Here is a 57,671-nt window from a genome sequence, read left to right on the forward strand (position 1 = left end):
TTCTGTCTTAGCCGTGATTGCCATCGTTTTGATTGGCCTGCTGGCAAACGATGTCATTCCCATTAACCCGGTCTTAATTGCCAGCGTGATGGTATACGTCATCGCCGCTTCCGTGACGCTGTACTTTGTGTATCTGTTCGCCTTTGCAGGATTAGCATCGGAAGAGCGAGTTCGTTTGCTGGTCTGCTTTATTTTGCTGGTTTCTGCGGCCTTCTTCTGGTCTGCATTTGAGCAGAAGCCGACCTCATTCAACCTGTTTGCCAATGATTATACTCAACGCCAGTTTGGTGATTTTGAAATCCCAACGGTATGGTTCCAGTCACTGAACGCCCTGTTTATCATCATCCTTGCGCCGCTGTTCAGCTGGTTATGGCCTGCGCTGGGCCGTCGCCAAATGCAACCAAGCAGTATGGTGAAATTTGTTATCGGTATTCTTTTTGCCGCCGCAGGTTTTGGCATCATGATTTTGGCCGCGCAGGATGTATTGGCCACCAGCCAATCTGTATCGCCGTTCTGGCTTGTGGGAAGTATTCTGCTACTCACGCTGGGTGAACTTTGCCTAAGCCCAATCGGGCTGGCGACCATGACATTACTGGCTCCCGATCGGATGCGCGGTCAGGTGATGGGGCTATGGTTCTGTGCGAGCTCCCTGGGTAACCTTGCTGCGGGCTTGATCGGCGGTCAGGTTAAAGCTGACCAGCTTGATATGCTGCCAGACCTATTTGCGCGTTGCTCTATCGCACTGGTTATTTGCGCCGCTGTGCTAACGCTGCTTATTTACCCAGTGCGCCGCATGATGAAAAACGTCGAAATCTAATATCGACCATTTCTCAATCAGTTCATATTCCAAGGCACCCTTTCAGGGTGCCTTGCTGTATCTGCGACCACGATCGCAGTCACATCCCGACACCCTATTTCCACAGATTTACATTTGTCATACTAAAAACATGGTAAAATGCGCCTGCATTAGGGGTTGAGCATTCCTAAGCGGTATTTAAAAAAGAATCTCTTTGTCAGTATGAACATCAATAAGCGATAAATTGATGTGCGGTATCTCCGAAACTTCATGCCATTTAGCTTACAATGAATAGACTTGGGCTGAGCGTTTTAGAGCGGATAGCATACGCAGTTATTAAGGTAGAGTAATGGAAGTAATCAAAGAGATCCTACACGCACTGTGGGAACAAGATTTCAGTGTGCTAAGCGATCCCAAAATGATTTGGGCAATTTACGGTATTTTGTTCACTACGCTGCTACTGGAAAATGGGCTTCTTCCTGCCGCATTTTTACCGGGTGATAGCCTGCTGTTACTGGCTGGTGCGTTAATTGCCAAAGGTGTACTACCCTTTTTCCCCACCCTAAGTGTGTTAGTCATCGCATCGAGTCTCGGATGTTGGATGAGTTATATCCAAGGCCGTTGGCTTGGCGATACTAAACTGGTTCAGGGATGGCTTGTACAACTTCCCGCGCATTATCACCAGCGTGCTTACCATATGTTCCATAAGCACGGATTAGTCGCTCTACTCGTGGGCCGATTTTTAGCATTTGTGCGTACCATTTTGCCTACCATTGCAGGTATTTCTGGCTTGAAAAATGCGCGATTCCAAGTGTTCAACTGGCTCAGTGCGCTGTTGTGGGTTTGTTCTGTCACCGGCGTGGGATTAGCCATCAGCTATATTCCGTTTGTTAAGCGCCATGAAGATCAGGTGATGACCTGCTTAATGATTTTACCGATTGTGCTGCTAGTGAGTGGATTGGTGGGTACGATCGTGGTAGTAGTGCGCAAAAAACGCCAAACGCCCGCTCAATAAATTCCGCCAATTGTCCTGTAAGGCATCGCTGCAACTGCCTTACAGGACAGCATATCTTTTAGAAACCTTCGTAACGCAGCAGCTCCGCTTTTAACTCCGCGTAGGGTGCGAAGAGTTTTGCTGCCGGTATTAGCCGCTGGCCCTGCTCTCCTACGACGATCAATGCAGGAACTCCGTTAATATTGTGTCTATCTAACAATGTTTGCGTGTCACGCAGGCTATGTTCGTAATGACGCAACAGCTCTTCGGTGGGGCGAGCCACCGCTAATGCTTCGCTCTCAAAACCTTCCCGCTCCAGAATCTCAACCACGCTTTTACTGCTAGTGTTATCAAGTCCGTCAACATACCGTGCTTTTTGCAACGTTTTAAGCACATCACCAGCGCGCTCTGGCTCAAGGGTGTTGGCAGCAATCACCGCTAACGTCGAGGCAAAGGAATCAAACACGCCGCCCTGATGTAATACGTTTTCTCGATACGCCTCGCTAAATACCTGCCCTGTCGATGATTCAATACGCATGTCATTTTGCCAAGCATATTGGGCAAACTCCGGCGTCATATCACGTGCGCCTTCACGGGCAAAAAGCCCAGTGGGACGAAACGTTACGTTAAAATCGCTATCCTTAACCAGTTGGCTAATTTTCGGTGAAGCACCGTAGCACCAGCCACAAAGCGGATCAAAAAGATAAACGAGTTCTCGGATCTTCATCAGCACTCCTTGGTGTTGTTCAGCTCGTAGCACCATTGATACTGCGATAAACATAATGTGTGATCGTGATTCTGCCAAGTCGCGGCAGGACGATATAATCTAAGTCTGGCTCAAAATCAGAGACTTGCCACCCTATTCCACTCAGTTAGCGTCGAGCTAACATCAAATAATGTTAAAGTTCGATACTGCGAATGCTTTTATTACGACGAGATTTTTTAGGTTTGATATCCGGATCTGAGTAGTATGACCACAAGAACAGCAATATCCCGCCAGCCGCTAAACCTGCGCCAACCCAACCGGTAGACGACCATCCAAACCCTGCGGCAATGCTTACACCACCGAGCCAAGCGCCCAAAGCATTTGCGATATTGAAAGCGGAATGATTTAAAGCCGCCGCCAAGGTTTGTGCATCTTCAGCAACGTCCATCAGGCGGGTTTGTAAGGCAGGAACCAGAGCAAAACTACCGCCGGTGAGCAACACGACCAATACGGTGGCCCATGCAATATCCGCCACCAAATAGAACGTCGTAAGAATAACCACGTTCCAAATTAATACACCAACAATCGTGCCCATCAAGGAACGGTCTGCCAAACGAGAGCCAAAGATATTCCCTAAAATCATACCCACGCCAAACACAATCAGCACCAGAGGCACACTCGCCGGTGACATCCCAGTTTGATGAATAAGCGTGGGTGCAATGTAGCTAAACACAGCAAATAGGCCACCAGAGCCCACCGCGGCGATACCGAGCGTGAGCCAAACCTGCTTGCGCTTGAGCGCACCCAACTCACGCAGCGGGCTAGCGCCTTCCTCAACCTTATCTTTTGGCAGCCATAACATGACGAGCAACGCCGTTAGCGCCCCAATCACACCCACCATCACAAACGCTGCACGCCAGCCCATCAGCTGACCAATCCACGTTGCCAGAGGTGAGCCTAACAGCGTAGCCAACGTCAGGCCTAGCATCACGCGTCCCACCGCTTTCGCGCGTTGCCCAACACCCGCCATCGATGCGGCCACCAGCGATGCCACACCAAAATAAGCCCCGTGAGGCAATCCACTGATAAAGCGAAACACCATCAGATTTCCATAGCTAGAACTCAATGCGCTCGCAATATTGCCAACCGCAAACAGCACCATCAAAAGCAGCAATAAGGTGCGGCGAGAAAGTCGCGCGGCCAAAGTCGCAATCACCGGTGCTCCGATCACCACGCCCAGCGCATAAATACTGATCACGTGCCCTGCCTGCGGAATAGAGATCGCCAAATCCTTTGCTACATTCGGCAGCAAGCCCATAATGGCAAACTCGCCGGTACCAATACCAAAACCACCGACAGCGAGCGCGAGTTCTGCCCCGCGTCGATGAGCAATGGGTGATGGTGCCGCTGACGGCGTTGATGTAGACATAGCTACCTCTAATATCTGAAAAATTTCTGACGCTCAAGGCGCAAGAAAGCGTGATTTGAATCACATAATTAAGTGAGGAGAGCAGGATACCGAAGCTCACATTCAGCAGCCACTACTTTGTTAATTTTTCGTTGAATTTAGAATAAGCGCTGTCAGGATAGAATAAATGTCGGCGTAGCCGCGATGGTTCAAAATACAAAACACCATGACGTGCTCATCTGCACAGGTTAATATTCCCGCAACTTAACCCATGAATTTTGGACAGGACGTTCGTGCCGCGACTCTATCAGTTCGATCAACATCTCATGCGCGCTCATCATGCGCCAGAGCTTACGGGAATACGCCGCTTTATTATTGAATTCTTCTATTTTGGAATAAAAGAAGCGCGTGCTTGTCTCTTCGTTGGCCTGTTCTTTATCGCTGTCTTCTGTGTGCCTCGCGGTGGTTTTTTGCATATAGCCCGCTATGACCTTTTATTCATCATCGCGATCTTAATTCAGCTATGGATGGTGATGAATCATCTTGAAACATGGGATGAACTTAAAGCGATTACCCTTTTTCACGTAGTCGGCTTTGCTCTTGAAGTGTTTAAAACCTCAGGCAGCATTCAATCTTGGAGCTATCCTGATTTTGCCTATACAAAACTGCTTGGCGTACCACTTTTCGCCGGGTTTATGTACGCCGCGGTAGGCAGTTTTATTATTCAATCATGGCGACTATTCGACCTCAAAATTCGCCATCATCCCCCTTATTTTCTCAGCACCACAGTCGCCCTGCTGATATATATCAACTTTTTTACCCATCACTATATTGGTGACTATCGTTGGTATATCACCGCCTTTGTTATCGGCATCTATGCGCGGAGCATAGTGGTTTTCACCCCTTACGATCGCGAACGAAAAATGCCATTACTGTTGGCCTTTGTCCTTATCGGCTTCTTTATCTGGCTCGCCGAGAATATCAGCACCTTTTTTGGTATTTGGAAATACCCTAATCAGCTTGGAGCGTGGTCTGCGGTACACGTTGGAAAGTGGAGTTCATGGGCTCTGCTGGTCATCATGACATTCACGATTACCACCTATCTTAAAGATATCAAACGACGGATCCATATTGCGCAGTAGCGCAAACGCTCTTTGATTAAATGAAAAAAAGCCCACGGAATCACTCCCGTGGGCTTTTTCATCACATCACGCTTAGAACAACGTGAATGCAATCATTCCGACGACGCCGCCCACGGTGCCCAGAATAGTTTCCATTACGGTCCACGTTTTCAACGTTTGCAGTTCGTTAGCGCCGGTAAATTTACCGAACAGCCAGAAGCCCGCATCGTTCACGTGGCTCAATACAATCGAACCACCTGCAATACAGATAGCCAGCGCCGCGAGTTGACCTCCGTTCAGACCAAGCTGAGTGGTAACCGGTAAGACTAAGCCTACCGTCGTTAAGCATGCAACGGTCGCAGAACCTTGGATCACACGCACTGCGGCCGACAATACAAAACACGCAACCGCAATCGGTAAACCGGCACCAATCAATGCATCACCCAGCGCAGGGCCAACGCCTGAATCGACGAGAATTTGTTTAAATACGCCGCCTGCACCGGTCATCAGCAGGATAATCCCCGCTGGTTGAATCGCCGCAGAACAAATAGACATGATCTGCTCTTTGCTCATGCCGCGTGGTTTTGCCAAGCCGTAGATAACCACCAGACAGGCGATCAGGATCGCGGTAAATGGATGACCGATAAACTCTAACCAATCATATAAATTTGTATTTGGTGTCACGAAGCGGGCACCAATGGTTTTCATCCCTACCAACACCAGCGGGCAAAGCACCAACGCCAAGCTCAGGCCAAATGACGGCATGTTTGATTTATCTAATACCGGTGCATTTTCTTCTTCTGGCATTGGCCAGCTAACACGTTTGCTGATGAAGTTACCAAACAGAGGACCCGCCAGCAGCATCCCCAGAATCGCCGCCACCAGACCAATCGCAATCATCCAGCCAAAATCTGCATTCATCTGTGCAGCTAACAACATCGGTACCGGCCCTGGCAACAAGAATGCTGCCGCGCTCGCAACACCGGCGAACAGCGGGATCGCCATTTTTACCACGTTGCCGTTAGTACGACGCGCTACGGCAAAAACCACACCAATCAACAGCACAATCGCCACGTCAAAGAATAGCGGCAGCGCACACACCAAACCGGCAATACCCAGCGCATAATGAGCGCGTTTCTCACCAAAGCTTTTCAGCAAATGGGCTGCAATCTGGTCTAACGCCCCTGTCTCATGCAGGATTTTGCCAAACATCGCACCAAGAGCCACAACGATAGTCAGGAAGCCCAGTGTGCCGCCCATACCATCCTGCATGGCCTGAGTAATTTTACTCAGCGGCATGCCAGAAAAAATACCTGCGCCAATCGACACCAGCATCAGCGCGACAAAAGCATGCAAACGCGCTTTCATCACTAAAAAAAGGAGAAGCAGTACAGAGCCGACAGCGGTGCCGACAAGAGTCATGGTATCCACAGAATTATCCCTGATTAGAACGTTGTTGGATGTGTTTCAACGTGTCAGCAATGACGGCGTCGAGCGGTTGATTAATATCAATGGCACAAACATCCTGTTCGTCTGAATCAGGCACTTCCAGCGCCTCAAATTGGGAAACCAACATCTGAGGTTTAAAGAAATGCCCTTTACGTGCTTTCATACGGGATTCGATAAGATCAAAATCGCCATCCATATACACAAAAGAGAGATTTCCATTACCTTCACGTAAACGGTCGCGGTAGCGTTTTTTCAGTGCGGAGCACACGATGATTGAAACATCGTTGGTGCGTTGCATGGCAAATGCGGCATCGTTCAACGCACTCAGCCAAGGAGCACGATCTTCGTCGTTCAACGCATGCCCTTCTGACATTTTGTTAATGTTGCTGCGTGGGTGCAAAAAATCGCCATCTAAAAAGCCACACGATAATTTTTGGGACACCGCACTCGCAACGGCCGATTTGCCGCTGCCCGATACGCCCATAACCACATACACGTAATGGGGCTTTTGTGTGTTTTTCATTGACTGGCTCCAGACATTTAGTGTTTTGTTGACGCTGGCATGCAAACCCCACGTCAATGTTACCGGTAATTGTTATCGGTAACATTGTCAGCCCCTTTACATAAACTTGCAATGTGAGCCAGCGCACAAAACTTTCTTGTGTGATCTATATCGCAATTTTAATTAGCGTCAGAACAATCACCATGAGAAGAAATAACAGGAATGCAACAGATGTAGGGGTAAAAACAATTTCATTAATGTTATTATTCAGTCATGAAATCAGTTAATTAGCGCGAAGAATCGGAGATTAAAAGAGCGCCAAAGCGCTCATTTTGAAGGGGGATGTGGGATGAAAATCAGAAATAGCTACTGCCCGTAATAGGCATTTTCGCCATGCTTACGTAAATAGTGTTTATCCAGCAACGTTTGCTGCATATCCGGTAACTGAGGGCTTAGTTGCTGCGAGAAAATCCCCATATAGGCAACCTCCTCAAGCACAACGGCGTTATGCACCGCATCAATGGGATCTTTGCCCCAAGCAAATGGCCCATGAGAATGCACCAAAACCGCAGGCATCTGTTCAGCATCAATATGACGCTCTTGAAACGTCTTAACAATCACCTGCCCTGTTTCCCATTCATAGCTATGCTGAATCTCTTCAGGCGTCATTAGCCGCGTGCAGGGAATGTTTCCGTAATAATAATCAGCATGGGTTGTGCCCCACGCAGGGATGTCCCGCCCCGCCTGAGACCAAATCGTTGCATGTCGTGAGTGCGTATGCACAATTCCGCCAATATTCTGAAAAGCTAAATACAGACCACGGTGGGTTTCAGTATCCGATGATGGCTTCCACTTTCCCTCCGCCACCGCGCCTGAGACCACATCGACTACCACCATATCTTCAGCTTTCATACCTGCGTATTCGACACCAGAAGGCTTAATCACCATCAGCCCCGTAGCACGATCGATGCCGCTGACGTTTCCCCAAGTAAATGTGACCAACCCATGTTTGGGCAGCGCCAAATTTGCGGCCAGTACCTGCTGTTTCAGTTCTTCGAGCATAGCTTCTCTCCCCACGTTGATAGCCTATTGTCCAGAACATGGCTCATCGCGGGTATGGGAAAACTGGCTACAAATCACTGGGGAATTGGCTAAATAAGAGGAATTGAGAGCATGCGCAACCGCATCGATAGCACTATTCGTTCATAGGAATAATTCAAAATAAGAATATTTACCTATTTTGAATTTAGCAAATAAATATACTAAGCCACATAGATATCACGGCAGTCAGCAGAATTATATTTCACTGATACGGCCAATACTAAGCATTACATTCTGGATTAACAATAACCAACAGCTAATTTTCTGCACGAAGCATGTCCTATACTTATATGGAAATATAATCGTCAGAAGCTTAAAAGGAGTAAGTGATGAATACAACAATGAAACGTTTTGCAGCGGCAGCACTGGCAGTGACGCTGGTTGCCTCTCTAAGTGCTTGTTCAAACTGGTCTAAACGCGACCGTAACACCGCGATTGGTGCTGGTGCTGGGGCCTTAGGTGGCGCCGTTCTTACCGATGGCAGTGCGTTAGGTACCGTGGGTGGTGCCGCTGTTGGTGGGATCATCGGCCATCAGGTTGGCAAATAATACGACTTCTATGATTTAACTGTGGGCTGATTTTTATATCAGCCCATTTTTTATTCAAAGAACAAAACGGCTAATCAGCCACCGGCTAACTTTACCTTGTGACCTTTGGCCTCAAGTAGTTGCTTCAGCAAATCCCTCTTGTCACCTTGAATTTCAATCACGCCATCTTTCACTGCACCACCGCAACCGCACTTCTTTTTCAGCTCAGCAGCTAGGGTCTGCAAAGCTGTATCGTCAAGATCCAAACCGCTAATCAGGCAAACACCTTTGCCTTTACGACCGCTGGTCTGGCGCTGGATACGCACGATGCTGTCGCCTTTTGGGCGCGCGACAACGGCCTTCTCTTCATCAATTCGCCCGGTTTCCGTTGAATAAACCAGTCTGCTGTTCTTGTCTTGCATGGTTGGAGTCTGTCCTGCTTAAGCTAGAGATTTTAATATTTCGCGCAACGTTTCTGCGGGCTCTGGAGATTGGGTGATCGGGCGACCAATAACCATATAATCCACGCCTGCTTTAGCGGCTTCAACCGGAGTCATGATCCTACGCTGATCGCCAGCTGAACTTCCTGCTGGTCTAATGCCCGGCGTGACCAGTTTAAACGCCTGCCCGCAGCTCGCTTTCAAACGAGTTGCTTCATGCGCAGAGCAAACCACGCCGTCTAGGCCACACTCTTTCGTCAACAGTGCCAAGCGCTCTGCGTAATCAGCTGGTGATAATTCAATGCCAATACCGCGCAGATCTTCCGCTTCCATGCTGGTTAGCACCGTCACTGCAATCAGCAGCGGTGCATCTTTTCCAAACGGTAGCAGCGCCTCACGGGCCGCCGTCATCATGCGCGCTCCACCGCTGGCATGCACGTTGACCATCCAAACCCCGAGTTCTGCCGCTGCCGCAACGGCATGAGCGGCCGTATTTGGAATATCGTGGAATTTCAAATCGAGGAAAATTTCAAACTGACGCTGCTGTAATTCACGCACAAACTGCGGGCCAAACAGGGTAAACATTTCCTTGCCGACTTTAAGGCGACAGTCACGCGGATCGATATTATCGACAAACGCTAAAGCAGCATTTTTATCGGCATAATCGAGAGCGACTAGGATCGGTGACGTAATAGCGTTTGCCTGAGATGGCGTAGAAATGGACATTGCGACTCCCTGAAGCTGGCGGTAAGTGAAATAAGGCCTTTATCAGGGAGGGCATTGTACACAGCGTTAGACAATGTGCCTAGCGCAGAGAGATATGAACGAAAAAGAATTACTGACCATCGAGCCCACGAATCGGCTTAATAGTTGACCACGCACGACACGATGGGCAATGCCAATACATGGTGTGTGCGGTAAAACCGCATTTCATGCAACGGTAGCGAGGCTTAGTGCGAATTTGCTCACCCACCATATCACGTAGTAGCTGCAAGCTTTCTTTCGCCCTACCGTCTTCGGCTTCTGCCAGATGGTAATCCATCAACCGATGGAAGGTTCGCATCGTTGGATGACGTTGTATTTGGCGCCCCACATATACCTGAGCGACCTCGATACCTTCGTTTTGTTCCAAGACTTCGGCCAGCATCAGCTCTGCGGTTGCGCCGGTATTCTCTTCTACACAACGGCGTAAAAATGAAACCCATTGATCCGGCTGGTTAAGCTGCTGGTAACACTCTTGCATCATTGGTAAGACTTCGCTGACCAGCTCTTTGTCCTGCTCTAATACCTGAGACAACGCCTCAACTGCCTTTGCTGGCTCATTTTTGGCGATATAAATACGGCCAAACATCACCGACACGCGAGCACAATTTTTATCCGCAGAGGCCGCTTTTTTTAACAGCGCCATAGCTCGGTCTAAATCATCGCTGCCCATTGCCTGCAATGACAGTTCACAGTAGAAATGCGCAATTTCAGTGCGTTGCTGATCTTTACCTAGTTTCACTAATTTCTCAGCAACATCGATGGCTTTTTGCCAATCGCTGGTCGCTTGATGGATAATCAACAGCTGTTGCAGCGCAGAGACTTTAAAATCCTGTTCATCAATAAGCTGATTAAACATTTCCTCAGCGCGATCGTACAAACCGGCAGCCATATAGTCACGACCAAGCTGCTGCACGGCCAGCAGCCGCTGATCAAAAGTCAGAGAAGCACTCTCCATCAAAGACTGATGGATACGGATAGCGCGGTCGACTTCGCCACGCGAGCGGAATAAGTTGCCTAACGTAAGATGAGCTTCGACCGTATTACTGTCCTCTTTAAGCATATCAAGGAACAGGTCGACCGCTTTGTCCTGCTGGTTAGAAAGCAGGAAGTTCACCCCGGCCACATATTCACGTGAAAGACGGCTCGCTTCCTGTTGCTTATCCTGCTGAGCACTTCTGCGTCCCATATACCAACCATAGGCGGCAGCAACGGGAAGAAGCAGAAACAGCAGCTCTAACATAGTCTCTATTCCTTCGGTGTCGCAGAAGGTGCGAGGTTTTCTGGCTCAGTCGGCACAGCCTGCTGTTCCAGTCGACGGATTTTCCGTTCAGCGCGCACTAAACCCAAGCGCACTCGGATATAAAACAGACCGCAGATAACCCAACCCAAAATGAATCCGGCTGCAAACAATGTGGCAAGCAACGTCGACAGGCGATATTCGCCCTGAGCAATTAAATAGTTGAACGCAACAACCTGATCGTTATGCGCACCCAATGTGACAGAAAGCACAAAGATGGCTAAAACGACCAAAAAAATCAGCAGATATTTCACATTTCTTCCTGTAAATCAGGTTAACCGGATGAATTATGCCAAAGAAAACAGCACCCGAATGGTTAAATTATCATTTAGTTATATTGTAGGGAAACCCCACGTAGCACTAAAACCCTGTTTTAACAGCGTGCTCACCCTAACAACATCATGCCATTCTCCAATGAGATCCCCAAGTACCACACGGAAGAATAGATAAATATTAGGATCATATGGGGCCAAATGCCTAAAACTTCAAGCGTTCTTCTGCCTTACTCTTCTGTGCGCGCACGGATTTCCTGAGATTCAGGCACGCTGATGCCAAGAGAACCGCACCATCGCTGCACCAGCACGCAAGAAAGCGTGACAAGCGCCCAGCTTATCCCGCTGGCGACAATTAAATCCACGGGCCAGTGCATTCCTAATACCAGACGGCTTCCCATCACGCCTATTGCCCAGAGGGTGATTAGCGCCGTTGAAACATAATGGCGGCGCGGCAACAGCAGGCCAAACGCGAGCAATGCCCACGTTGCAGCAAACATTGTGTGCCCAGAAGGAAAAGCAAAACCCGTTTCAAACGCCCAATGACTTTTCAGCCACTGTGGAATTCGTGTTTCATGCAGCAATTGTTCTGTGACAAGAGTGCTGCGCTCTGCACGTTTGAGCGCATAAAACGCCTGAGCATCAACGCTATGTTCGCTTTCGAGCCATAAAACAAAAGGCCGCGGTTCTTGCACCCAGCCTTTTATCGTCGATTTAATCGTCTGCCCCACCAACACCGTTGCCATCAGTATAATAAATAAGATTATCGTTGCTTTGATCCGAAAGCGTAAACACCATAAAAACCAACAGCCAAGGATCAAACACGTCAGGATGCCCCACGGCGCTGTCACTGTTTCAGTCATTGCAAAGAGGGCTTTGAGCACATTGTCTGAGCCATCAGGCTGCCATTTCCAGCCGCAAAGCCAAACACTCACCGGCATCGCCAGCAGCACAATCAGGCCCAAAGTAATACGTTTTGCAATCTGTAACATCAATTAATCCTTTCTTTCTATTGATTATTCAGTGTAGCAACACCATATCAATGAAGCCTATCAGGAATTGCCGAGCGGTGTTTTATTGACCGGTTGAAACAAATAATACGTGTCCTACAGCGAAAACTGCTGTATCGCCGCGACTTGTGGCAAAATAGGAACCCTATTAACGATTCGGTTTTACCGGATTTACTTCGGTTGTGCCTGCACTCACCTGCATCGGCGGCGCACAATAACCGATGTCCGTTATGGACAGTATCTAAAAGATGTAGTTGTGGAGATCAACATGCAGCTTAAACGAGTGGCTGAAGCAAAACTGCCGACACCTTGGGGTGATTTTTTGATGGTCGGCTTTGAAGAGATTGCCACCGGTCATGACCATCTGGCATTAGTTTATGGTGATGTGTCTGGCTCAACGCCCGTGCTTTCACGCGTGCACTCCGAGTGTTTAACCGGCGATGCCCTATTCAGCCTACGCTGCGACTGTGGTTTTCAGCTAGAAGCGGCGCTTGAGCACATCGCTGAAGAAGGTCGAGGGATCTTGCTTTATCACCGTCAAGAAGGTCGCAATATTGGCCTGCTCAACAAAATTCGCGCTTACGCCTTACAAGATAAAGGCGCGGATACGGTTGAAGCTAACCATCAGTTAGGGTTTGCCGCTGACGAACGAGATTTCACCCTTTGCGCCGATATGTTCAAACTGTTGGGCGTTGACCAAGTGCGCTTGCTGACGAACAATCCAAAGAAAGTAGAAATTTTGACAGAGGCAGGTATCAACATTACCGAACGCGTACCTCTAATCGTGGGACGTAATCCTAAGAATGAACGCTATCTGTCGACGAAAGCCGCAAAGATGGGTCACTTACTCGATTAAAATACCGTATTGCTGATATAACGCAGATACAACAAAGGAGGCCAATGGCCTCCTTTTTAATACGCACTTAGCGATATCACAGGATTAGTGATTACGGATGTACTCATCCATATCGGTTTTCAGGTTATCGGATTTTGTCCCGAAGATAGCCTGAACGCCAGAACCCGCAACCACCACACCCGCAGCCCCCAGTTTCTTCAGGCCAGCCTGATCCACTTTAGCCACATCAGCTACGCTCACGCGCAGACGAGTGATACACGCATCAAGGTTTGTGATGTTGTCTTTACCACCGAAGGCAGCCACCAGCGCAGCAGACATACCGTCATTGCTCTGCGCGCTTTGTTCGGAAGATGAATCCTCACGACCAGGCGTTTTCAGGTTCAGTTTGGTGATCAACACGCGGAAAATCGTGTAATACACCAGACCGTAGATGATACCCACAATCGGGAACAGCCAAATTTTGCTGCTGTTTCCGCTCAGAACGATAAAGTCGATCAGACCATGTGAGAAACTTGTCCCATCACGCATGCCCAACAGAATACAAATTGGGAAAGCCAGACCCGCCAGAATCGCGTGAATCGCATACAAAATTGGCGCTACAAACATGAAGGAGAATTCAATCGGCTCGGTGATACCCGTCAAGAACGAGGTCAACGCAGCAGAGATCATAATCCCACCGACTTTGGCACGATTTTCAGGTTTAGCAGAATGCCAAATAGCAATCGCTGCCGCTGGCAGACCGTACATTTTAAACAAGAAGCCACCCGACAGTTTACCTGCGGTTGGATCGCCTGCCATATAGCGAGGGATGTCACCGTGGAATACCTGCCCTGCCGCATTGGTGAACTCACCGATCTGCATTTGGAAAGGTACGTTCCAAATATGGTGCAAACCAAATGGTACCAGAGAACGCTCAACCAGCCCGTAGATGCCAAAGGCAACAACAGGGTTTTGATAAGCCGCCCACTGCGAGAAGGTTTGAATTGCGGTGCCGACCGGAGGCCAAATAAAGGACAGCACAATGCCCAAGAAAATGGCAGCCAGACCAGAAATGATCGGAACAAAACGTTTACCGGCAAAGAACCCCAGATATTCAGGGAGTTTAATGCGGTAGAAACGGTTGAACATATAGGCCGCAATAGAACCCGCGATGATCCCACCCAGCACACCAGTATCGGCCAAGTGCTTCGCGACGATCTCTTCGGCAGGCATGTGCAGTACCAACGGCGCGACAACAGCCATGGTTTTCACCATAATGCCGTAAGCGACCACCGCTGCCAGCGCAGATACGCCGTCATTGTTAGTAAAGCCGAGTGCAACACCAATAGCAAAAATCAGCGGCATGTTTGCGAAAACTGAGCCACCGGCTTCAGCCATCACATGAGAAACTACCGCAGGTAACCAGCTAAAGTTGGCAGAACCGACACCCAGCAGAATACCTGCGATGGGCAATACGGAAACTGGCAGCATTAGCGACTTACCCACTTTCTGCAGGTTTGCGAATGCGTTTTTGAACATAGTTGAGAGTGCTCCTGAATAAATAGTGCTCTTTTATTAGCCTGCCCCCGTATGCCCGAGAGTCACGCCGCGAACAGGAAGAGAACCTGGACGCCTAGAAGTGTCTTAGCACTCCTTTAATTTTTACGCAGGGTAAAATAAATAGCCTGCAATATGTTTGATGGCTGTCACGTTTCCATAATTACAGAGATCCAAATAACATTTTTGACAAAAAAATGTTAAAAAAATCACCAAAATGGTTTCACAAAACAGCCATGTAAACATTTTCGAACAGCAAGATACCTGCTTGAACGATTAATTACGAGCAATAAAATAAATAGCCATTACCCATGTATCGGCAATGTCACACCAAATAAACGGCTGAAATTGTCTGTCGTTTGCTGAGCTAAGTCATCAGGGGTCATCCCCTTCAATACAGCAAGATACTCAGCAACATCGCGTACATAGGCAGGTTGGTTCTCTTTACCACGGTGAGGCACGGGAGCAAGATAAGGCGAGTCGGTTTCCACCAGCATACGATCGACAGGAACATAGCGAGCAACTTCACGCAGCGCATCCGCATTGCGGAAAGTCACGATGCCAGAAAATGAAATATAGAAGCCCATATCGAGCAGTTGACGCGCTGTTTCCTGATCTTCAGTAAAGCAGTGCAGCACGCCGCCGCATTCGCTCACCTGCTCTTCACGCAAGATATCTAACGTATCCTGACGCGCATCACGGGTATGCACAATCACGGGCTTATGCAGCTCGCGACCAATGCGGATGTGCTGACGAAAAGACTCCTGCTGCAAGGGAATATTGTCTTTCTGATAGAAATAATCGAGACCAGTTTCCCCCATCGCAACCACTTCTGGAACGTTCGCTAACTGGCGTAGTTCATCATAGTCATAGCCCCCCTCCAGATTCAGCGGATGGACGCCACAGGAAAAGGCTACATTGTCGCGCTGTCCGATTTGTTCACGCATCGCGCGATAGCCCGGCAACGTCGTCGCCACCGCTAGAACAAAACCGACATCGCGCGCCTTGGCATCAGCTAAAACGCTATCGACACTTTTGTGCAGATTTTCATAATCCAGACCATCTAAATGGCAATGGGAGTCAACTAAGTACATAAATTTTGACCTGATATTAATAACGGAACGCGTATATCACCCAAAGGTATGGTTACGCGTTAGGAGGAAAGGAGTCACTCCACAGGCAAAGCTGACGAGTGAGCATTAGCTCGCGATTGAGCCCGGTGGTTGTGAGAAGCTGATGACGGCAGAAAATCCATTGTTCTAGCTGTTGCTGCAAAATCGTCGTTGCCTGAGTCGACGCCAATTGAAAAACCAACGGCTGTTGATCCAAGTTGGCAATAGCCGTCGTGGCACCTTGTTGTAGCTTCATCGCATCAAGCAGCAACGCACATAACCATGTTAGTCGATCATGCACATTATCGTGGTTTAACAGCGGTAATAACTGCATCCACTGGCGTTGAGGGATCGCTTGCTGCAACCCCTGACACAGCTGAAGACGCTGTTTCCAGCTATTTGGCTCAAGCAAACTCATGGCGGCCACCGGCGCACCGCCGTTTAAGCGTAATGCGGTACGCATAGCCAGCTCATCACCCGGCTGTTGGCTTTGAAGCCAACGTAAGCTTAATGATTCGTCAGGCACAGCAAGATGCATATAAAAACAGCGGCTACGCAATGTGGCTAGCAAATTGGCCGGCTCACGCGTCCCCAATAGGAAATAGGTCTTCTCTGGTGGCTCTTCAAGCGTTTTCAACAACGCATTAGCTGCCGCTTCCGTCAGCGTTTCAGCGCGCGGCAACAGAACAACCTTAGCGCCCCCTTGTTGAGCATGACCATAAAGATGCTCGATAATCTGGCGAACAGGCTCAATGCCGAGGCTCGTTTTCCCTTTTTCCGGCTGTAAGTCGTACCAGTCAGGATGGTTACCCGCCAACATCAAGCGACAGCTATGGCACTCACCACAGCTTTTGTCACCGTTTGGCCGCTGACACATTAGCCAACGCCCTAATGCATACATCAACGAATCATCACCGCAACCCGCAATCGCGTGCACCAACAAAGCATGGTGCCCTCGCCCACTCTGGTGCTGAGCAACCAGTTGACGGTAAGGTGCGGTCAGCCAAGGATACCAATTCACGCGTGTTGCTCCTGATCCTTAAACCACGCCTGAAGCGCAGTGCGAATAGAGGCCGTCACTTCAGGTAAAGTTTGCGCAGCATCAACGGTGATAATGCTGTCATCCTGTTCGGCTAAGGTCAGATAGCGCGCTCTGGTGCGTTCGAAAAAGGCCAACGATTCTTGTTCGATACGATCTAATGCCCCACGGCTACGCGCTCGCTCTAAACCTATCGCCGGAGGTAAATCTAGATATAGCGTTAAGTCAGGTTTGAAGTCACCAAGTACCGTATCGCGTAGCGACTGCATCAGGCGAGAGTCAATCCCTCTTCCGCCACCTTGGTATGCCTGAGAAGAGAGATCGTGGCGATCGCCAACCACCCACGCTCCGCGAGCCAACGCCGGTTTGATCACATTATCCACCAACTGAACGCGGGCAGCGTAAAGCATCAACACTTCGGCTTTGTCAGTCAGCTTTTCGTTTTCAACACCTTGCTTAACCAAATCACGCAACTTTTCAGCCAACGGAGTTCCACCTGGTTCACGGGTGAAAACGATATCCTCAATACCCTGCTGACGAAGCTCATCTACTACGGTATCGCGGGCAGTCGTCTTACCGGCCCCTTCCAGACCCTCAATCACGATGAACTTACTTTTCATTCTTTTCCCTTAGCACCTGCAAATAGTTGCGTACGGCTTGATTATGGCTCTGTAAATTAGTGGTAAATACGTGTCCACCTTTCCCATCTGCAACAAAGTACAAATAAGAGGTTTTATCCGGATGCGCTGCGGCCTCTAACGAGGCTCGGCTCGGCATGGCAATCGGCGTTGGCGGCAAACCGGAGATTACGTAAGTATTGTATGCGGTTGGCTGCTGTAAGTCGCGCCGCGTCAAATTACCGTTATAGTTTTTGCCGAGACCATATATCACCGTAGGATCAGTCTGTAAACGCATGCCAATACGAAGGCGATTGATAAAAACCGATGCCACTTTGCCGCGCTCTTCACCAACGCCAGTTTCTTTTTCAATGATTGACGCCATGGTCACCAGATCTTCAGGTGTCTTATAAGGCAGATTTTTCTCGCGATCTTGCCATATTTCGTCAACTTCTTTGCTCATGCGATTATACGCCCGCTTAAGTATCATCTCATCGCTATTGCCCGCGGTGTAATGGTACGTATCGGGATAAAGCCAGCCTTCGATTGGGCGACCTTCAGGTATGCCCAAGACTTTGGCGATCTGGCTTTCATCTTTATTCGCCAACGCATGTTTCAGGTTTGGCGAAGCCGCTAAGACCTGCATCCAATCTTGAAAACGCGTTCCTTCAATGAAGCGTACGGTGAACTGTGCTTCTTTGCCGCTTTTAAGCAGTTCAAGAAATTCACGCACGGTCATTCCGGGTGTAATGCGATATGTACCCGCTTTAAAATTAGCCAATTCAGGCTCAAGTTGCAGTAGCCACGGAAAATAACGGGGATGCGCAATAAGCTTGTCCCTTACTAGCAGGCCTTCTAATGCCACGCGTCCGGTGCCCGCAGGCAGTTTAAACAGCGTTTCTTGAGTAATCGCCAAAGGCGTTCGGGCAAACTTCTGCACTTGTTGATAGCTCCAAAATAGCGCCACTAACAAAACAACAATGCAGACAACAAGAAGTCCAAACAGTTTTTTCTTCATTCAACCGCCAAATCATGACTCATACACAGGAAGTAAACACTGTGGTAATAAATATTCCGCCAATTGCCGTGAGTTGAAGCGATACTCCCCCGCTTCATTCACCGGCAACAGCGGCATTAAAGAGTTGCATATAAAAACTTCTTCCGCGTCTCGCAGCACGTCTAAAGGTGCGGAAACAATGCTTAATTCATACTCGCTTTCGGCCAATAAACGAATAATGCGCTGACGCATTAGCCCAGCTACGCCGGCGTTGGCAAGCGTTGGCGTAAATACTCGCGTTCCAATACGCCAGAATAAATTAGCCGCACAGCATTCCACTAGCCTTGCATTGCTGTCAAGCACCAGCGCCTCATGGGCGTTCGTCTGCTCAAGCTTTGCCTTAATCAGCACCTGCTCTAGGCGGTTAAGATGTTTTATGCCAGCAAGAGAAGGGTTGATGCCTAAGCGAATAGGGCTTACGGCAAGCGTGATGCCATCCTCCTGCCACTGAGCATACTGAGCTGGGATTGCGCTATTTGAAAATATACGACACGGGTTTTCAGCACCGGAAATGGAATAGCCACGCCCACCACTGCCACGCGTTATCATCGCTTTAACCACGCCATTCCCTGTCTCAGTCGCCGCTTGACGGAATTCTGTAAGCCACGCCGTCCAATCAACCGGTTCAATCAGTAACCGCGAACAGGCAAACTGCATCCGGCTAAAGTGAGCATGAATATCATCGATTCGCCCATGAACAGCACGAGCCGTGGTGAAACAACCATCGCCATAGTGCAAGCCACGGTCGCTGAGCGAAATAACCCCTGCGGGTGTTCCATTAAGCCAAAACATCACCAACTCCCGACGATGGCCAAGGCGTTCTGCCTCGATCCGGTATTCATATTTTAGCGTTTTGAGAGACGCAGGTAAAAAAAATGGCCCCATAAGGGCCATTTGATTTTTGCAGATAACATCTCAAAACTTAAGCGACTTAGATCTTGCGAAAAATCACAGAACCGTTAGTGCCACCAAAGCCGAAGGAGTTACACAGTGCATATTCCAAACCTTTCACCTGACGAGCTTCGCCTGGTACAAAGTCAAGATCACAACCTTCATCTGGGTTATCCAAGTTGATGGTTGGCGCGACAATTTGGTCGCGCAGCGTCAGAATAGTAAAGATAGATTCAACTGCACCTGCGGCACCCAGAAGGTGGCCCGTCATAGACTTGGTAGAGCTGACCATTACTTTAGCGGCATCTGCGCCGTATACACTTTTCACTGCCTGAGTTTCTGCTTTGTCGCCCGCCGGAGTAGACGTTCCGTGAGCGTTGATGTAGCCAACCTGAGATGGATTCAAGCCTGCATCACGCAGTGCATTCACCATCGCCAGCGCTGCACCTTCACCGTTTTCCGGTGGAGAAGTCATGTGGTAAGCATCGCTACTCATACCGAAACCAACGATTTCAGCATAAATTTTTGCACCACGCGCTTTCGCATGCTCGTATTCTTCAAGAACCAGAATACCAGCACCGTCACCTAGAACGAAACCGTCACGATCTTTATCCCACGGGCGGCTTGCCGCTTGCGGGTTATCGTTACGCGTTGACAGTGCGCGTGCGGCACCAAAGCCACCGACACCCAGAGGTGTACTCGCTTTTTCTGCACCACCTGCCAGCATGACGTCTGCGTCGTTATACGCGATCATACGAGCTGCATGTCCGATGTTATGCACACCAGAAGTACATGCCGTAGCAATAGAAATGCTTGGACCACGCAGACCTAACATGATAGTCAGATGACCCGCTACCATGTTCACAATGGTTGAAGGCACGAAGAATGGGCTGATTTTACGCGGTCCGCCTTTAACAAGCGCACTGTGATTTTCTTCAATCAGGCCAAGCCCACCGATACCAGAACCAATCGCGGCACCGATACGTGGAGCATTTTCTTCCGTTACTTCAATCCCAGAATCTTTAAATGCCTGAATACCGGCAGCGATTCCATACTGAATGAAGGCATCCATCTTGCGTGCATCTTTACGCGAGATGTAGTCTTCACTATTAAAATCCTTTACTAAGCCAGCAAAACGCGTTGCATAGGCGCTAGTATCGAAATGGTCGATTAAGCTGATGCCACTCTGCCCGGCTACGATAGCATCCCATGTGGAATCTACGGTATTACCGACAGGAGACAACATGCCCAGTCCGGTCACAACAACTCGACGCTTAGACACGCTTGTCCTCCAGGGAGGGAATTTAATTTGAAACTCTATGAGAGCAGGAAAAAACGTAGGCGGTCGAGTGACCGCCTAGATGTGTTCGATTACTTGTTCGCAGATTCGATGTAGTCGATTGCTGCTTGAACAGTAGTGATCTTTTCTGCTTCTTCGTCCGGAATCTCAGTATCAAACTCTTCTTCCAGAGCCATAACCAGTTCAACGGTGTCAAGAGAATCAGCACCCAGATCGTCAACGAAGGAAGCAGCATTCACGACTTCGTCTTCTTTAACACCCAGCTGTTCGATAATGATTTTCTTAACGCGTTCTTCGATAGTGCTCATACTCTTAAATTTCCTATCAAAACTCGCTTTCGCGATGGTTTTCGTAGTGTATTGAAAGTTGAAAAAGATGCAACTAAATCCCGGCTGGTCAAACCACGATTTTGCGTTATTTTGCGGCCATTCCCTCAAAAAACGCAAATTATTTTCGTGATTTTTAGATCATATACATGCCGCCATTGACATGTAAGGTCTCACCGGTGATGTAGCTAGCCTCATCTGAGGCTAAAAATGCAACAGCGTTAGCGATTTCTTTTGCTTCACCCAAGCGGTTCGCTGGGACCTGCGCCAGAATGTCTTTACGCTGCTCTTCCGTTAGCGAACGTGTCATATCGGTCTCAATGAAACCAGGAGCCACGACGTTAACGGTAATGCCACGAGAAGCAACTTCTCGTGCTAGAGACTTACTAAAGCCAATCAAACCTGCTTTAGCGGCCGCGTAGTTTGCTTGTCCAGCATTACCCATTGTACCCACAACAGAGCCAATGGTGATAATGCGGCCACAGCGTTTTTTCATCATAGCTCGTAAAACCGCTTTTGACAGGCGGAATACCGAAGTCAGATTCGTATCGAGGATATCCTCCCACTCATCGTCCTTCATACGCATCAATAGGTTATCACGAGTAATGCCGGCATTATTGACCAAAATGTCAATTTCGCCAAATTCAGCACGGATAGTGCTCAATACTGCATCAATAGAAGCCGGATCAACAACGTTCAGGTTTAAACCTTTGCCGTTTTCGCCCAGATAAGCGCTAATATCTTCTGCGCCTTTATCACTAGTTGCGGTGCCAATAACGCGGGCACCACGGGCAACTAAAGTCTCAGCAATAGCGCGGCCAATACCACGGCTTGCGCCGGTGACCAGTGCAATTTTTCCTTCGAAGCTCATCATTTTCCTCTTCTTATTGTGCAAGCGCTGCAGATACAGACGCAGCGTCGTTAATCGCAGCTGCCGTCATAGTATCGACAATACGCTTGGTCAGACCGGTCAGAACTTTACCCGGGCCAACCTCCAGCAGGTGCTCAATGCCCTCACCTGCCATAAATTCAACTGATTCACTCCAGCGTACTGGGCTATACAGCTGACGCACTAAGGCGTCGCGGATAGCGTCTGGCGAGGTTTCAGTTTTAACATCCACATTGTTCACTACGGGGAACTGAGGCGCATTGAAAGCAATACCCTGCAATGCAATTGCAAGCTTATCCGCCGCGGGCTTCATCAGTGCACAGTGCGATGGCACGCTAACAGGCAACGGCAGCGCACGTTTAGCACCAGCCGCTTTACACGCAGCACCAGCACGCTCAACGGCGTCTTTATTGCCCGCAATAACAACTTGTCCAGGAGAGTTAAAGTTCACCGGAGAGACAACTTCCCCCTGAGCAGACTCTTCGCACGCTTTTGCAATGGCATCGTTATCCAAACCGATAATGGCAGACATCGCGCCAGTACCCGCAGGTACTGCTTCCTGCATCAGCTTACCGCGCAGTTCAACTAAGCGAATAGCCTGTTTGAAATCCAGAACACCGGCACAGACCAACGCAGAATATTCACCGAGGCTATGGCCAGCCATCATTGCAGGCTGAGCACCATTTTCCTGCTGCCATACGCGATAAATCGCGACGGAAGCCGCCAGCAACGCAGGCTGTGTTTGCCACGTTTTGTTCAACTCTTCAGCAGGGCCTTCCTGAACTAGTTTCCACAGGTCGTAACCCAATGCGTCAGATGCCTCAGCAAAAGTCTGCTCTACAATCGGAAATTGTGCCGCAAGATCGGCCAGCATACCTACGGTTTGCGAACCCTGACCTGGAAACACCATTGCGAATTTAGACATGTTTGTTTTCCTGATATTCTTTTATAACCAACGCGTTAAATATTGTTACCCTGTAACTTATGCAACAATACTTATCCCACGTCAGAAAATCTTAACGATTAAAAACGAACCAAAGCAGAGCCCCAGGTGAAACCACCACCAAAAGCTTCCAGCAGAATCAGTTGTCCACGCTGAATGCGACCATCACGTACGGCCTCATCTAACGCGCAAGGCACGGATGCCGCAGATGTGTTTCCGTGACGATCTAAGGTCACGATCACGTTTTCTAACGTCATGCCCAATTTTTTCGCGGTTGCGCTGATGATGCGCAGGTTAGCCTGATGCGGAACCAGCCAATCCAAATCGCTACGCTCAAGGTTATTCGCAGCAAGAGATTCGTCGACGATATGCGCGAGTTCAGTGACGGCCACCTTAAACACTTCGTTACCCGCCATAGTCAGATAAGCCTGATCTTCGGTGTAACGTTGGCGATTTGGCAGAGTCAGCAACTCGCCATAGTGACCATCAGCATGGATATGAGTCGAAAGAATACCCGCTTCTTCAGATGCACCGAGTACAACAGCACCCGCGCCGTCACCAAAGAGGATCACGGTGCCACGATCGGTCGGATCTAGGGTACGGCTCAAGGTATCAGAACCGATCACCAGCGCATGTTTAACCGCGCCGTTTTTAACGTACTGGTCGGCAATGCTCAGCGCGTAGGTAAACCCTGCGCAGGCAGCGGCAACGTCAAAGGCCGCACAGCCTTTGATATCCAGCATCTGTTGCACCTGACACGCCGCGCTTGGGAACGCGTGCGTTGCCGATGTGGTAGCAACAACGATCAGGCCAATATCATTTTTGTCGAGGCCAGACATCTCAAGCGCATGTTTCGCCGCTTCAAATGCCATGGTTGATACGTTTTCATCCGGCGCAGCGATGCGACGTTCGCGAATGCCTGTACGGGAAACAATCCACTCATCAGACGTTTCAACCATACTTTCTAAATCGGCGTTGGTACGCACTTGTACGGGCAGGTAGCTCCCCGTACCGAGAATTCTTGTATACATGTACGATCAATCACTCTTGGGTAATATCGCCTCAAGGCGCAGGGCAATTCGCTGTGGAATTTGCCTTTGCACCGCCTGCACAGCCTGTTCGATAGCGACAGCGAACGCTTTTTGGTTCGCCGCGCCGTGGCTTTTAATCACGGTGCCACGTAATCCTACCAGACAAGCTCCATTATACTGGTCGGGGTTCAAATCACCGAAACGCTTAGCAATTCTTTTTTGTATCAAGCGCCCCAATAATTTTAACCACCAAGAGCGCTTGCGCTTCTCTCCTGGTGATTTGAGAAGGGATAGAAACATACGTACCACCCCCTCCATCGTCTTTAACGTAACATTACCCACGAAGCCGTCACAAACCAACACATCTGTTTTGCCTGTCAGCAAATCATTACCTTCCAGATAGCCGATATAGTTAATCGCTGGCGTGCTTTTGAGCACAGCGGCGGCTTCGCGGATATTGTCTAAACCTTTAAACTCTTCTTCACCAATGTTCAGCAGGGCGATACGTGGCGAGGTTATGCCAACGATCTCTTCCGCCATTACCGCACCCATCACGGCAAACTGCACTAACATGGCACTACTGCTTTCAACGTTAGCGCCCAAATCTAGCACTACCGTCTTACTCTTTTGCTGATTCGGTAATACCGTCATCAGCGCTGGACGCTCAATACCATCTAGCGGTTTAAGCATCAATTTCGCCAGTCCCATCAGCGCGCCGGTATTCCCCGCACTGACAACGGCCTGAGCCTCGCCATTCTTCACTAAATCAAGCGCGATACGCATCGATGTTCCTTTGCTGGTGCGGATAGCATGCGAAAGTTTAGCATCGTTGGATATAACTGATTCAGCAGGGATCACACGCAAACGTTGTTGAAGCGCAGGTGCTGCTTTAGCAAGATAAGGTGCGATGGCGTCGGGTTGTCCGACAATTAGAAGGTATAGCGACGAAGTAGACGCCAGTGCCTGCAAAGCTGCAGGCACTGTGATGCAAGGACCGAAATCCCCGCTCATAGCATCTAACGCGAGGGTTAGACGAGTCAAAGTATCGCCTTGTAAATACTAAAAGTATTACTTAACGATAACCTTGCGACCGCGGTAGAAACCGTCCGCAGTGACATGGTGACGCAGGTGAGTTTCACCGGAAACCTTGTCAACAGAGACGGTAGTCGTGGTCAGCGCATCGTGTGAACGACGCATACCACGGCAAGAGCGGGTTTTTTTGTTCTGTTGTACGGCCATTGACCTTACTCCTTGATTACTTACGCTTTAAACTGGCTAATGCGGCAAATGGATTTGGTTTGTCTACCTCAGGAGGCAGTTTACCAAATACCATGTCCGCGTCGGACACTTCACAGTGTTCAGATTCATGCACCGGAACTACCGGCAGGGCGAGGATGATTTCATCTTCAACCATTGCCAGCAAATCGACTTCACCAAAATCGTTGACTTCGATCGGCTCGTAAGCTTCCGGCAATGCCTCAGCCTGCTCGTCATTGGCGACCGGGCTGAAACAATACGTTGTATGGACCTGCTGTTGGAACGTCTGATTACAGCGCTGACAACATAACGTTACCGCTACATCGGCATGGCCGGTAATCACCGCTAACCGCTGGTTATCAATATTAAATGACAACGACACGGCAACATCGCTATCCACACTGACCACAGATTCAGCAACTCGCGTTACCTGCTCAGACGAATAGAAACCAACGTAATCTAATCGTTTCTGTGCAGTACGAACTGCATCAAGGGTCAAGGGTAATTTTACCTTTTGCATAGGGCGCGCATATTAACTTTGTAAAGACCGAGAGTCAAAGGAAAAGGCCTTGCAGGCACACTTTCCCTCCAATATTCGCTTCCTGAGCGGCGGACAGTTTAAAATGTCAGATTCAATTACGCCATGCTTTATGGAAAAAATATGTCACCTTTAATTTTAGCCTCTACTTCGCCCTACCGCCGAGCTTTACTTGAAAAGCTCGGTGTTGAATTCATTTGCGCCGCGCCCGACACGGATGAAACCCCACAAGATGAAGAGTCAGCAACCGATCTCGTCCAGCGCTTAGCACAAGAAAAAGCACACTCTCTGAGCGAAAAATTCCCTAATCATTTTATTATTGGCTCCGATCAGGTCTGCGTTATTGATGGGAAAATTGTCGGAAAACCGGGTTCAGTTGAGAATGCGCATCAACAATTACGAGCCGCTAGTGGAAAAGTCATTACCTTTTATACCGGTCTCTGCGTGCTAAATAGCCATACAATGCAAAAGGAAATTATTTGTGAGCCTTTCCACGTTCACTTTCGCCGCTTAACCGATGACGAAATCCACGCCTACATTAAACTCGAGATGCCGCTGTACTGTGCAGGTAGTTTTATGTGCGAGGGTGCCGGTATATTGCTGTTTAGCCAGCTTGAAGGCCGCGATCCTAACGCATTAGTGGGATTGCCTTTAATTGCACTCAACGAAATTCTGCTTAAGTTTGGCTATAACGCATTGCTTGAAGGTAAAAATAAAGCATAAAAAAAGCCGGAATAATCCGGCTTCGTTAATTTATCAGCGACTAGCTGGCTTTGGTTTTACGCAACACATCGAGGCAATGGCGCAATTTCTTGTCCATAGGGGCTTCCACCCGCATGGTTTCGCCGGTGTTCGGATGTTCAAAGCGTAATGCGGCAGCATGCAAGAATAAGCGGTCTAGGCCAGTTCCCTTCAACTCAGCATCAAAATCACGATCGCCATAGCGATCGTCGAAGGCAATCGGATGGCCAGCATGCAGTGCATGCACGCGGATTTGGTGAGTTCGGCCCGTTACTGGGCTGGCCTTCACCAAGGTCGCATGCTCAAAACGTTCTTCAACCTTAAAGCGCGTTTCAGACGGTTTACCTTCCGCATTAACGCGAACAATACGCTCGCCGCTTTGCAGAATATTTTTAAGTAGCGGCGCCTGCACAACTTTACAATGCGACTGCCACTGACCGCGAACCAGCGCCAAATAGTCTTTCTGCATCCCTTTCATGCGCAGTTGCTCATGCAACGCGCGCAGTGCAGAACGCTTCTTAGCGACCAATAATACACCGGAGGTTTCACGATCTAGGCGGTGCACCAGTTCAAGAAAACGCGCTTCAGGACGTAATGCGCGCAGTCCTTCGATAACACCAAAGCTTAAGCCACTGCCGCCATGCACGGCGGTACCCGACGGTTTGTTCAGCACCAGTAGATGATCGTCTTCAAAGATGATGCAATCATTCAGCGCAGCTACTTTGTCCAGCTTCGCCGACACGGGAGCCTCGTCTCGTTCGGCAATTCGCACCGGTGGAATTCGAACTTCGTCGCCCGGCTGTAATTTATATTCTGGCTTGATGCGTTTTTTATTAACTCGCACCTCGCCCTTACGCACGATGCGATAAATCATACTTTTTGGCACGCCTTTCAGCTGATTGCGCAAAAAATTATCAATACGCTGCCCTGCCTCATCGGCGGCAATCGTGACTAACTTTACTGAGGTGTTATTCATATTCATGGACGCGATTTTAAAGAGGCATTCAACGGCATGCCACTTCTTTTTTGAGCTAACGGCAGATTATCGCGAAAGGTGAGAATGATGAGAGCTGGGAGAACGTTTGCGCCCGCATTCTGCCTAATATACGAGCAACCAGACAGACTTGTTGTGAAGTACCGCAAGAATCTTCTTGATAAGGGTAAAAGTCGTCTTGCTATACAGGCCGTTGCAGTGGAATAATGACAAAGATTTCCGCGTTAATTCTCATTAAGACAGGGAAAACGACGGGATTTGACGTTTACTTGATGCCACAGAAATGCAGCAATGGCGTAAGACGTAGTGTGAAATCAAGTAATTAGCGGGCTGTGGGTAGCAGTCTGACCTAAAACATGGAATCAGCAATGCTGCATATTTTTGCAATTATTGACTGATAAACAGTGCTGTGTTTCACAAAGCTGTATTTTCGCTAAGAAACATAGGCTTACCGAAATATGCGCCCCTATGCAGGCGACAACCGTGAGGTTGACGACTTTGCGATAAGACTCGGGGTCATCGGTCTTCCTCTCGGTCAGGACGTTATTTTGCCCGCAGCTTAGTTGCCAATGCAAAAAAAATGAGTAAGTTGAAGATGAAAAGAATGTTGATTAACGCAACTCAGCAGGAAGAGTTGCGTGTTGCCCTTGTAGATGGACAGCGTCTGTATGATCTGGATATTGAAAGCCCAGGTCACGAACAGAAAAAAGCGAACATTTACAAAGGGAAAATAACCCGTATTGAGCCAAGTCTGGAAGCTGCTTTTGTAGATTACGGTGCTGAACGACATGGTTTTCTCCCCCTCAAAGAAATTGCCCGCGAATATTTCCCAAACAATTACTCCTCACATGGCCGTCCAAACATCAAAGATGTTTTACGCGAAGGTCAGGAAGTTATTGTTCAGGTTGACAAAGAAGAGCGTGGCAACAAAGGCGCAGCACTGACCACGTTTATCAGCCTTGCTGGTAGCTACTTAGTACTGATGCCTAATAACCCACGCGCTGGCGGAATTTCTCGTCGCATCGAAGGTGATGACCGCACAGAATTGAAAGAAGCCCTTTCTTCTCTGCAGTTACCCGACGGCATGGGCCTTATCGTTCGTACCGCAGGCGTTGGCAAATCAGCCGAAGCGCTGCAATGGGATCTGTCATTCCGTTTGAAACATTGGGATGCCATTAAAAAAGCCGCTGAAGGCCGCCCTGCTCCGTTCCTTATCCATCAGGAAAGCAACGTTATTGTTCGCGCATTCCGCGACTACCTGCGCCCAGACATTGGCGAAATCCTGATTGATAATCCAAAAATTCTCGATCTGGCCAAACAGCATATCGCCGCGCTGGGACGTCCTGATTTCAGCAGCAAGATTAAACTCTATACCGGTGAAATCCCGCTGTTTAGCCACTACCAAATCGAATCTCAGATTGAGTCAGCGTTCCAACGTGAAGTTCGCCTGCCTTCCGGCGGCTCCATTGTTATTGACTCCACTGAAGCCCTGACAGCTATCGACATCAACTCCGCACGCGCTACACGCGGTGGTGACATCGAAGAAACCGCATTCAACACCAATCTTGAAGCCGCTGATGAAATTGCTCGCCAGTTGCGTCTGCGTGACCTTGGTGGCCTGATTGTTATCGACTTCATCGATATGACGCCAGTTCGTCATCAGCGCGAAGTTGAAAACCGTCTGCGTGACGCTGTTCGCCAAGACCGCGCGCGTATTCAGATTGGTCGCATCTCTCGCTTTGGCCTGCTTGAAATGTCTCGTCAACGCCTCAGCCCATCATTGGGTGAGTCAAGCCATCACGTTTGTCCGCGCTGTAACGGCACCGGCACCGTGCGTGATAACGAGTCACTTTCACTCTCCATCCTGCGTTTGATTGAAGAAGAAGCGCTGAAAGAGAACACCAACGAAGTTCACGCGATCGTCCCTGTGCCGGTTGCCTCTTACCTGCTGAACGAAAAACGTGAGTCTGTTAGCGCCATCGAAAAACGTCAGGACGGCGTTAAAGTTATCGTTGTGCCTAACGACCAGATGCAAACTCCGCACTACAACGTAGTTCGTGTGCGCAAAGGTGAAGAGACCAGCACCCTAAGCTATTTGCTGCCTCAGCTGCATGAAGCGGAAACGCTGACCGCCGAGGAAGAGCCGGTTCTGGAACGTAAACGTCCAGAACAGCCAGCGTTAGCCGCTTTCTCACTGGATGTTGAAGCGCCTCCTGCTGAAACAGCGGCTCCAGTCGTTGCAGCGCCTGCGGCGAAAACCGCAGCACAGCCAGCAGCGCCCGCGCAGCCAGGCTTGATTAGCCGTTTCTTCTCTGCACTGAAAAATATGTTTGCAGGTTCTGAACCTGAGCAAAAACCCGCTGTAGAAGTTACAGCGCCAGTTGAAGAGCCTCGTCGCCAAAATCAAGATCGTCGTAACAATAATCGTCGCCAGAATGGTCGTCGTGATCGTAACGATCGCTCTGACCGTAGTAATGACCGTAACGAACGTAACAACGATCGTAACGACCGTGGTGAACGTACTGAACGCAGCAACGAGCGTAATAACGACCGCAATAGCAACCGTGAAGACCAGCGTCGTAACCGTCGCCAGTCAACACAACCAGCTAATGCTGATGTGAACGTTGAAACAGCCAACGTTGAACAACGTGATGAGCAGCAACCTCGCCGTGAGCCACGCAATAACGATCGTCAACGTCGTCGCACTGAAGATAAGCGTCAGGCCCAGCAAGAAGTTAAAGCGCTGGAAAACAACGATGCCGCAGTAGCGAATGAAGCTGAAGAGAACAGCCGCGAAGAGAATCAGCACATGCCGCGCCGTCAGCGTCGCCAACTGACTCAGAAAGTTCGCTTTACGACTCAGGCTGAAGACGATGCCGCCGCTGCTCTGGCCAAAGCATCTGTCCCTGCCGTTGTTACTGCGCCAGTGGTTGCTGAAACCGCACCACAAGCTGAACCAGCACTGCAGCAAAACAGTGATGATGAAGGGTTCCGTGATAACCGCCAAGGTGAAAACGGTATGCCACGTCGTTCACGTCGCTCTCCTCGCCATCTGCGTGTGAGTGGCCAACGTCGTCGCCGTTATCGTGATGAGCGTTATCCAACTCAGTCGCCAATGCCGCTGGCATTTGCAGCAGCATCACCTGAGATGGCTTCTGGCAAGGTGTGGATTAGCTATCCAGTAGCACAGCCGGCAATCGCGGAGACAGAGGTTGAAACACAGACTGTCGCTATTGAACAACCGATTGAACAGGCACCTGTTTCGCCGGTTAACGAATCTGTAGCTGAGCAGCCTGTCATCGTTGAAGAGTCTGCTTCTGAATCTGTAGTCGATGTTGAGCCTGTTGTTGAATCAGACGTTGTTGAATCAGACGTTGTTGAGCCAGCCGCTTCTGCGCCAGTTGTCGAGAAACCGGTCGCATCCGCTCCGGTCGTTGCGACCTCAGCGGCAGCAGTTCCAGCGGCGTTTGACGCCATCGTACCAGCACAAGTCATCCATGACGAACCCGCTACTGTTGAAGAAACAACATCAGTAGTTGAAGAATCAGTTGCCGATGACAAACCAGTTGTCGTTGAAGCCGCAGTGGTTGAAGAAACTATTTCTGAAGCGCCTGTCGTAACAGAAACCACAGTGGCAGAATCTGTCGTTGAAGAAAACGCGGCTGAAGAGACTCACGCTGAACCAACGACCATTGACGCAACTGCGGCTGAAACGCCAGTGGTTGAGGAAACGACAGTTGAAGAAACCGTTGCTCAGGTAGTTGTTGAAGAGCCTGTTGTTCAGCCAGTCGTAGCGGCGAAACCTGTCATTGTCGTCGCAGCTAAGGCTCAGCGCGTAGCATCAGCGCCGATGACCAAGGCTCCAGCGCCAGAGTATGTACCTTCTGCGCCAGTCGTCAGCAACTGGCAGCGCCCTACTCTGGATTTGCAGAGCAAAGGCGGTGCCGGTGGACATGCGGCGGTAAGCCAAGCAACGGCGCCAGCGACTAAGCCACCAGCGGTTACTGACTAATCAGCTAGTGCATTAAATAAAAAACCCGCCGATGGCGGGTTTTTTATTATCGATACATTGAGTAGGAATATATTTACCAAATAACAAAAATCATTCTCAATTATTTAATAATACATATTATAATTAATTAGCGTAATAATTAATCATCGTTTGAGCTATGATAAGTTTCTTACAGATGAAATTTAATTTGGCTAGAATTTCTAGTACCGCACTGTATTATGCCCGCACAGTCTCCGGCTGCATGATGCAATGGGCATTAAGGAAAACCTTAGCCCCCGGAGACTGGCTATGCCCATGAAGTCTGTATCAAGAATGGGCACCTAATACACTATATTTTGACATCTAATATAAATACGCCCAAATATATAGTTATTAACACACCAGCTTTATATATCAGGCTATCTGATGTAGTACTTTAATATCGAGTGTTTCCAGTTTTCCCTCAACTTCTTTTACGAAGTTCTGGAAATGAACGGTGTTATTATGACGATCAACCGCTTCCTGAGACGCCCATACTTCGAAGAAAACATAGGTTCCTTTATGTCCAATCTCCTCATGGAGGTCATATTGGATATTGCCCATTTCTTGTCTGCTTGGCTCAACGACACGCTCAACCGCGCTGTGAATAGCCGCTTTGTGTTCAGGTTTAGCTATTAAAGTTGCAACTATACGAACTTCACTCATCGTGGTGCTCCTTTTTTCATGTCCACTGAATTCATTCATGTAAAACCTATTGCCAGACTACGCTTTTTATCACACAAAATCCTGCTGGAATTATATGAATTATCAATAGATCACAACAAACGAGTGCATCTTAGTCCATTTGCCCTTATCCTTATCCCCCGCCACAAAAACACATTTCCATCCCCCTGTTGGAGTGTGTCTCGCAAGATCTGTATCGTCAACATCACTCATGACAGCATTGTCAGACGGAGCCTTGTAATGACCGTAATGCAGCACGCCCTTAAGATCCGCCGCCCAGATGACTGGCATCTCCATCTTCGCGATGACGAAATGCTGAAAACCGTTTTACCACATACTAGCCAGCACTTTGCCCGTGCTATTGTGATGCCTAATCTGGTTCCGCCGATCACCAGCATTGCTCAGGCACAGGCCTATCGCCAACGTATTCTTGATGCTGTTCCAGCAGAGCATAACTTTACGCCACTGATGACCTGTTATTTAACCGATGGCTTAGATGCCAATGAGTTAATCTCTGGCCATGCCGATGGCGTATTTACCGCTGCCAAGCTTTATCCCGCAAATGCAACCACCAATTCCAAGCATGGCGTAACCTCCGTGCTAGGGCTTTACCCTCTATTTGAGCAAATGCAGAAAAGCGGCATGCCGCTGCTTATTCATGGCGAAGTCACACTGCACGATGTTGATATTTTCGACCGCGAGGCGCGTTTCATTGACGAGGTGATGCTGCCATTACGTCAGAATTTCCCTGAGCTAAAAATTGTCTTCGAACATATTACCACCCGAGAAGCCGCCGAGTTTGTGACTGAAGGTGATGAGTATCTCGCGGCCACCATTACGCCACAGCACCTGATGTTTAACCGTAACCATATGCTGGTTGGCGGTATCCGCCCGCATTTATTCTGCCTACCAATATTGAAGCGCAGCACCCATCAAGAAGCCCTGCGTAAGGCCGCGACCAGCGGTAACACACGCTTCTTCCTTGGCACAGACTCTGCGCCTCATTCACGGCAGCGTAAAGAGTCTAGCTGTGGCTGTGCGGGGGTATTTAACGCACCCACAGCGCTCCAAGCCTACGCAGCGGTATTTGAACAAGAGAATGCGCTACAGCACCTCGAAGCATTCTGCTCTCTCAATGGCCCCGAGTTCTATAACTTGCCAGTTAACGACAGTCATATTGAGTTGGTACGTGAACCCGTTACTATCGAAGAATCTATTCCCTGCGGCGATGATACGCTAATCCCATTCTTGGCTGGTGAAACCGTTCAATGGACGGTAAAGGCCTAGACTCGCGCACAGAGTGATACCTAAAAGTTAAATTAACCCACTCCTCAGAGTGGGTTAATCCATTAAAATGGAAGATAAAATGAATAATACGGAGAACCTACTTGAGCTCCGAAACATTTGCTTTAGCGCAGACCAGCAGATCATTATCGATAATCTCTCACTTACGCTTCAGCCCAAAGAGCTTAAAGTTATCACTGGCCCTTCTGGCTGTGGTAAAAGCACCCTGCTAAAAATTATCGCCTCGCTGTTTCCTCCAACCTCGGGTGATATTTTTCTCAAAGGTAAAAATATCCTCACTCTGAAACCAGAGGCGTATCGCCAGCAAGTTTCATACTGCTTCCAAACCCCAATTTTGTTCGGCGATACGGTCAAAGATAATCTTCAGTTTCCCTATAAAATCCGCGGCGATAAAGTTGATTTAGAAAAAATAAAGCGTGGGTTGTTACAATTCGATCTTCCTCTGCACTCGCTAGATAAGAAAATCGACGATCTCTCTGGCGGAGAAAAACAGCGCGTTGCTTTGCTACGCAACATTCAATACCTGCCAAAGATCTTACTGCTGGACGAAATAACCAGCGCGCTAGACGATAAAAATAAGCAAATCGTGCATCAGGTGATTGATGATTTAATTACCCACGCCGGCATAGCTGTTTTGTGGGTCACCCACAACAGCGACGAAATCAGCCAGTCTCATAACCTTCTGCGCATGACAAAATACGAAGCACCAGAGGCCAAACAATGAGCGAACATAACATCACCGACCAATCGTTAATCATGGCATTAGCCCTTGTAGCTATTGCCCTACTTATCAGCGGTAAAGAAAAACTCGGGTTAGAGAAGGATATTATCTGGAGCGTTACCCGTGCGATTATTCAGCTCATTATCGTTGGCTACGTACTTAAATATATTTTCAATATCGACCACGCGCTGCTCACACTGTTGATGGTGCTTTTTATCTGCGTCAACGCGGCCTATAACGCTAAAAAACGTAGCAAAGGTTTAAGCCATGCTTTCGTTATTTCTCTTATTGCCATTGTGACCGGCACCGCGCTCACGTTAGCCGTTCTGATCGGCAGCGGCTCCATTACGTTCACCCCCATGCAGGTCATTCCCATCTCCGGCATGATTGCAGGTAATGCGATGGTTGCCGTCGGATTATGCTACAACAATCTGCGCCAGCGTTTTGCCGATGAAAAGCAGAAAGTCCAAGAGATGTTGAGCCTTGGCGCGACACCTAAGCAATCATCTGCTTCCATTATTCGTGCCAGTATAAAAGCAGCGCTAATCCCCACCGTTGATTCCGCCAAAACCGTTGGCTTAGTCAGCCTGCCTGGAATGATGTCTGGTTTGATTTTTGCGGGCGTCGATCCGGTAAAAGCGATTCGCTACCAAATCATGGTGACATTCATGCTGCTTTCTACAGCAAGTCTTTCCACCATCATTGCGGGCTATCTTGCCTATAAGAAATTTTATTCCGATCGTTCACAGTTATTGTAAATCCGCATTTCAATAGCAAAAAGCCCTGCATCATCAGCAGGGCTTTTTATTAGACGCTATACCGGCAATCAGTTATTTCACGCAGCGCGTACACTGCTCTGATTGGATCACTTGGAAGAAGTCGTTACCTTTGTCATCAACTAAAATAAACGCAGGGAAATCTTCAACTTCAATTTTCCAAATAGCTTCCATACCCAGCTCAGGGTATTCCAGACACTCAAGGCTCTTAATACTCTGCTGAGCCAGCACCGCCGCTGGGCCGCCAATACTGCCGAGGTAGAAACCACCGTGTTTTTTACACGCATCCGTGACTTGCTGGCTGCGATTACCTTTTGCCAACATCACCATGCTGCCGCCGTTGGCCTGAAGCAGATCAACGTACGAGTCCATACGGCCAGCCGTTGTTGGGCCTAAAGAACCAGACGCATAACCTTCTGGAGTTTTAGCCGGGCCCGCATAATAAATAGGATGATCTTTAACGTATTGAGGCAGATCTTCACCATTATCTAAGCGCTCTTTCAGCTTCGCATGGGCAATATCACGACCAACAACAATAGTTCCGCTCAGCGACAGACGGGTGGAAACCGGATACTGAGAAAGCTGCTGCAATATTTCAGACATCGGACGGTTTAAATCAACCTTAACCGCTTCGCCCTCACCGGCTTTACGCAGGTGTTCAGGAATATATTTACCCGGATTGCTTTCCAGTTTTTCAATCCAAATACCATCGCGGTTAATTTTCGCTTTGATATTTCGATCCGCAGAACAGGAAACGCCCATACCCACAGGACACGATGCGCCGTGGCGAGGCAAACGAATAACGCGCACGTCATGAGCGAAATATTTCCCGCCAAACTGTGCTCCCAGCCCCAGATTCTGCGCTTCTTTCAGCAGTTCTTGTTCCAGCTCGATATCACGGAAGGCCTGACCATGCTCATTACCTTCGGTTGGCAAGCCGTCATAATATTTCGTCGAGGCCAGCTTCACGGTTTTTAGCGTAGATTCAGCCGAGGTGCCGCCAATAACAAACGCAACGTGATAAGGAGGACAGGCTGCTGTACCTAAGGTACGCATTTTATCCACCAGATAGTTTTTGAGCTTGCCTGGCGTTAATAGCGCTTTGGTTTCCTGGTAGAGATAGGTTTTGTTCGCAGAACCGCCACCTTTAGCAATGCACAGGAATTTATACTCATCGCCATCGACGCTGTATAAATCAATTTGTGCAGGCAGGTTGCTGCCGGTATTCACTTCTTTATACATATCCAGCGCCGCATTTTGCGAATAGCGCAGGTTATCTTCAATATAAGTGTTGTAGACACCACGAGACAGTGCCGCTTCGTCACCGCCGCCGGTCCATACTCGCTGGCCTTTTTTGCCTACGATAATAGCCGTGCCCGTATCCTGACAGGTAGGCAGAATGCCTTTTGCCGCGATCTCTGAGTTGCGCAGAAATTGCAGGGCAACATACTTATCGTTCTCGCTGGCTTCTGGATCGTCCAGAATTTGGGCGACTTGCTGCTGATGTGCAGGACGCAGCATGAAAGAAGCATCGTGGAAAGCATGCTGTGCAAGGAGAGTCAGCGCCTGCGGCTCAACCTTCAGGATTTCTTGCCCTTCAAACTCGGCAACGGACACATGATCTCGACTTAACAGATAGTATTCAGTCTCGTCTTTTTTCAGCGGGAACGGATCTTGGTAATGAAATGGCTTATTTGACATTTTTTTCTCACTTGCAACATCAGCTTCAGTAGATTCACACTCACGCGGCCTGTTCTTCGCCGGCTCACTGTGTAAAGAAAACACCACCACCTTACGTGTTTTTAGCCTGTTGATTCTTGAGCTAAATCCAAAATATACCCTCTAATTATAAAGGGGTACTTTTTGCATAGGTGCTTTCCGGCTTCACAGGGTGAGAACTGCGGGTACAGACTATTTGTATCTATATTTATTATCCCGCAGTTAACACAATGATTACAATCACCACAACCCGATCGGCATCTCAATGTGGCACATTACTGATGTAATGCGCACAAAAAAGCGGCCCTGAGGCCGCTTCACACAAATAATCTTGGTTATGCGTTTTTGTAGCGCTCAGCCAGCGCGTTCGCGGCAACCATCGCTTCATAAACGTCATCCACCGTCAATTCCATCGGCATATTGCCCATGGTATCACCGTCTGCGCAGGCAATTTCTGCTACCTTGCGCCATTCGGCCTCAACAAATGTTTTCAGACCCATGTCCTGCAGCGTCAGTGGCAAACCAGCAACTTTGATAATGCGCACGACTTCGTCGATTTCTGCACGCGGTGCATTCTCCAGCACCAACTGAGTGAGCAGGCCAAACACCACTTTTTCACCGTGCTGCGCGCGATGTAAATCAGGTACCGCTGACATACCATTGTTTACCGCGTGAGCCGCGGCTAAGCCACCGGCTTCTGCACCAACGCCGCTGAGGTAAATCGTAGCTTCAATGGTTTGTTCCAATGCGGGTGTGGAGACTTTATTTTTCACCGCATCCATGGCTGCATCGACGTTTTCACTTAGCAGTTGATAGCAAAGTTGCGCTAAACCCAGACCCGTGCGGGAAGGCTTTTTCAAGACTAAATTGACACCGTCAGCGGCATAGCAGGCGCGAGCTTCAAAGTAAGTGGCTAATGCATCGCCCACGCCGGCGGCAAAGAAACGCACCGGAGCGGCGGCAATAATGGATGTATCCGCAATAACGGCATCTGGATTTTGTGGCAGGAATAGATAGCGCTCAAACTCGCCTTGCTCGGTATAAATAACGGCCAATGCAGTGCATGGTGCGTCGGTAGAGGCAATCGTTGGGAACAAAATGACGGGAAGTTTATGGTAATAAGCAACGGCTTTTGCAGAGTCCAACGTTTTACCACCGCCAATACCGACGATAACATTGGCCTGCTGAGCCTCGGCTAAAGCACCTAAACGTTTGATCTCAACTTCGGTACACTCATAATTGAATTTCTCACTTACGCCCTTCAATCCGGCTTGTTTAAGCCCAGCGATAGCTTCGTCATTCACGCGCTGCAAAATAAATTCATCGCTAATAATAAACGCATTATCGCCAAAATCTTTCACGTAATCATGCATCTGCTGAAGAAGACCACGTCCAATGACAAATTTTTTCGGTGAAGTAACCGTGCGAGGTGTTTTATTCATGGTGACACTCCTAAAAATGGCAGCGTGATTTGCTGAAGGTGATTTTTGTTAGGAAAATATTTACCTTTTTTAAAGGATACGCTTTCCTAGGCCCCTAAACTACCTTCAGGAGAAATAAGCTAACCATTTAGGGTTATCATTTTATCAAGAGTGTATTTTCAGATAAAAAGAGAGGTTTCGATGAAAAAACAAACGCTGAAATAGTTAAATAGCCTCATAAAATACTGCTGTTTGTTTATAAGATTTTTCTTTTTCTGGTTTTATTCTAAACAAAAATTAAAGAATTTATTCATATTACAAATAGAGCTAAGCAACAACTTTATTTGCATAATCCCAAGAGTTACCATCTCAAACATGGCTTACTTTTGATGGAGTATCTGTATGAATATTGCCTATGATAGAAACAGAAATCCTTTACGTGTTGGTGCTCATGTTATTGAAAATGGCACACGTAGAGTCATGGTGATCACAGCAATTAACGATGAAAAATTGGCAAGAGAAAAAGTTCGTGCGGCAAAATGTGTACTTTGTCATGGTGATTCTAACGCTTATGCCCCTCAAGATCTCATCTTACTTGGACATTAACAAGCATTGAGACCAGTCGTCACTCTTTTATATATGCAAAAAAGCCTGAACATTAATGCTCAGGCTTTTCTTTTGAGAAATAACTAAGATTAATCTTTTTTCTCAAGTAGGTGACGATAAATCAAGCCACCAATAATCCCGCCAATAATTGGCATTACCCAGAATACCCACAGCTGTTGCAGCGCCCAAGTGCCTTGGAAGATAGCAACGGCAGTACTACGTGCGGGGTTTACCGAGGTATTCGTCACCGGAATGCTGATCAGGTGAATCAAGGTTAACGCTAACCCAATCGCTAAAGGTGCAAAGCCAGCTGGAGCACGTTTATCAGTCACACCATGAATAACGATTAAGAAGAAAGCTGTCAGAACAATTTCAGCCACAATAGCTGCCTGCAGGGAGAACCCGCCAGGTGAGTGTTCGCCAAAACCATTAGATGCAAAGCCGCTCGCCGTTGCATCAAAGCCCGCCTTGCCACTTGCAATGACATACAGAATAGCGGCACCAACGATACCACCAATAACCTGAGCGACAATATACGGCACAACTTCTTTCGCACTAAAACGACCGCCGGCCCACAAACCTAAAGTCACCGCTGGATTGAAATGCCCACCAGAAATATGGCCTACAGCATACGCCATAGTCAAAACGGTCAGGCCAAATGCCAATGCAACACCGGCAAAACCAATACCTAACTCAGGAAAGCCTGCGGCTAATACGGCGCTACCACAGCCACCAAATACTAGCCAGAGCGTACCAAAAAACTCTGCCGATAATTTTTTAAACATTACTACCTCAGCAATCAAAATAAGGGTTTATTAGCAGCGATATGTTTATTCCGCTGCCAATACCGTATCTTTTATAGGCACTTTGATCAGGCTATGTTCTATATGAAAATAAAAAGCAAAAGATCGCTTGCTTAACTCTCTCCGCGTACAAACGATTCTTACATCCATGTCAAAATAAACCTAATCCCCACACATCCCGTGTTAAGAAATAAGCTTAATTAAATAGGTATCCAATTTTTTTATGTATTCTCCACAAGTTTCATTTTTTCTCAAGAAAAACTTATTGAGATTATTCTGGGATAATCTTGAAAATCAGTCTATTAGTCTAATGTCCATTACATAAGCACCATTTATGCAACAACTCTCATAAACCGCTTAGTTAAATTCTATACGATCTTTGACTAATTGCCTTTTTTAGCAGAAAAATTTCACATTATTTTTTATGGATTGATATGCGGCTTAGAAATATCTGCTTTTTGGCAGACTTCAGTAAAAATCTGCATTCTTTCGCACGTTTTATCCACGGCAAAAACCATCATATAGCAGAAGATAAGGAATCCAACGAGGCAGGATAGGATAAGCAGTAGTTTTGTTTTCATCGGCAGTTAGATAGAGGAATGTATCGCTGTTAACGTGGGCTAGGCCAACAATATCAGAAGAAACTTAAACTAAGGCTCTACAGACTTATGTCAGATCTATCAAACAGCACATAATGCTAACAGATGAAACGCACTCGGCACGAAAAGACACGCGCTACATGGAGGTGCCGAACACGTTTCTCTGTTACCACTTGCTCGTAGCCTCCAAGGATAGGATCGCTTGACGAAAGTTTCAAGCCTCTACCGCCTCAACATATTGTAATCTAAGGATTAGGCAATAAAACCCTGCCGTTTAATCAGAGCTGTACGAAGCGTATCTCCCCTAACGTACTGACATATCTATAAAATAAAAAAGCCAGCCGTTTAGCTGGCTCAAAAAAGCATGCTATGACGCGATAGGAACAATCGTACTCTTATAGCGTTCAAGCACGGATGATTTAGCATCCTGCGGGTTTTTCAGCGTCCAAAGATTACGATTGATACCATCATTCACTAAGTAGATAACACCTGTTTCTATCGCTGACATCACACAAAGCATAACGGGTTCATTAGTGGTGTAACCAATTTCGCCTTCAAGCAGACGCTGGTAATCTATATATCGAAACACGCCAGCCTGCACTTCATAAGACAAAATAGTTTTGCTGGTATTTACCGACGATAAAACCTGTCCTGTATTCACATCAACTACGCGCAGGTTAACCGCAATCTGATCAAGCTGATATTGTGTGCTGGCGCCAATACCAAAGAATCTTGCCCCTGCTCCCCCAGATTTCACATTGCTTTCATAGCCAATAATCGATCCTTCAACCAACACATTCGCCGCAACTAAGGAAGAAAGCTGATGCTGGTTATTTACGGCGGCGGTGCCATTCTCTTGTGCTGCACGAATAATTTTTCGCTCATTTAGCAGGTTCTGCAATCCTTGGCGTTCTAAAGGAATAAACCACCCGGAATCCTTTAATGCGGAAACTAGCATAGCGGTTGCACTTTGTGGTACCGCGGTAGAAAAGTTACTGGCTGGATAAGGTTTAAACTGCCCCGTCTCATCTTGAATATTGTAAACCGAAACAAATAGCTTACCTGCTGGCTCCGGCAAATGCGTTAAATCTTGATAGCTTTGTGCTCGGGGCATTAACGTTGGTTTCGCGGCTTGTTTAGGTGGTGCCGTTAAACATCCGCTTAAAAAAAGCACCGAAATGATCAATAAATAGCTGCGCATGGCTCATCATCCCGTTCTAATTGGTTTTAATGCTGGAGAGCCCATCAACTTCGATGGTTGAGGATTTTCCCGTTGTGCGATCAAGAATATTCATCGTTAATCGCCCATCGGTATTTTTCACATCGACAATAAAATCCTTAGTCACTAACCGTCCCGGTTTCCCTTGGCTGATATTTCCCATCAGATTTCCTAGCAATTGAGATTGAATCACGGAAGTAAAATTATCCAACGGTGAAGGCGTTGAAGTATCAAAGTCATAGCCATTGGGATCTTTATATGAATTTTGCGCATTGGCTTCGTTTAATAGGAACGAGCCATTGTTTGGGTTTCCACCAAAGTTAGGGTTAACAAATTGAAAAACCATATTGCCCCCCCAGGACTGCGGAGATATAAGCAAAGCAATCAGAGCTATATAGAAAATTCGCATGGGCACTCCTTAAAACTCATCAGCGGTTAAGTCACCCGTATTGAGCAGCGCTTTATCAATAGTTCGGCGCGATAAAGATTCACTTACGCTCTCAATGGCCACGGCGACGTCTTTGTCAAAGCTACGTTTGTTTGGGAATAAAAAGGTTTGATAAACTGTATCCTGTTCAATTTTAATCGTGATCCAACTTCCCCAGCGCGCACTGGGTCTTTCACTGATAGTGAGTGTTCCGGGATATTCCTTTTCCCAGTTGTCACTAAAATCTCGATAAAATGCATGGCCAACTGACGTTACCGTGTGGTCAGTAATTAAACCTGGAACTTCAATTTCAGCCGCAGTTCCCTGCTTTGCCCCACAGCTCAAAGAGGCAAAGAGAATAAAAATAAATATTTTTTTCATCGTTTAACGCCTGAGATTATCGTTAGCCCATGAAACGGCCTGTGTTCGGTTTTTCACCGAGATTTTTTTAAACAGATTATAAAGGTGTGTTTTGACAGTATTTTCACTAATAAACAATAGCCGCGCTATTTCCGTATTTGAGGCACCTAGGCGCAATTTGTTGAGAATTTCTTTCTCTCTATTAGTTAATCCTGTTGATTCTGGGCTGTGATAGCGATAATGCGAAGATTGACTAATAAGATAGCTCGCAACACTCTGACTAAAATAACATTCTCCATTTATGACGCTTTTGATCCCTTCAACCAAAGATCGCTCATCCATAGACAAATAAAATACAGCACTAATATTTGGCCATGAGCCGATATCTTGGTACTGATAGTCATCCGGTGTATTTAACAGAAGCAGTCTATTTTTTTCTCGGCAGCGGCTAAGTTCTGATTGCCACAGGACAGTCGTTCTTCTGTCTGCTTCCATCAAATCAAACAGAAATAATGTATTTTCAATTGAATCATTTAAATATTTGTTGATGTTATGTATTTTTGCATTTACATCTAATATGGACTTAATCTGGTGCAGTAGCGCAGTCGCCTGTAAAGACGGCCTAGTAATTAAAACTAATGAGTAGTTTTGATTCGCTGCTTCATTAAGCATAATAACAACCTACCTAGATGCGACGCGCAGCGCTCTCTGCTTTATTAAAACAGATTGATGACGCGCTACATTTCCGCTGCTGTGTAAAAGGCAGTGCACAAAATAATGAAAAATGCACAGAGTTAAATTGTATATACCATCGTTTTTTTCGGGCATATTACATGATTCAATCTAGACATTGGCGCATCCAGCGCAAGTGCCATTTGTGTTTCAAAATGTTTCATGATATTTATAAATAATTCTTATGATTAATTTAAATACTAGAAACGCTTAATAATCCTTTCATATTTCCGCACTAAGAATAAAATCATCATTAGTCGATACGCAACAGTAAAAAATAAAATCCGTTATTAAATAGACAATTAAGAAAAATATGTAACATGCATACTCACTTTTAGTTAGCTGGCTTGGTATATATTCATTTGTTTTTCTTAGGTAAGTGGTATCAAGATTGTATCTTTACAATGTCATTATTCATCAAGCTGGTCATCATGCTTCCGCATGAATTTGATATGGGTGCTTGCTGTGTTGACAACCCTTGCGATATCTCATGGACTATATGTGTGGGATCGACCATCCAATACAAGCAACGCTTGTTTCTTTACGTAAATCTATAGGTAGAAAAAGTAAAACTTTTATTTTCTTTTGCTAACAAGAAGTAAACGACAAAAATAATACTTTTTCATGACGCCTTCTTTTCAAAATACAACTTATAGGTGAGATATTTAATTTTTCTTCCGTACATACTCAAATCGTAAATCGGAATATTCCTGAAAAATACATCAGGAAATCAGGTGAGCGCTTTACAGGCTTGTTTTCTTACTGACCGAATTACGTTAGGACGGCAACATGAAAAAGTTAGTGTTAGCAACTGCTCTGCTACTTACGCCTTATTTGGCTATAGCGAATAGTGATTTGGCACGTTCTGAAATAATCACAGGCTTTAGTGATATTAACAGTAATTACAGCCAAAGCACGGCAATTAATCAAATAGGAAGTGGTAATAGAGCATATTCAAATCAACAAGGGATCAATAACCACGCGGTTATTGTTCAGCAAGGAAACGGAAACCAAGGCAGAATCAATCAGTCAAGCAGCAATAACAATGCGTTAATTGCCCAGCGTGGCACGGGGAATTCTGCGGATATAACACAGCTTAGCAGTAATAACACCGCCGTTATTGCTCAGCTAGGCAGTGGGAATAATGACACCATCATTCAAGACAGCTTTGGTAACTCTGCTTATATTTTTTCTATCGGGAAAAATAATATAACGCAAATTAACCAAACGGGTACGAACCGGTCCGCCGGTGTAGTACAAAATGCATCAGGCATGGCCATTAGAGTTACACAACATTAGTTATCGTCTATCTGATACACACATCTGATTCTATAACCAACGGGGTAACATCATGAATAAGTGGAAAATCATCGCCGCATCAAGCTTTGTCTTCGCTATGAGTAATGCTATGGCATTAACCAACCCGGCTTACGTATTTCAATTCACACCTCAAACAGGCGCATTAGGCGGAGAAGTTCAAGTTTACCAGCAAGGTAGTAATAACTACTCTAACGTCAACCAAGACTCCGCTATTTTATCCAAAACCTCAGTATCACAATCAGGTGGATTCCTTGGCGGTAGTAATAATAGCGCCACGGTCAATCAAAACGGGAATATCAGCTTGGTTGACATTAACCAGAGCGGCAATGGCCACTCTGCGACCTCGAGTCAAAATGGTGATTGGTCAGTCACCGAAATTTCACAAAGCGGCCTCGTCGGTAATTCAGCAACAACCAGTCAAAACGGTGACTTCTCTAAAACAGCCGTATCGCAGTCTGGCCTTGGTTTAAACAACGCCGTCACTACGCAAAATGGTGATGCAGCCGTGATTGTCGTTCGCCAAAATGGTGCATCTAACTACGCCAACAGCAGCCAGAATGCTAACTTCTCCTACTCTAACGTCAACCAGATTGGTCTTGGCAATGTTTCCTTTGTAAGCCAGAACTAGTTACGTCTCCATCCTATAAAACAGGGCTAAGCCCTGTTTTATTTTTTTATTCGGAGCCTAAAATGCATACGCTACTTATCGCTTCCCTGCTATCTAACCAGCTTTGGTTTGATACGACACAAGATGGTCAATATTATATTCTTACGCCCATGGCTTCTGTCACTACATCGTGCCTGTGTAATATTGACGTTGATGTGATTCGCCGTGGTATCCATGGTGAAAGCACTTCTCGGCAAAAAGGGGCTATTCAGCTCATGGCAAATCAAAAGCAAGCTTTGGGTCAGATGAGTTTCCCCGTTCAACAAGGAGACTGGCTACAGGTCACTATCGTATTAAGCGACGGGGACAAAATGCGGATTGAAAAACAGGTTATTCTGCCGGATAAAGTTTAAGACAATATGCTTTGCTCAAAATAAAAAAGGAAATGCCTTTTCAAGCATTCCCTTTCGCTACCGCAGTTCTCAATAATTAAACGGTCTTAAATTCTGCTTCCGCATCAGCAAAGCGCGTTTGAATCGTTTGAGAAGGTGTTTTACCCATCAGGCTCACTACCACAATTGCAACGCTGGCAAAAATAAAGCCAGGAATAATTTCGTACAAATTAAACCAGCCATACTGTTTCCATATAATGACCGTCGCCGCACCGATAATCATTCCCACCAGCGCACCGTTGCGCGTCATTCTTGACCACATGACCGAAATCAGAACGACCGGACCAAACGCTGCACCAAAGCCTGCCCACGCATAGCTCACCAAGCCTAATACACGGTTTTCAGGATTTGCAGCCAGCGCAATAGCAATCAACGCCACCAACAGCACCATTAAACGTCCCACCCAAACCAGCTCGCGCTGAGAGGCTTTTTTGCGGAAGAAAGCCTTATATAAGTCTTCGGTTATCGCACTAGAGCACACTAGCAGCTGACAGCTTAGCGTACTCATTACCGCAGCAAGAATTGCCGACAGCAATATTCCCGCAATCCACGGGTTAAATAAGATCTTCGCTAGCTCGATAAAGACACGCTCGCCGTTTTCAGAAACGGTTCCCGCTTGGCTTGGGTTATTCTCAAAGTAGGCAATACCGAAGAAGCCCACCGCCACCGCGCCACCTAGGCACAAAATCATCCATGTCATGCTGATCCGGCGTGCTTTACGAATAGTATGGTGTGAATCAGCCGCCATGAAGCGCGCCAAGATATGTGGCTGACCAAAGTAGCCTAGACCCCATCCCATCAATGAGATAATCGCGATCAGATTCAGCCCCTTGAACATATCGAGGTTTGCTGGGTTTTTAGCTTCAATCACCAGCATCGATGTATCAATGCCGCCCACGGCTAAAATGACAATAACCGGCGTTAAGATAAGCGCAAAAATCATCAGACTGGCTTGAACGGTGTCCGTCCAGCTTACCGCCAAGAAACCACCAATAAAGGTATAGATAATCGTTGCCGCCGCACCGGCCCACAACGCGGTCTCGTAACTCATTCCGAAAGTACTTTCAAACAGGCGAGCACCTGCCACAATGCCAGAAGCACAATAGATGGTGAAGAACACCAAAATGACTATCGCCGAGATCACTCGCAGCAGTTTGCTGCTGTCTTCAAAACGACTCGTGAAATAATCCGGCAGCGTCAGCGCGTTATTATTGGCCTCGGTGTGAACACGCAAGCGCCCCGCCACCAGCTTCCAGTTCAGATACGCCCCCACGGTTAAGCCAATCGCGATCCAGCTTTCAGAGATCCCTGAAAGATAAATAGCGCCGGGCAGTCCCATCAACAGCCAGCCGCTCATATCGGAAGCCCCAGCCGACAGCGCAGTGACGACGCTACCTAAACTACGTCCACCCAAAATATAGTCATCAAAATTATTCGTGGCGCGATAAGCCACTAAACCAATGACAATCATTCCCAAGATGTAGACCAAAAAGGTCACCAACATCGGTGTACTTATCATGCAGGTGTCTCCGTATTTTATTTATGCCCAAGATTCAGGCTTTTTTATGCAAATTGTTTCGTTTTAAAAATCGGCCACATCGGAACGATGACATGGCCGAACCCCATCTCAAATAAAACCAATAAAGAAAATCTAAACGCGGCATCTTATGAACAGGCGAGTTTCATTAACAAGTTTTTTAACTTAAAAGTTACACAAAGTTTACCACCCATCACATTTTATGCGGCGACCGGTTGCAACTCAAATCCATTTGCATGCGCCAGCGCAGATCGAACAGAAAAATATCCCTTTAAATTATAATGAATTATTTAACTCTACGTGCAACCTTCAAACTGATGTTCACATTGTTCGCATTCTATTCGCTAGCACAAAACCTGCGCTATTTCACACATTGAACACTTAAGTGATTTAACAAGGTTGCACAAAGTTGCAACATTCATAATGAACGGGATATGCTCAGGCTCTACCTTAAAAAAATAAAACGGAGTAGGACGGCATGGGCACCACCACTATGGGTGTAAAACTTGATGAAGCGACTCGAGATCGTATTAAAGCCGCCGCACAGCAAATCGATCGCACGCCGCATTGGGTCATCAAACAAGCCATTTTCAATTATCTTGAGCGAGTAGAGAGCGGTAGCGCCCTACCTGAGCTCCCCCTCCCTGCTGCAGACACTATTTCTAACGACACCGAAGAAACCATCACGTCTCAGGAACAGCCTCTTCAGCCGTTCCTCGATTTTGCCGAGCAAATTCTGCCGCAGTCGGTTTCACGTTCAGCGATCACGGCGGCCTATCGTCGACCTGAAAATGAAGCCGTTTCCATGCTGCTAGAACAGGCTCGCATGGCACCGGAACTCGCGCAGTCAACGCACCAGATGGCGTATAAAATCGCGGAAAAACTGCGTAATCAGAAAAGCGCTAACGGTCGCGCCGGAATAGTACAAAACCTTTTGCAGGAATTTTCGCTCTCGTCACAAGAAGGTGTGGCGCTGATGTGTTTAGCCGAGGCTTTGCTGCGCATTCCCGATAAAGCCACGCGCGACGCGCTTATTCGCGACAAAATCAGCAACGGCAACTGGCATTCTCATCTTGGCCGCAGCCCATCACTCTTTGTTAATGCCGCGACGTGGGGATTACTGCTAACCGGACGCTTAGTGGCAACCCACAACGAATCTAACCTATCGAACTCGCTCAACCGCATTATTGGCAAGAGCGGCGAACCGCTGATCCGCAAAGGCGTGGATATGGCGATGCGCTTGATGGGCGAACAATTTGTGACGGGCGAGACCATTGCGGAAGCGCTGGCAAACGCGCGCAAGCACGAAGATAAAGGCTTCCGTTACTCTTACGACATGCTGGGTGAGGCCGCGCTGACCGAAGCCGATGCCCAACGCTATATGATTTCATATCAACAAGCGATCCACGCCATCGGCAAGGCATCGAACGGGCGCGGCATCTATGAAGGCCCAGGGATTTCAATCAAGCTTTCCGCCTTACATCCTCGCTACAGCCGTGCACAATACGAACGCATGATGGACGAGCTTTACCCTCGCCTTCTCTCTCTGACTTTGCTGGCACGCAGCTACGATATTGGTATTAATATCGATGCTGAAGAAGCGGACCGCCTTGAAATCTCGCTCGATTTGCTTGAGCGCTTATGCTTTGAACCCGACCTCGCCGGTTGGAACGGCATTGGCTTCGTTATTCAGGCCTACCAAAAGCGCTGCCCTGCGGTGATTGACTATGTGATCGATTTAGCACAGCGCAGCCATCGCCGTTTGATGATCCGTCTGGTGAAGGGTGCATACTGGGATAGCGAAATTAAACGCGCTCAGGTTGATGGGCTGGAAGGCTATCCGGTTTATAGCCGCAAGGTGTATACCGACGTCTCTTATTTGGCCTGCGCCCGTAAACTGCTCGGCGTACCTAACGCCATATATCCCCAGTTTGCTACGCATAATGCCCATACGTTGTCGGCTATTTATCATCTGGCAGGACAAAACTACTATCCGGGCCAGTATGAATTCCAATGCCTGCATGGCATGGGTGAGCCGCTGTACGATCAGGTCGTAGGGAAAATTGCCGACGGTAAATTCAACCGCCCTTGCCGTATTTATGCGCCGGTCGGCACGCATGAAACTCTGCTGGCCTATTTGGTTCGTCGTCTATTAGAAAACGGGGCGAATACCTCATTTGTTAATCGTATTGCCGATACCACGCTGCCGTTAGACGAGCTGGTTGCCGACCCGGTCTCTGCCGTTGAAACCATGGCAACCAAAGAAGGCGCGGTGGGTCTGCCACACCCCCGCATTCCATCGCCTCGAGGACTTTACGGTGAAGATCGTCGCAATTCACGCGGTTTAGACCTCTCCAACGAACAGCGCTTAGCGTCGCTTTCCAGCGCACTGCTCAGCAGCGCCAGCACACCATGGAGCTGCACGCCACTCATTGAAGGAGATGTCTCGGGCCAAGAACAGCCTCAGGCCGTGGTTAACCCAGCAGAACCCCGTGACATCGTGGGATATGTGACGCCGTCCAGCGAAGCTGATGTAGAAGCCGCGTTGACTAGCGCCGTCAGCGCCGGTCCAATCTGGTTTTCAACGCCCCCAGCACAGCGTGCCGCTGTTTTAGAGCGCGCCGCAGACTTAATGGAAGATCAGCTACAAAGCCTGTTAGGGCTATTGGCTCGTGAGGCCGGAAAGACATTCAACAACGCCATTGCCGAAGTGCGTGAGGCCGTTGATTTCCTGCGCTATTACGCTCAGCAGGTACGCAACGATTTCGCCAACGACACGCACCGCCCGCTGGGCCCTGTGGTCTGTATAAGCCCATGGAACTTCCCTCTGGCCATTTTCACCGGACAAGTGGCCGCCGCATTAGCTGCGGGTAACAGCGTATTGGCCAAACCCGCCGAGCAAACGCCGCTGGTTGCCGCACAGGCCGTTCGTATCCTGTTAGAAGCTGGTGTTCCCGCTGGCGTGCTACAGCTGCTGCCGGGTGAAGGTGAAACCGTGGGTGCCAAGCTGGTTGGTGATAGTCGCGTACGTGGCGTGATGTTTACCGGTTCTACCGCGGTTGCAGGCCTATTGCAGCGTAATATTTCAGGCCGTTTGGATCCTCAAGGACGCACCACGCCGCTGATTGCCGAAACCGGTGGTTTGAATGCGATGATCGTCGACTCATCGGCGCTTACCGAGCAAGTTGTTACCGACGTGGTGGCCTCGGCCTTTGATAGCGCCGGTCAGCGTTGCTCTGCGCTGCGTATTCTGTGCGTCCAAGAAGACATTGCCGATCACACCCTGCAAATGCTGCGCGGTGCGATGGCGGAATGCCGAATGGGCAATCCTGAACGCCTCTCAACCGATATCGGCCCAGTGATTGACGCTGAAGCTAAAGAGAATATTGACCGCCATATTCAGGCGATGCGTGCCAAAGGACGCGAGGTTTATCAGGCCGCCTTTGACCATTCACAGGATAGCCAAGAGTGGCAACGTGGCACCTTCGTTAAACCTACGCTGATTGAGCTTGAAAGCTTTGATGAACTCGAGCAGGAAGTGTTTGGGCCGGTACTCCACGTGGTTCGCTACAACCGCCAGAATCTCGACGCGCTGATTGAGCAAATCAATGCGGCAGGTTATGGCTTAACGTTGGGCATTCATACTCGTATTGATGAAACCATTATTAAAGTCACCGAGCAGGCTAAAGTCGGTAACCAGTACGTCAACCGTAATATGGTCGGCGCCGTAGTCGGTGTGCAACCTTTCGGCGGAGAAGGTCTCTCGGGCACAGGGCCAAAAGCCGGTGGACCGCTGTATGTTTACCGCCTGCTGTCTAGCCGCCCTAACGACGCCGTATGCCGCACTCTAGCGCGTCACGACGGTGACCAAAACATCGACACCACGCAACGCCAACCGCTATTGGCCGCACACCAGGCGCTCTTAACCTGGGCACAGCAAGAGAAAATGACCGACCTTGCCCAGCATTGCCAAGAGTTTGGTGATTGGTCGCAGGGTGGCACCGTTCGTCTGCTACAAGGTCCGACCGGCGAACGCAACACCTACGCCCTGCTCCCACGCGAACGCGTGCTGTGCCTATTCAGTAATGAACAAGATGCCTTGATTCAGTTAGCCGCCGTGCTCGCGGTAGGCAGCCGAGCTCAGTGGATAGACAGCGAGGTTCAACGCACCCTTTATCGTCGCTTGCCAGCAGCCATACAGCAGCAGATCAACGTGGCTAAATCATGGGATGCCGACGGTGTCGAGTTTGACGCGGTGATCTATCACGGTGACTCCGATCAGCTACGCAGCCTGTGTGAACAAATCGCTGAACGCCCGGGTGCGATTGTGTCCGTACAAGGCTTCTCACACGGTGAAACAGGCATTCTGCTTGAGCGTTTGTTGTTAGAACGTTCGCTGAGCGTGAATACCGCCGCTGCGGGGGGAAATGCGAGTTTAATGACTATAGGGTGAGATACTCAGGATTAATTCGATATTAGTTCGGTATAAGGTTTTATCCGGTGTTAAGTTACGTCCGCCTAATGCACTATTTCTCACATAGGCATTGTGCGGGCGTCCGTGTTAGGGGGCCAATCGCCGCCCCCTAACAACCCGGCTTGGCTCCTCCTCCCAGCCCGCTACGCGGGTGCCCTCATTTCATCATTTCGGTCTTAACGGAACGAACGGCAATCGCCATCCTGGCTCCTCCGTTCTTTCGCCTACGTCCCTGTAGGCGAATCCTAACCTGCATGATTCATTCGGCTGTCCGGCAACGAGCCAGAAAAAATCAAAATCAAAAGATAAATAACTTTGTCAGCATTTAATTTAAGTCTTGGGAGAAAGAGCAACGCTAACAGGATGTTAGCGTTAGAGGAGGAGGCGCCATGGATGGCGCATGCCGACTCGGCGCGGAGATGGCGTCTCGGATAAAAGCGCGAGAGTGCAGAGACCACGCGCTGGTGGTCTCTGCCCGTACGCCTTCACCAATGCAGCAATGAAACTCGATTTAGACAGGCGGGCGGAATCTTTAACCGTTGTGACATAAGCGTCTGGCGACCGAAACCTTCACCAAATCTAGCCCCCACTCAAATATAACTCAACGGCTCATCCACTAATTTTTCCCCTAAAAACTTCTCCAAAAACAGCTTAGTTCTTGGGTGTTGGGGATTGGCAAACAGCTCTTTTGCCACGCCTTGCTCTACGATCCGGCCTTCATCCATAAAAATAGCTCGGTTAGCCACATCTCGGGCAAAACTCATTTCGTGGGTCACGATCACCATAGTGCGATTTTCTTCGGCCAGCGCGCGGATAGTGCTTAACACTTCGCCCACCAGCTCAGGATCCAGCGCCGACGTTGGCTCGTCAAACAGGATAACTTCCGGCTGCATCGCTAACGCACGAGCTATCGCAACACGCTGCTGCTGCCCGCCCGATAAGCGCTTAGGAAACGCATCTTCTTTGCCCTTCAAACCAACTTTCGCCAGCAATTCACGCGCTCGCGCAATCACTACGTCGCGTTTTTCCCCCTTCACTACCACCGGCCCCTCAATGATATTTTCCAATACCGTGCGGTGCGGGAACAGGTTGAAGTTTTGGAATACAAAGCCCACTTCTTGACGCAGTTTGCGAATCGCCGCTTTCTGTCGCCCCAGCGGCTGATCGCCATGAATAGTGACATCGCCCACTTGAATCGTGCCACCGTCAGGCTCTTCTAATAAATTAATGCTACGCAGCAGGGTCGTTTTGCCTGAGCCACTTGGCCCAATAATCGCAACCACCTCACCCTTTTCAACCGTCAGATCAACGCCGTGCAGCACGGTGTTTCCGTTAAAGGATTTTGTCAGATTTTTTACTTCAATAGTGCTCACTGTAGCTCCTAAACGGATAGGCCTAAAATTAATACTTTACGGGAGGGATAAAGCCAGATTTGCCGCATTCACCCGATATAACCGCAACTGTAGCAACTCATCGCGATGAATAAAAAATTTTGCCGGAATAAGGTTAGATTGATATGGAATAAAAAACAAAAAAGCCACCGCATAACGATGGCTTTTTTATTCTGACAGCGAGGCTAGCAGACCGCTTCTTTTTGCCAGTTTAGATACTGATCGTACTTACGTAGCGCAATGCGATAGTTATTTTGATTCGCATCGGCAATATGTTCAATCATATCCCATTGTTTTTCACTGCCGCAGAACTTCTCTGCGGGAAAATCACTGGCACGAAGCATATCGTCCAAGCGCCGCAAACGCACAATATACTCGCGAATTGAGCTGTGGCTCATTTCCGTTTGCTCAAACAAATATTGTTTAAAATCGAGAATATCAAAATAGTCTGCGTGGCAATGGCAATAGACATCGCTGCAGAAACGGCACAATGCGGTAAGTTCCTGCTCGAGTTCTTGCCAAACTCGGTCATCAATCAGTTGATCCATACCCGCAAGCACTTCACGATCGAGAATTTTTCCGCGAAATACTAAAGACATACGATCGAGCGATTTACCACAATGAGAGCAATCGCACTGACTATGTTTAAAATCTTTCAAATAGCGACTCAAAGGTCGTCTTTTTTGTAGGGATGTCGTCATGACAACATTTTCCATTTCTTTGAATAACTGTTGGCGTTGGCGTATTAGCTTTGGCTAGCCAGCTTAGTGCGCAAGCGTTTGATCGCCTGGCTGTGTAGCTGACTGACGCGAGACTCTCCGACCTCAAGCACCGCACCGATTTCCTTTAGGTTCAGCTCTTCTTGGTAGTAAAGCGTAAGAACCAGTTTTTCACGTTCCGGCAAGGCTTCAATCGCAGTAATCACGCGCTGGCGCAGATCTCCTTCTAACAGCTGTTTGAGAGGATTGGCATCCTCATGCTGTTGGAAAACAGGCTCGGCGCTATCGCCATGCTCTTCTCGCCACTCATCATAAGAAAAAAGATGGCTGGTGTTGGTATCCAACAAAATCTGCTGGTACTCCACCAAAGGCATATCCAATTCTTGCGCTATTTCGGTTTCTGTTGGTGCGCGATGCAGACGCTGCTCGGCACGCTGCATAGCCGCTGAAACTTCACGGGCATTTCGACGCACGCTGCGCGGAACCCAATCACGACTGCGAAGCTCATCAAGCATCGCACCGCGAATGCGCTGAACCGCATAGGTGGTAAAGGCCGTCCCCTGCATGGCATCGTAGCGTTCGACCGCGTCCAACAGCCCAATACCTCCGGCTTGAAGCAGGTCGTCCAGTTCAACGCTGGCGGGCAGGCGAACCTGCAAACGCAGCGCTTCATGGCGCACTAGCGGAGCGTAGCGCTGCCACAGGGAATTTTTGTCGATCACGCCGTCGGCGGTATACAATTCACTCACGTTGACAGAACCCGGGTTGATGGATGCCCGGCTATTATCTAACCCTCACGCGCAAGCCAATGGCGCGATTAGTCAGCAAAAATGCCCCCTTTTCTCACGTTGCCTTTCCGAGAAGACGAAATTGCTCAGTTATTCATCACGTCGTTGATGTGAAAAACCCCGCATACCGCGGGGTTGGATTTATTCAATGCTGGCGAATTATTAACGCAGCAGAGTCAGAACGTTCTGAGTAGACTGGTTAGCCTGAGCCAACACAGAAGTACCTGCCTGCTGCAGAATGTTTGCACGGCTCATGTTGGACACTTCGGTCGCGTAGTCAGCATCCTGAATACGAGACTGGGAAGATGTCAGGTTATTAACAGTGCTGTTCAGGTTGTTGATAACAGAATCGAAACGGTTCTGTACCGCACCCAAAGATGAACGCAGGGAGTCAACTTTAGACAGTGCAGCGTCCAGAGTTTTCAATGGATCAGCAGAAGATACGCCAGCAAATGTATCTGTTGCACCAGCACCGCTGACAACCAGCGTAGTGTCGATAGCAGTACCACCTGCAGTAGTGTTGCCAGACGCTTTATCTTTACCGTTAGCTAAAGCACCTGCAGCAGCCTCATAGCTTTTGCCTTGGAATGTCACATAGCCTTTATTGGCACCATTTGAATCAACCCCAATCTTAACCAATTGTTGTGCTTGAGTTGCAGCAGTGGTTAAGCCATTAGATGGGTCTGTATATTTAACATCAGTTTTGTTCAGAGCAACTTTGCCGGTACTTGCGTTAAGAGATGCTGCATAGAAATCATTACCTGACTTAACAACATAATTGCCAGTTAGTGCACCATTTTTATCTTTAAGAGCGTGCAGGGACAGATTCGAAGTATCTTTAAGCCCTAAATCTGTTGCTGCACTTTTCAAATCAACGGCAATTGGAGCGCCAGTACCATCTCCAGTTACTGAGGTAATTGCATCACCAGTTTGTACGCTGCTTTTAGATACAGAGAAACCATCCAGACCCAACGTTGACGCATTGATTGACTTCAGATCGATATCAATTGTCTGTCCATCTTGTGAACCAACTTGAATAGTCAGTTTTTGATCGCTACTTAAAACTTTCACACCGTTGAAATCAGTCTGTTCAGAGATACGGTTGATTTCTGACAGGCGTTGAGTAATTTCGTCCTGAATTGATTTCAGGTCGCTATCAGAGTTCGAACCGTTTTGAGCTTGAACACTTAGACGACGAATGTTTTGTAGGTTGTCGTTCACTTCGTTCAGAGCACCTTCGGTGGTCTGCGCCAAAGAGATACCGTCGTTGGCGTTACGAGAAGCCTGGGTCAGACCCTTGATGTTTGCAGTGAAGCGGTTAGAAATCGCCTGACCTGCGGCATCGTCTTTCGCGCTGTTGATACGCAGACCAGAAGACAGACGCTCAATAGCGGTACCCAGTGAGGACTGAGATTTGTTCAGGTTGTTCTGTGCCATCAAAGACAGGCTGTTGGTGTTAATTACTTGTGCCATAGTGAGCTTTCCTTACGAATCATCTGCGATAATCGCATCTTAGTTAATGGGTCGGGCCTGATTGCCCTACGGCGTCAGCCACCGTCCACTCAGGTATCGGCGCTCCCCCATTAACCTTTAGGAAATTTTTAAATTATTTTTCTGCGTAATTCCGCTGCTTGGACAATCGCTTAAATAAGGCCCACTTTTTGTCTTCTATCGTCCCATCACTTTTTCATATTATTTTGTAAACTTTTTTCCTACTGAGCCGATAACGCGTATAGCGCATGAAAATATATAAGGAAAATACTGATGGCTTCTATTTCTTCTTTAGGGATCGGCTCAGGTCTCGACTTAAACGGGCTGCTCGACAAACTGTCTACGGCGGAACAGCAACGCTTAACGCCTTATACTACGCAGCAAACCAGCTACAAAGCACAGCTGACTGCGTATGGCACGTTAAAAAGCTCGTTGGAAAAATTCGAGACATTAAGCAAAGATCTCTCTTCCGCCGACTTCTTTAATTCAACCAAAGCATCAGTGCACGATGCTTTTAGCGTTACTACCAATGCAAAGGCTGTTGCAGGTAACTATACGGTCCATGTGACTCAATTGGCCCAAGCCCAAAGTTTAACCACCCAGAAAGAGATTACCGACCAGTCTGCGCAACTAGGCACAACAGGGGCAACTGACAGAAAAATATCAATAACCCAAGGTAACCCAGCCAAAACAGTTGATATACCTCTTAAAGATAATCAAACCTCATTATTAGAAATGCGTGATGCAATAAATGGAGCTAAAGCTGGAGTAAAGGCAAGTATCGTACGTGTTGGGGACAACCAATACCAACTAGCTTTAACATCATCTGCGACAGGATCTGCAAACCAAATGTCTGTGCAAGTGAGTGGTGACGATCGGCTTGGCTCATATATAAATTACACTGCGGGTTCATCGTCAAATGCAATGAAAGAGACTGTAGCAGCCCAAGATTCAATAATTGAAATGAATGGAACAAAAATAACTCGTAGCAGTAATACCATCACGGATGCCCCCCAGGGGGTTACTATCGAATTGAAAGCAAAAAGCAAGACGGCAGATGCTGAGAATTTAATCATCAGCGCTGATAACTCAGGTGCGATGGACAAAATTAAAAGCTGGGTAGATAGCTATAACTCCCTGCTGGATACCTTTACCTCGCTGACCAAATACACCCCGGTAAAAACGGGTGAAGCGCAGTCAAAAACCAACGGTGCGCTGTTGGGTGACAATACCCTGCGTGGCGTACAGGCAGCGATTAAAGGCGCGTTGAGTTCGGCTCAAGATAACCCTGAGCTCAAAGGTCTCGGCAATTTGGGGATTACCACCGATGGTAAAACCGGCAAACTAACCGTAGACAGCGACAAACTCACCAAAGCCTTTACCGATCATCCAGACCAAGTGGCTAATTTCTTTGTTGGCAATGGTAAAGATAGCGGTATGGCAACCAATATTCACAGCGAAATTCAAAGTTATATCAAGGCCGGCGGCGTGATCGAATCAACGACAAAAAGTATTAATACCAACTTAGATCGCCTGAGCGTTCGTATCGACAGCGTTAGCGACAGCATTCAGGAAACCATCGACCGCTATAAAGCCCAATTTGTACAGCTGGATACCATGATGTCAAAACTCAACAGCACCAGCTCATATTTAACACAACAGTTCACCGCCATGAACTCATAGCACAGGTAACAACACATGTATAAAGCGACGGGCTCGCAAGCCTACGCTGAGATTGGTTTGGAGAGTGGCGTGATGAGCGCCAGTCCTCACCAGCTCATCGTAATGTTATTTGACGGGGCGCATAGCGCCCTAGTTCGCGCCCGCCTGCATATGCAGGCAGGACAAACGCAGCTCAAAGGTCAGTCAATCACCAAAGCCATTAACATCATTGATAATGGATTAAAAGCGGGACTTAACCTGGAAAAAGGCGGAGAGCTTGCAGAAAATTTATCAGCGCTGTATGACTATATGG

General features: G+C 48.0%; 55 protein-coding genes (2 of these 55 running past the window's edge). 17 read left to right on the plus strand and 38 right to left on the minus strand.

The window, feature by feature from the left end; all coding sequences use genetic code 11:
• Positions 1 to 817, plus strand: partial view of a peptide MFS transporter gene (locus U0008_RS12475; protein ID WP_025797143.1) — the 3' portion only. It extends 704 nt beyond the left edge of the window; 817 of the gene's 1,521 nt are visible here — the last part of the coding sequence; its start codon lies off the left edge, out of view; its stop codon occupies positions 815 to 817.
• A gap of 328 nt (positions 818 to 1,145) precedes the next feature.
• Positions 1,146 to 1,811 carry a DedA family protein gene (locus U0008_RS12480; RefSeq protein WP_025797145.1) on the plus strand — a complete coding sequence of 222 codons (666 nt, stop codon included), beginning with the start codon at positions 1,146 to 1,148 and terminating at the stop codon, positions 1,809 to 1,811.
• Between the two features lie 58 nt (positions 1,812 to 1,869).
• On the opposite strand, the gene U0008_RS12485 is transcribed toward U0008_RS12480, so the two are convergent.
• Together U0008_RS12485 and U0008_RS12490 are read right to left on the minus strand one after the other, a co-directional pair.
• Positions 1,870 to 2,517 carry a DsbA family protein gene (locus tag U0008_RS12485; protein ID WP_025797147.1) on the minus strand — a complete coding sequence of 216 codons (648 nt, stop codon included), beginning with the start codon at positions 2,515 to 2,517 and terminating at the stop codon, positions 1,870 to 1,872.
• 172 nt (positions 2,518 to 2,689) lie between these two features.
• Positions 2,690 to 3,925 carry an MFS transporter gene (locus U0008_RS12490; RefSeq protein WP_025797150.1) on the minus strand — a complete coding sequence of 412 codons (1,236 nt, stop codon included), beginning with the start codon at positions 3,923 to 3,925 and terminating at the stop codon, positions 2,690 to 2,692.
• Between the two features lie 305 nt (positions 3,926 to 4,230).
• Here U0008_RS12490 and U0008_RS12495 point away from each other — a divergent pair, with 305 nt between their 5' ends.
• The gene (locus U0008_RS12495) at positions 4,231 to 5,046 is read left to right on the plus strand and encodes a DUF817 domain-containing protein (protein WP_043493866.1); all 816 of its coding nucleotides are present in this window, start codon (positions 4,231 to 4,233) and stop codon (positions 5,044 to 5,046) included.
• Between the two features lie 72 nt (positions 5,047 to 5,118).
• On the opposite strand, the gene gntU is transcribed toward U0008_RS12495, so the two are convergent.
• The 3 genes from gntU to araD all read right to left on the minus strand — a co-directional run bounded on the left by gntU (position 5,119) and on the right by araD (position 8,038).
• Complete coding sequence (gene gntU, locus U0008_RS12500) at positions 5,119 to 6,456, minus strand: gluconate transporter (RefSeq protein WP_025797154.1); 1,338 nt, start codon at positions 6,454 to 6,456, stop codon at positions 5,119 to 5,121.
• Between the two features lie 4 nt (positions 6,457 to 6,460).
• Positions 6,461 to 6,997 (minus strand): gluconokinase, encoded by a 537-nt coding sequence (gene gntK, locus U0008_RS12505; protein WP_025797156.1) that lies wholly within the window; start codon positions 6,995 to 6,997, stop codon positions 6,461 to 6,463.
• Positions 6,998 to 7,342: 345 nt separating this feature from the next.
• On the minus strand, positions 7,343 to 8,038 hold the full coding sequence (gene araD, locus U0008_RS12510; RefSeq protein WP_043493679.1) for an L-ribulose-5-phosphate 4-epimerase: 696 nt from the start codon (positions 8,036 to 8,038) through the stop codon (positions 7,343 to 7,345).
• Positions 8,039 to 8,406: 368 nt separating this feature from the next.
• Between araD and osmB the strand changes: the two genes are divergently transcribed.
• Positions 8,407 to 8,625: an osmotically-inducible lipoprotein OsmB gene (gene osmB, locus U0008_RS12515; protein WP_004092957.1), complete on the plus strand. Its 219-nt coding sequence runs from the start codon at positions 8,407 to 8,409 to the stop codon at positions 8,623 to 8,625.
• A gap of 74 nt (positions 8,626 to 8,699) precedes the next feature.
• Here osmB and yciH read toward each other — a convergent pair whose 3' ends face one another.
• The 5 genes from yciH to pgpB all read right to left on the minus strand — a co-directional run bounded on the left by yciH (position 8,700) and on the right by pgpB (position 12,370).
• Positions 8,700 to 9,026 carry a stress response translation initiation inhibitor YciH gene (gene yciH / locus U0008_RS12520; RefSeq protein WP_043493681.1) on the minus strand — a complete coding sequence of 109 codons (327 nt, stop codon included), beginning with the start codon at positions 9,024 to 9,026 and terminating at the stop codon, positions 8,700 to 8,702.
• An 18-nt stretch (positions 9,027 to 9,044) separates the two neighbouring features.
• Positions 9,045 to 9,770 carry an orotidine-5'-phosphate decarboxylase gene (gene pyrF, locus U0008_RS12525; protein ID WP_043493684.1) on the minus strand — a complete coding sequence of 242 codons (726 nt, stop codon included), beginning with the start codon at positions 9,768 to 9,770 and terminating at the stop codon, positions 9,045 to 9,047.
• Positions 9,771 to 9,879: 109 nt separating this feature from the next.
• A complete protein-coding gene (lapB, locus tag U0008_RS12530) occupies positions 9,880 to 11,049 on the minus strand; it encodes a lipopolysaccharide assembly protein LapB (RefSeq protein ID WP_025797162.1) in 1,170 nt (389 codons plus the stop codon).
• Positions 11,050 to 11,054: 5 nt separating this feature from the next.
• Entirely contained in the window at positions 11,055 to 11,360 is a 306-nt protein-coding gene (locus U0008_RS12535; protein WP_043493686.1) for a LapA family protein, read from the minus strand.
• A 248-nt stretch (positions 11,361 to 11,608) separates the two neighbouring features.
• Positions 11,609 to 12,370 (minus strand): phosphatidylglycerophosphatase B, encoded by a 762-nt coding sequence (gene pgpB, locus U0008_RS12540; RefSeq protein ID WP_043493688.1) that lies wholly within the window; start codon positions 12,368 to 12,370, stop codon positions 11,609 to 11,611.
• A gap of 286 nt (positions 12,371 to 12,656) precedes the next feature.
• On the opposite strand from pgpB, the gene ribA reads away from it, so the two are divergent.
• On the plus strand, positions 12,657 to 13,244 hold the full coding sequence (ribA, locus tag U0008_RS12545; RefSeq protein ID WP_025797168.1) for a GTP cyclohydrolase II: 588 nt from the start codon (positions 12,657 to 12,659) through the stop codon (positions 13,242 to 13,244).
• An 84-nt stretch (positions 13,245 to 13,328) separates the two neighbouring features.
• On the opposite strand, the gene ptsG is transcribed toward ribA, so the two are convergent.
• From ptsG to yceD, 14 genes are all read right to left on the minus strand, one after another.
• The gene (ptsG, locus tag U0008_RS12550; RefSeq protein ID WP_043493691.1) at positions 13,329 to 14,762 is read right to left on the minus strand and encodes a PTS glucose transporter subunit IIBC; all 1,434 of its coding nucleotides are present in this window, start codon (positions 14,760 to 14,762) and stop codon (positions 13,329 to 13,331) included.
• A 323-nt stretch (positions 14,763 to 15,085) separates the two neighbouring features.
• Positions 15,086 to 15,874, minus strand: coding sequence for a metal-dependent hydrolase (locus U0008_RS12555; RefSeq protein WP_043493692.1), 789 nt, complete (start codon positions 15,872 to 15,874; stop codon positions 15,086 to 15,088).
• Between the two features lie 52 nt (positions 15,875 to 15,926).
• Positions 15,927 to 16,913 (minus strand): DNA polymerase III subunit delta', encoded by a 987-nt coding sequence (holB, locus tag U0008_RS12560; protein ID WP_025797175.1) that lies wholly within the window; start codon positions 16,911 to 16,913, stop codon positions 15,927 to 15,929.
• On the minus strand, positions 16,910 to 17,551 hold the full coding sequence (tmk, locus tag U0008_RS12565) for a dTMP kinase (protein ID WP_043493695.1): 642 nt from the start codon (positions 17,549 to 17,551) through the stop codon (positions 16,910 to 16,912). The genes holB and tmk overlap by 4 nt, the downstream gene beginning before the upstream one ends.
• Positions 17,541 to 18,566 (minus strand): endolytic transglycosylase MltG, encoded by a 1,026-nt coding sequence (gene mltG, locus U0008_RS12570; RefSeq protein WP_043493697.1) that lies wholly within the window; start codon positions 18,564 to 18,566, stop codon positions 17,541 to 17,543. Before mltG ends, tmk begins: the two co-directional genes overlap by 11 nt.
• A 12-nt stretch (positions 18,567 to 18,578) precedes the next feature.
• Positions 18,579 to 19,397, minus strand: coding sequence for an aminodeoxychorismate lyase (pabC, locus tag U0008_RS12575; RefSeq protein ID WP_043493698.1), 819 nt, complete (start codon positions 19,395 to 19,397; stop codon positions 18,579 to 18,581).
• A gap of 139 nt (positions 19,398 to 19,536) precedes the next feature.
• A complete protein-coding gene (gene fabF, locus U0008_RS12580) occupies positions 19,537 to 20,778 on the minus strand; it encodes a beta-ketoacyl-ACP synthase II (protein WP_025797183.1) in 1,242 nt (413 codons plus the stop codon).
• 89 nt (positions 20,779 to 20,867) lie between these two features.
• Positions 20,868 to 21,104, minus strand: a complete 237-nt coding sequence (gene acpP / locus U0008_RS12585) for an acyl carrier protein (RefSeq protein ID WP_004092933.1) — start codon at positions 21,102 to 21,104, stop codon at positions 20,868 to 20,870.
• Positions 21,105 to 21,258: 154 nt separating this feature from the next.
• Positions 21,259 to 21,993, minus strand: a complete 735-nt coding sequence (fabG, locus tag U0008_RS12590; RefSeq protein WP_040046512.1) for a 3-oxoacyl-ACP reductase FabG — start codon at positions 21,991 to 21,993, stop codon at positions 21,259 to 21,261.
• Between the two features lie 13 nt (positions 21,994 to 22,006).
• Complete coding sequence (fabD, locus tag U0008_RS12595) at positions 22,007 to 22,936, minus strand: ACP S-malonyltransferase (protein WP_025797187.1); 930 nt, start codon at positions 22,934 to 22,936, stop codon at positions 22,007 to 22,009.
• A gap of 98 nt (positions 22,937 to 23,034) precedes the next feature.
• Positions 23,035 to 23,985 carry a beta-ketoacyl-ACP synthase III gene (locus U0008_RS12600; protein ID WP_025797189.1) on the minus strand — a complete coding sequence of 317 codons (951 nt, stop codon included), beginning with the start codon at positions 23,983 to 23,985 and terminating at the stop codon, positions 23,035 to 23,037.
• Between the two features lie 6 nt (positions 23,986 to 23,991).
• On the minus strand, positions 23,992 to 25,026 hold the full coding sequence (gene plsX / locus U0008_RS12605) for a phosphate acyltransferase PlsX (protein ID WP_072008172.1): 1,035 nt from the start codon (positions 25,024 to 25,026) through the stop codon (positions 23,992 to 23,994).
• Between the two features lie 27 nt (positions 25,027 to 25,053).
• Positions 25,054 to 25,224, minus strand: coding sequence for a 50S ribosomal protein L32 (gene rpmF, locus U0008_RS12610; RefSeq protein WP_004092921.1), 171 nt, complete (start codon positions 25,222 to 25,224; stop codon positions 25,054 to 25,056).
• Positions 25,225 to 25,240: 16 nt separating this feature from the next.
• Positions 25,241 to 25,762, minus strand: a complete 522-nt coding sequence (gene yceD, locus U0008_RS12615; protein ID WP_040046509.1) for a 23S rRNA accumulation protein YceD — start codon at positions 25,760 to 25,762, stop codon at positions 25,241 to 25,243.
• Between the two features lie 141 nt (positions 25,763 to 25,903).
• Between yceD and U0008_RS12620 the strand changes: the two genes are divergently transcribed.
• On the plus strand, positions 25,904 to 26,503 hold the full coding sequence (locus U0008_RS12620; RefSeq protein WP_043493701.1) for a Maf family protein: 600 nt from the start codon (positions 25,904 to 25,906) through the stop codon (positions 26,501 to 26,503).
• Positions 26,504 to 26,543: 40 nt separating this feature from the next.
• Here U0008_RS12620 and rluC read toward each other — a convergent pair whose 3' ends face one another.
• On the minus strand, positions 26,544 to 27,503 hold the full coding sequence (gene rluC, locus U0008_RS12625) for a 23S rRNA pseudouridine(955/2504/2580) synthase RluC (RefSeq protein ID WP_025797197.1): 960 nt from the start codon (positions 27,501 to 27,503) through the stop codon (positions 26,544 to 26,546).
• 607 nt (positions 27,504 to 28,110) lie between these two features.
• On the opposite strand from rluC, the gene rne reads away from it, so the two are divergent.
• Positions 28,111 to 31,527 carry a ribonuclease E gene (rne, locus tag U0008_RS12630; protein WP_043493703.1) on the plus strand — a complete coding sequence of 1,139 codons (3,417 nt, stop codon included), beginning with the start codon at positions 28,111 to 28,113 and terminating at the stop codon, positions 31,525 to 31,527.
• Between the two features lie 393 nt (positions 31,528 to 31,920).
• Here rne and U0008_RS12635 read toward each other — a convergent pair whose 3' ends face one another.
• Positions 31,921 to 32,211, minus strand: coding sequence for a putative quinol monooxygenase (locus U0008_RS12635; protein ID WP_043493705.1), 291 nt, complete (start codon positions 32,209 to 32,211; stop codon positions 31,921 to 31,923).
• A 258-nt stretch (positions 32,212 to 32,469) separates the two neighbouring features.
• Here U0008_RS12635 and pyrC point away from each other — a divergent pair, with 258 nt between their 5' ends.
• The 3 genes from pyrC to fetB all read left to right on the plus strand — a co-directional run bounded on the left by pyrC (position 32,470) and on the right by fetB (position 35,013).
• Entirely contained in the window at positions 32,470 to 33,516 is a 1,047-nt protein-coding gene (pyrC, locus tag U0008_RS12640) for a dihydroorotase (RefSeq protein WP_043493706.1), read from the plus strand.
• Between the two features lie 79 nt (positions 33,517 to 33,595).
• The gene (gene fetA / locus U0008_RS12645; RefSeq protein WP_043493708.1) at positions 33,596 to 34,258 is read left to right on the plus strand and encodes an iron efflux ABC transporter ATP-binding subunit FetA; all 663 of its coding nucleotides are present in this window, start codon (positions 33,596 to 33,598) and stop codon (positions 34,256 to 34,258) included.
• Positions 34,255 to 35,013 (plus strand): iron efflux ABC transporter permease subunit FetB, encoded by a 759-nt coding sequence (fetB, locus tag U0008_RS12650; RefSeq protein ID WP_040046503.1) that lies wholly within the window; start codon positions 34,255 to 34,257, stop codon positions 35,011 to 35,013. Before fetA ends, fetB begins: the two co-directional genes overlap by 4 nt.
• A 72-nt stretch (positions 35,014 to 35,085) precedes the next feature.
• Here the strand turns inward: fetB and fumA are convergent, their stop codons facing one another.
• Complete coding sequence (gene fumA, locus U0008_RS12655; RefSeq protein WP_025797208.1) at positions 35,086 to 36,732, minus strand: class I fumarate hydratase FumA; 1,647 nt, start codon at positions 36,730 to 36,732, stop codon at positions 35,086 to 35,088.
• A gap of 353 nt (positions 36,733 to 37,085) precedes the next feature.
• Entirely contained in the window at positions 37,086 to 38,192 is a 1,107-nt protein-coding gene (locus tag U0008_RS12660; protein WP_025797210.1) for a glycerol dehydrogenase, read from the minus strand.
• A 381-nt stretch (positions 38,193 to 38,573) separates the two neighbouring features.
• On the opposite strand from U0008_RS12660, the gene U0008_RS12665 reads away from it, so the two are divergent.
• Positions 38,574 to 38,777: a putative selenium delivery protein YdfZ gene (locus U0008_RS12665; RefSeq protein ID WP_043493710.1), complete on the plus strand. Its 204-nt coding sequence runs from the start codon at positions 38,574 to 38,576 to the stop codon at positions 38,775 to 38,777.
• Between the two features lie 89 nt (positions 38,778 to 38,866).
• Here U0008_RS12665 and aqpZ read toward each other — a convergent pair whose 3' ends face one another.
• The 5 genes from aqpZ to csgD all read right to left on the minus strand — a co-directional run bounded on the left by aqpZ (position 38,867) and on the right by csgD (position 42,857).
• Positions 38,867 to 39,562, minus strand: coding sequence for an aquaporin Z (gene aqpZ / locus U0008_RS12670; protein WP_043493713.1), 696 nt, complete (start codon positions 39,560 to 39,562; stop codon positions 38,867 to 38,869).
• Positions 39,563 to 40,546: 984 nt separating this feature from the next.
• Positions 40,547 to 41,380, minus strand: a complete 834-nt coding sequence (csgG, locus tag U0008_RS12675; RefSeq protein WP_025797216.1) for a curli production assembly/transport protein CsgG — start codon at positions 41,378 to 41,380, stop codon at positions 40,547 to 40,549.
• Between the two features lie 16 nt (positions 41,381 to 41,396).
• Entirely contained in the window at positions 41,397 to 41,807 is a 411-nt protein-coding gene (gene csgF, locus U0008_RS12680) for a curli production assembly/transport protein CsgF (RefSeq protein ID WP_043493715.1), read from the minus strand.
• 9 nt (positions 41,808 to 41,816) lie between these two features.
• Complete coding sequence (gene csgE, locus U0008_RS12685) at positions 41,817 to 42,206, minus strand: curli production assembly/transport protein CsgE (RefSeq protein WP_043493718.1); 390 nt, start codon at positions 42,204 to 42,206, stop codon at positions 41,817 to 41,819.
• A 3-nt stretch (positions 42,207 to 42,209) separates the two neighbouring features.
• The gene (gene csgD, locus U0008_RS12690) at positions 42,210 to 42,857 is read right to left on the minus strand and encodes a biofilm master transcriptional regulator CsgD (protein WP_043493721.1); all 648 of its coding nucleotides are present in this window, start codon (positions 42,855 to 42,857) and stop codon (positions 42,210 to 42,212) included.
• Positions 42,858 to 43,706: 849 nt separating this feature from the next.
• Between csgD and U0008_RS12695 the strand changes: the two genes are divergently transcribed.
• The 3 genes from U0008_RS12695 to csgC all read left to right on the plus strand — a co-directional run bounded on the left by U0008_RS12695 (position 43,707) and on the right by csgC (position 45,257).
• Positions 43,707 to 44,216: a curlin gene (locus tag U0008_RS12695; RefSeq protein WP_043493723.1), complete on the plus strand. Its 510-nt coding sequence runs from the start codon at positions 43,707 to 43,709 to the stop codon at positions 44,214 to 44,216.
• Between the two features lie 52 nt (positions 44,217 to 44,268).
• A complete protein-coding gene (locus U0008_RS12700) occupies positions 44,269 to 44,865 on the plus strand; it encodes a major curlin subunit CsgA domain protein (RefSeq protein WP_025797226.1) in 597 nt (198 codons plus the stop codon).
• A gap of 62 nt (positions 44,866 to 44,927) precedes the next feature.
• The gene (csgC, locus tag U0008_RS12705) at positions 44,928 to 45,257 is read left to right on the plus strand and encodes a curli assembly chaperone CsgC (RefSeq protein ID WP_043493726.1); all 330 of its coding nucleotides are present in this window, start codon (positions 44,928 to 44,930) and stop codon (positions 45,255 to 45,257) included.
• 76 nt (positions 45,258 to 45,333) lie between these two features.
• Here csgC and putP read toward each other — a convergent pair whose 3' ends face one another.
• Positions 45,334 to 46,815, minus strand: coding sequence for a sodium/proline symporter PutP (putP, locus tag U0008_RS12710; protein WP_025797231.1), 1,482 nt, complete (start codon positions 46,813 to 46,815; stop codon positions 45,334 to 45,336).
• 496 nt (positions 46,816 to 47,311) lie between these two features.
• On the opposite strand from putP, the gene putA reads away from it, so the two are divergent.
• Positions 47,312 to 51,286 (plus strand): trifunctional transcriptional regulator/proline dehydrogenase/L-glutamate gamma-semialdehyde dehydrogenase, encoded by a 3,975-nt coding sequence (putA, locus tag U0008_RS12715; protein ID WP_043493730.1) that lies wholly within the window; start codon positions 47,312 to 47,314, stop codon positions 51,284 to 51,286.
• 611 nt (positions 51,287 to 51,897) lie between these two features.
• Here the strand turns inward: putA and tcyN are convergent.
• The 4 genes from tcyN to U0008_RS12735 all read right to left on the minus strand — a co-directional run bounded on the left by tcyN (position 51,898) and on the right by U0008_RS12735 (position 55,678).
• Positions 51,898 to 52,680 (minus strand): L-cystine ABC transporter ATP-binding protein TcyN, encoded by a 783-nt coding sequence (tcyN, locus tag U0008_RS12720; RefSeq protein WP_025796585.1) that lies wholly within the window; start codon positions 52,678 to 52,680, stop codon positions 51,898 to 51,900.
• A 203-nt stretch (positions 52,681 to 52,883) separates the two neighbouring features.
• On the minus strand, positions 52,884 to 53,399 hold the full coding sequence (gene fliZ, locus U0008_RS12725) for a flagella biosynthesis regulatory protein FliZ (RefSeq protein WP_043493732.1): 516 nt from the start codon (positions 53,397 to 53,399) through the stop codon (positions 52,884 to 52,886).
• Between the two features lie 44 nt (positions 53,400 to 53,443).
• On the minus strand, positions 53,444 to 54,166 hold the full coding sequence (locus tag U0008_RS12730; RefSeq protein ID WP_043493734.1) for an RNA polymerase sigma factor FliA: 723 nt from the start codon (positions 54,164 to 54,166) through the stop codon (positions 53,444 to 53,446).
• Positions 54,167 to 54,367: 201 nt separating this feature from the next.
• Entirely contained in the window at positions 54,368 to 55,678 is a 1,311-nt protein-coding gene (locus U0008_RS12735; protein ID WP_043493736.1) for a FliC/FljB family flagellin, read from the minus strand.
• 291 nt (positions 55,679 to 55,969) lie between these two features.
• On the opposite strand from U0008_RS12735, the gene fliD reads away from it, so the two are divergent.
• Both fliD and fliS read left to right on the plus strand, forming a co-directional pair.
• A complete protein-coding gene (gene fliD / locus U0008_RS12740; RefSeq protein WP_043493739.1) occupies positions 55,970 to 57,379 on the plus strand; it encodes a flagellar filament capping protein FliD in 1,410 nt (469 codons plus the stop codon).
• A 15-nt stretch (positions 57,380 to 57,394) separates the two neighbouring features.
• Positions 57,395 to 57,671, plus strand: partial view of a flagellar export chaperone FliS gene (fliS, locus tag U0008_RS12745; RefSeq protein ID WP_025796593.1) — the 5' portion only. Its footprint extends 137 nt past the window's final position; 277 of the gene's 414 nt are visible here — the first part of the coding sequence; it begins with the start codon at positions 57,395 to 57,397; its stop codon lies beyond the right edge, outside the window.

This window comes from Hafnia alvei, from assembly GCF_034424155.1.
Taxonomy (GTDB): domain Bacteria; phylum Pseudomonadota; class Gammaproteobacteria; order Enterobacterales; family Enterobacteriaceae; genus Hafnia; species Hafnia alvei.

Bases quoted from the DNA above. Each gene is read 5' to 3' on its own strand.
- U0008_RS12735 (WP_043493736.1), bottom strand. From the start codon at position 55,678: ATGGCACAAGTAATTAACACCAACAGCCTGTCTTTGATGGCACAGAAC.
- osmB (WP_004092957.1), top strand. From the start codon at position 8,407: ATGAATACAACAATGAAACGTTTTGCAGCGGCAGCACTGGCAGTGACG.
- gntK (WP_025797156.1), bottom strand. From the start codon at position 6,997: ATGAAAAACACACAAAAGCCCCATTACGTGTATGTGGTTATGGGCGTA.
- tmk (WP_043493695.1), bottom strand. From the start codon at position 17,551: ATGAAAAGTAAGTTCATCGTGATTGAGGGTCTGGAAGGGGCCGGTAAG.
- csgF (WP_043493715.1), bottom strand. From the start codon at position 41,807: ATGCGAATTTTCTATATAGCTCTGATTGCTTTGCTTATATCTCCGCAG.
- aqpZ (WP_043493713.1), bottom strand. From the start codon at position 39,562: ATGTTTAAAAAATTATCGGCAGAGTTTTTTGGTACGCTCTGGCTAGTA.
- fabG (WP_040046512.1), bottom strand. From the start codon at position 21,993: ATGAGCTTCGAAGGAAAAATTGCACTGGTCACCGGCGCAAGCCGTGGT.
- csgE (WP_043493718.1), bottom strand. From the start codon at position 42,206: ATGAAAAAAATATTTATTTTTATTCTCTTTGCCTCTTTGAGCTGTGGG.
- pyrC (WP_043493706.1), top strand. From the start codon at position 32,470: ATGACCGTAATGCAGCACGCCCTTAAGATCCGCCGCCCAGATGACTGG.
- U0008_RS12620 (WP_043493701.1), top strand. From the start codon at position 25,904: ATGTCACCTTTAATTTTAGCCTCTACTTCGCCCTACCGCCGAGCTTTA.
- putA (WP_043493730.1), top strand. From the start codon at position 47,312: ATGGGCACCACCACTATGGGTGTAAAACTTGATGAAGCGACTCGAGAT.
- fliD (WP_043493739.1), top strand. From the start codon at position 55,970: ATGGCTTCTATTTCTTCTTTAGGGATCGGCTCAGGTCTCGACTTAAAC.
- U0008_RS12695 (WP_043493723.1), top strand. From the start codon at position 43,707: ATGAAAAAGTTAGTGTTAGCAACTGCTCTGCTACTTACGCCTTATTTG.
- fliZ (WP_043493732.1), bottom strand. From the start codon at position 53,399: ATGACGACATCCCTACAAAAAAGACGACCTTTGAGTCGCTATTTGAAA.
- csgD (WP_043493721.1), bottom strand. From the start codon at position 42,857: ATGCTTAATGAAGCAGCGAATCAAAACTACTCATTAGTTTTAATTACT.
- pabC (WP_043493698.1), bottom strand. From the start codon at position 19,397: ATGTTTTGGCTTAATGGAACACCCGCAGGGGTTATTTCGCTCAGCGAC.
- fetA (WP_043493708.1), top strand. From the start codon at position 33,596: ATGAATAATACGGAGAACCTACTTGAGCTCCGAAACATTTGCTTTAGC.
- U0008_RS12665 (WP_043493710.1), top strand. From the start codon at position 38,574: ATGAATATTGCCTATGATAGAAACAGAAATCCTTTACGTGTTGGTGCT.
- U0008_RS12660 (WP_025797210.1), bottom strand. From the start codon at position 38,192: ATGAATAAAACACCTCGCACGGTTACTTCACCGAAAAAATTTGTCATT.
- U0008_RS12480 (WP_025797145.1), top strand. From the start codon at position 1,146: ATGGAAGTAATCAAAGAGATCCTACACGCACTGTGGGAACAAGATTTC.
- fabD (WP_025797187.1), bottom strand. From the start codon at position 22,936: ATGTCTAAATTCGCAATGGTGTTTCCAGGTCAGGGTTCGCAAACCGTA.
- araD (WP_043493679.1), bottom strand. From the start codon at position 8,038: ATGCTCGAAGAACTGAAACAGCAGGTACTGGCCGCAAATTTGGCGCTG.
- U0008_RS12485 (WP_025797147.1), bottom strand. From the start codon at position 2,517: ATGAAGATCCGAGAACTCGTTTATCTTTTTGATCCGCTTTGTGGCTGG.
- U0008_RS12490 (WP_025797150.1), bottom strand. From the start codon at position 3,925: ATGTCTACATCAACGCCGTCAGCGGCACCATCACCCATTGCTCATCGA.
- mltG (WP_043493697.1), bottom strand. From the start codon at position 18,566: ATGAAGAAAAAACTGTTTGGACTTCTTGTTGTCTGCATTGTTGTTTTG.
- ptsG (WP_043493691.1), bottom strand. From the start codon at position 14,762: ATGTTCAAAAACGCATTCGCAAACCTGCAGAAAGTGGGTAAGTCGCTA.
- fumA (WP_025797208.1), bottom strand. From the start codon at position 36,732: ATGTCAAATAAGCCATTTCATTACCAAGATCCGTTCCCGCTGAAAAAA.
- rluC (WP_025797197.1), bottom strand. From the start codon at position 27,503: ATGAATATGAATAACACCTCAGTAAAGTTAGTCACGATTGCCGCCGAT.
- yceD (WP_040046509.1), bottom strand. From the start codon at position 25,762: ATGCAAAAGGTAAAATTACCCTTGACCCTTGATGCAGTTCGTACTGCA.
- rpmF (WP_004092921.1), bottom strand. From the start codon at position 25,224: ATGGCCGTACAACAGAACAAAAAAACCCGCTCTTGCCGTGGTATGCGT.
- putP (WP_025797231.1), bottom strand. From the start codon at position 46,815: ATGATAAGTACACCGATGTTGGTGACCTTTTTGGTCTACATCTTGGGA.
- pyrF (WP_043493684.1), bottom strand. From the start codon at position 9,770: ATGTCCATTTCTACGCCATCTCAGGCAAACGCTATTACGTCACCGATC.
- U0008_RS12600 (WP_025797189.1), bottom strand. From the start codon at position 23,985: ATGTATACAAGAATTCTCGGTACGGGGAGCTACCTGCCCGTACAAGTG.
- ribA (WP_025797168.1), top strand. From the start codon at position 12,657: ATGCAGCTTAAACGAGTGGCTGAAGCAAAACTGCCGACACCTTGGGGT.
- acpP (WP_004092933.1), bottom strand. From the start codon at position 21,104: ATGAGCACTATCGAAGAACGCGTTAAGAAAATCATTATCGAACAGCTG.
- U0008_RS12635 (WP_043493705.1), bottom strand. From the start codon at position 32,211: ATGAGTGAAGTTCGTATAGTTGCAACTTTAATAGCTAAACCTGAACAC.
- fetB (WP_040046503.1), top strand. From the start codon at position 34,255: ATGAGCGAACATAACATCACCGACCAATCGTTAATCATGGCATTAGCC.
- rne (WP_043493703.1), top strand. From the start codon at position 28,111: ATGAAAAGAATGTTGATTAACGCAACTCAGCAGGAAGAGTTGCGTGTT.
- U0008_RS12555 (WP_043493692.1), bottom strand. From the start codon at position 15,874: ATGTACTTAGTTGACTCCCATTGCCATTTAGATGGTCTGGATTATGAA.
- U0008_RS12700 (WP_025797226.1), top strand. From the start codon at position 44,269: ATGAATAAGTGGAAAATCATCGCCGCATCAAGCTTTGTCTTCGCTATG.
- lapB (WP_025797162.1), bottom strand. From the start codon at position 11,049: ATGTTAGAGCTGCTGTTTCTGCTTCTTCCCGTTGCTGCCGCCTATGGT.
- U0008_RS12495 (WP_043493866.1), top strand. From the start codon at position 4,231: ATGCGCGCTCATCATGCGCCAGAGCTTACGGGAATACGCCGCTTTATT.
- csgG (WP_025797216.1), bottom strand. From the start codon at position 41,380: ATGCGCAGCTATTTATTGATCATTTCGGTGCTTTTTTTAAGCGGATGT.
- pgpB (WP_043493688.1), bottom strand. From the start codon at position 12,370: ATGTTACAGATTGCAAAACGTATTACTTTGGGCCTGATTGTGCTGCTG.
- csgC (WP_043493726.1), top strand. From the start codon at position 44,928: ATGCATACGCTACTTATCGCTTCCCTGCTATCTAACCAGCTTTGGTTT.
- yciH (WP_043493681.1), bottom strand. From the start codon at position 9,026: ATGCAAGACAAGAACAGCAGACTGGTTTATTCAACGGAAACCGGGCGA.